Here is a 56,369-nt window from a genome sequence, read left to right as displayed (position 1 = left end):
CGAATACCAGGCCAGCCTGGAGCTGGGCCAGGCGTTGAAGGCCAGCTGGGACCGGCAGCTGGGCTCCAACGATCGGCAGACATTGCAGCTCCAGTCCCAGCTCGCCAACGTGCTCCGCTCGCAGGGCTCCTACCAGCAGGCCAGGGATCTGGACCAGGAGGTTCTCGCCAGGCAGAGCGAACGCCTCGGTGACCATCACCCCAACACGCTGATGACGGCCGCCGGCCTGGCCGCCGACCTGCGGGCGCTGGGAGACCTCGGAGCGTCCCTGGACATGGAAAGGGCCACCTACAGCCGTTGGAAGGACTCCTACGGCGAGGAGTATCCCCGCACCCTGGACGCCGCCAACAATCTCGCGGTCGCCCTGCGACACGTCGGCGAGTTCCACGAGGCCCTGGAGATAGACAGGGACACCCTGCGCCGACGTGAGGGGGTTCTGGGGGCCGATCATCCCAAGACCCTGTCCTCCAAGACATCCCTCGCACGCGACCTGCGTGAGCTGGGCGACTTCCAGCAGTCCCTGGTGCTGCTGCGCGAGAGCATGGAGCAGTATCTGGCCGTGCTGGGGCCCGATCACCCCGGCACTCTCCGCGCCGCGAAAAGCCTGGCGGCGGCGTTGCGCGTCGCCGGTCAGCATTCCGAGGCGCTGACGGTCATCCAGGACGTGGACACGCGGCTGGAGAGGCGATCGGTCAAGCTGTCGCCGGATTCGCTGGCGTGCACGCTCGAATTGGCCTGCACGTTGGCCACCTGCGAACAACCGCAGGAGGCGATGCTTCTCTGCAAGGAGGTGATGGGCTCCTTCGCGGAGACCTTGGGCGAGGAGCACCCCTCGACCCTGGCGGCCGCGAACAACCTGGCCATCTACCAAGCGGCGTGCGGTGACGTGACAGGCGCGGTCGCACTGGCCGACCGGACCCTGCGAACACTGCGTTCCCGCCTGCTCGACCGCCATCCGTTCACGCTGATGTGCTCGGTGAATCTCGGCATGTTCCTGATAAGGGCGCAGATGCCCGAGCGAGCAACGGAGATCTTGGAACGGACGCTCGAAAGCCTGCGGGAGACCCTTGGTCCGAAGCACCCGGACACGCTGATCTGCGCCAGTAATCTGGCCTACGCCCTGAAGGACGCCGGACACGACACCCGCGCCCGGGAGCTGCGCGACCAACTACTTGAGCCGGGTAGGTCCGTATTCGGTGAGGGTCATCCCGATTACTTCGTCGTGCGCGACGGCCTGCTCGCCAGCAGGCCTCTTGAACCTCACCCGTGGTGAAGGTCCCCATACGCCGGGCCCCTGATCCTCACAGATCAGCCAGGGCAGGAAGTTCGGGAGCGCGTCCAGCGCGTCGAAATGGGCGGCTCCCGACTTCAGGGTCATCGAAGCGGTGGGAATGTGGTCGGCGAGCCATAATGAATGGCTGAGCGGGGAGAAGATATCGTCCGTGCCGTGCCACAAAAGGGTGGGAATCTCGATGTCACGCACGTCGAACCCCCAGGGGTTACAGAAAGCGAGGGCATCGTCGATCCAGCCCGCCGCCAACTGCTGCATGGCCTCCGCGTAGTTCTCCTCCAGCATTCTCCGTATTCCCACGTCACGGATAACCCTGCGGTCGGCCTTCGGTAGCTCCGAGTAGAGCGACGCGATCAAATGAACCGGGTTATTCCTGATCTTTTCCGCCGCGACCGTCAACCGGGACGAAAGGGGGTCACGACCGGACCTCGCGGTTTTGTATTCAAGTACGTTCGACTCCGACATACCCGCGAACCAGTCAAGACCCTCCGCCTCGAAGGGCGCGAGGCTGACGAACGCCGCCACACGCGTGACGTTGTCGGGCAGCAGCGCGGCGCAGGCGAGTGCGTGCGGGCCGCCCCCCGATCTGCCCACGACGGCGAACCTCTTCAGGTCCAGCTCTTCCGCGATGCTCGCGACGTCCGCGGCGCACGAGGCGACGGTCCTGCCGGGATTGGCCTCGGACTCACCGTAGCCAGGGCGATCGTAAGTGATCAGCCGGATTCCCAGACGGTAGAGAAGGCCGCTTCGCGGGAGCGGCCCGATTCGGCTCCCCGGTGTGCCGTGAAAAAAGAAGACCGGTGTTCCGTCCGGGACACCCCGCTGCTCGTACGTGAGTTTGCGGCCGTCGCCCGTCGTTAAAACCTCGGCCAACGGTTGCCTCCTCTGACGGACTTCGAGCTTCCTGCACTCGCCAGGAAGGACGAGCCGGGAGACGGAATCCCCCGAAGGAAGGGTACGGGGTCGAGCACATGCCCACTGACATGTTGGCCATCACGTTACCGCTGAAGCATCAAATCAAAACATATCTCCTGTTTCGGCTACGTTTCAACCAGCATGGCTTTGATCCCCGCCGATTGGGCGAGAAGTCCAGTCCGTTATCACGGATAAACTGGCTTATACCTACTGATGGCAGCCTTCTTGGTGGCTCATAGGACTTGGTCCAGCAGTGCCCGCATCGATCTGGGTCGCATCCAATCGTCGTCCGGCCCTCGGCGTCCGGCCCTCGACGTCCGAGCACACGGCCGGCGGGCGCCCGCTCTGGCCCTCCCGGTCTCTCCCGGACTTCCCCAGGCTCGGTCCAAGCCGGTCGGGCTCGGACCGGCTCAGCCTGGTCCCGCCTGGTTAGGCCCGGTTCGGCCTGGTCTCGCATAGTCCGGCCTGGTCAACGCCCCGCCACCGAGGGCAAGGCCCCACATGCCGGATCCGCGCTGTCACCACCCCCTGCCCTGGCCGGAGCGTGCCGGCGTCGCCACCCGAGATCATCCGGCCCGCGTGGCGCCCGGCTTTCCCGCTCCGGAGAGGCTACGACTGGATTAGGGTGGCGGTGCCCATCTCGCACGACCAACCGGCGATGTGGGATGACCTCCCCCCTCACGCTTCGCACGCCGAGGTCGAGGAGAGATCACATGCCCCGCAGCCACATCGCCGTCACTGGATGCCTCCTGGCGATCACCGCGCTCGCCCTGACGCCCCTTCCGTCCGCCGCCGCGCGCTGGGCGGCGGGCACCGCCCGCGCCCCGGTATCTCTCCCCGCCGTCGCCCCGTCCCCGCCGTCGGGCATTGTCCCGGCACCTCTTCCCGCCGTCACCCCACCCCGGCCGGTGGGCATCATGCCCGCCCCGGTGGCTCTTCCCGCGGGCACCACGCCCACCCCGGTGGCCCGCCCCGCCGCCCCCGCACCGGGGACTCCGAACGCCCCCGTCGTGCTGAACCCGCCGCCGGGCCTCATCGAGGCGCTCCAGCGCGACCTCGGTCTCACCAGGGCGCAGGTCGAGGCGCGGCTCCTCAACGAGGCCCGGCTGACAGTGGTCGAGGCGCGGCTGCGCCAGGAGCTCGGCAGCCGTTTCGGCGGCTCCTGGTTCACGGGAATCCTCGCGCAGACCCTCATGATCGCCACCACCAGCGCCGCCGACATTCCAAGGATCACCGCCGCGGGCGCCAGGGCCCAGGTCGTCCGCGTGTCACTGGAGACGCTCAGGGCGATCAAGCGGAGGCTCGACGGCGCCCTGCCCGCCAGCCCGATCGGGGGGAGCGTGCGCTACGTCGACGTACGGAACAACAGGGTCGTCATCCTGTCCAGGTACGCCTCGGCGACCGAGGCCGCCATCGTGTCCATCGGGATGGACACGAGCCTGGTGGTCGTGCTGCCCTCCCTGGAGGACCCGCGCCCCGCGAACTCCCACCCCCACACCCTGAGGTGACGCCCACCACGCCGGCCCTGTTCCCGCCCAGGTCCCCGCCGGTCCGGTGGCGGGGCGGGTCAGCCCGCGAAGAGGAGAAGCAGGCCCACCACCGTGTAAGCCACCATCAGCACGAGGAGGGGAATCTGCCCGATGACGGCGGTCCTGCGCGGGAACAGGGCCAGCGCGCGGTCGTGGGCGAGCACGGTGCCGAGGACGTGACCGACGACGATGACCGTCACCTGGAGCATGGCGATCCCGGCGGGGGAGGTGCCGACCGCCTGGACGGTCCACCCCGCGGTGCCCAGCCAGTTGGCGCCGGTGTCCAGCGGGTCGGAGAGCAGGGCGAGGGTCCGCTGCCCTTCGAGGAGGAGGAGCGTGTAGTAGTGGGCGACCACGTACCCGACGGCGATCGGGACGACCGCGTGGGCGAGCTCACCCGCCGTCGTACCCGGCTCCGCGGCACCCCAGCGGCCGGCCAGCGCGGTCGCGCCGCGGTACGCCGCGAGCACCAGGCCGATGACGGTGAGCAGGCCCACCGTCCCCATGACCGGCGCCGGCACCGAACTCTCCTGCACGAGGCGCACCCAGATCGGGGCGTTGGAGAGGCTGTCGTACATGGTGGAGCCGAGGAGCACCACCACCAGCACCGTCAGCCCCGGCACCGGCCGGAGCCCGGCCATGCCGTCGAGCGAGTTGCGCCAGGTCACGACACCGTCGGGGCGTCTCACCACCGGGGCGAGCCGGCCGACGAGGGTGCTGTAGACCTCGAACGCGTCCGCGTGGTCGAACCAGCGCGACCCGAAGAGCACCGCTCCCCCGAGCATGAACACGACGTACACGGCGAGCCAGGCCCCGATGACGGGCAGGGTGGCCCGTTCCGGGGCGACCAGTTCCAGCCAGACGAAGGCGAGGAGGCCGCCCGCCGCGGGCCAGTAGCCGATCCCCGGTGGCAGCGGTCGCACCCCGGTGCCGGGGTCGCGTCCGAGTCCCCGGCAGGCCAGCAGGTGCAGCGTCCGCAGCGGGTTGAGGACCGGCCACACCGGCCCGAACAGCAGCGAGAGCGGCACCAGGCCGACCCAGAACAGGACGTAGAACACCCCTGCCGTGGGATTCTCGACCCGGTCCGGGCCGAAGATCAGGCCGACGCAGAAGTACGCCGCGGCGACGAGCCCGGCGACACGCCAGAACCACGGCCATGCCCGCGCGGAGACCATCCTTTGGACCAGGGAGACCAGCGGGCGGGGGTGACGGACGTCGGTGCCCAGCCGGGGCTCGGTCCACAGGGCGCCCAGCGCCACGAACGACACCAGCAGGGCGAGAATCGCGCCGATCAGCGCGGCCGAGAACGGGATCGGCAGGTCCTGGCGACCGCCGATGCCGTGAGCCAGAAACATCACGCGGGCCTAGCGCACCACGAGCTGGCAGAGCTGCAGCTTCGACTCGTGGGTCTCGACCTCGAACAGACCGTCCTGGTCCGCGACGAACTCGATCGTCGCGGGGACTCCCGGCTTCAGGTCCGCCGCCTTGTCGTAGCCGTGGACGTGCGCCTCGTCGACCGCGTCACCGGTCACCGTGATCCGTACCGTCTGGCCCTTGGCCACGTCGATCCGTCCGGGCGGGGGCGTCACCTGCCGACCGGCGATGGTCACCGTGATCTCCTTGACCGTCGAGGCGCCGGGGGCCGCGGTGGGCGAGCCGCAGGCCACTGCCATCAGCAGGGTCACGCCGAGCATGAGCGCGGCGAGCAGCGGGCGGCGGCGGGCAAGGGGGGACGTCATGACTGTTCTCCTGGGGGGTAGGGGGTGTCAGGCCGACGCGAGAGGCGGCGAGCCGGCGGGGGCGGGGACTGGGACGGCGAATCGGTACGGGGACAAAAGCGGGGGCGGGGACAGGAGCGGGAGGGCACGGCGTCGGCGGAGCCGGGGTGCGGGCGGCGGGTCAGCGCCGTTTGACGGCCTTGGCAGCCTTGGCGGTCTTGGCGCTCTTGGCCGCTTTGGCGCTCCGTGTCCCGCGCGACGCGGCCGCGGGCCGCCCCGGAGGCGTTCTCGCGGGCGGCGGGCGCCGCCCCACCTTCGCACCACGGGGCGACGGCCGCCGCGCCGCCCTGACCACCATGAACCCCACTCCGACGACGAGGACGGCGGGCAGCAGCCACACCGACAGGTCGAAGCCCGAGGCGGCCTGGGGCGCGTTCGAAGCCGCGGCCTGAGGGGTGGCCTGGGGGGTGACGGGTGCGGCCGCTCCGGCCGACGGTACGGCGGTGCTGGGTTCCACCTTGGCGGACAGCGCGGGGTCGGGCTCGTTCGTGGGGGCCTTCCAGCCCTTGGGCGCCTTCGACATCCGGCCCTTGTAGGTGAACCGGACCTCTCCGCTGACCTTCTCGCCGTCCGAGGCGACCGACACGTAGCGGGCGACGTACAGGCCCTGCTCCGGCCAGTAGGCGACCGGGACGGTCGCCGGGAAACCGGTGTGGTAGAGGCTCGGCTGCCACTTGCCGTCCACGAGGTTGTACTCCGTGACCGGCTCGTCGAGGCGTTTGGGCTGCCCGTGCGACCAGGGCTGATCCAGGCGGGCGCCGCTGGGGGTGGTGACGGCGAAGTACGCGTTCGGGGCGGGCTTCTCGGTGAAGTAGAGCGCGAGCGACTCCATCGGCTCGGTCACCGTGCTGTCCTTGGCCGGCGTCGACATCGCGAGCTGGCCGTGCGCGGACGCGGGCGTCGCGAGAGCGGTCAGCGCGACGCAGGTGACAACGGCCAGCACGAGCAGCTGGCCCAACCAGCGCGTCATCGCCACCTCTGCTCTCCACCGGATGGCCCACTGGCCATGGGAACCGCGGGCGATTTCGACCACTCAAGGTCAATTCCCGTCGAGAGTAGCCGCTTTTGTCCCATATGAACAGAACTTTGGCTCGTATCCAACCGAAGAGCGTCGGGGATTGTGAGCCATGCCGTCCCGCACCCGCTCCACGGCACGCGGCGGGCTCCTCCACACCCGGCGGCCGGGCCTTGAGAGCGCTCTCAGGATTTTTGCGTTCGGGTGTTGACCAAACTTAACCTTCGCGTAACAGTGAGATCAATCGGTCTTTACGCTGCAGCGACGTACGGCCGTCCATCTCGTTCGCCCTGTGAGAGGTCCCGAATGAGCCACCCCCCACGAAGAAAGCGCTCTCTTGGATGGATCTCGGTCATCGCCGCCGCGCTGGTGCCGACACTGATCGCGATCACCGCCCACGCCTCCGTACCGCCGACACCCTCCGGGTGGTCCCTGGTCTGGAGCGACGACTTCACCGGCGGCGCCGGGTCACTCCCCTCCTCCGCCAACTGGATCGTCGACACCGGCCACGCCTACCCGGGCGGCCCCGCCAACTGGGGCACCGGTGAGGTCCAGCGCTACACCAACAGCCCCGCCAACCTGAGTCTCGACGGCGGCGGGAACCTGCGCATCACCCCGATAAAGAGCGGGAACGAGTGGACGTCGGGCCGCATCGAGACCCACCGCTCGGACTTCAAGCCCGCCGCCGGGCGCGTCCTGCGCATCGAGAGCCGCCTCCAGATGCCCAACGTCACCGGCAGCGCGGCCCTGGGCTACTGGCCCGCCTTCTGGGCGCTGGGAGCACCGTACCGCGGCAACTACTGGAACTGGCCCGGCATCGGCGAGTTCGACATCATGGAGAACGTCAACGGCATCAACTCCGTCTGGGGCGTGCTCCACTGCGGCGTGAACCCCGGCGGGCCCTGCAACGAGACCACCGGCCTCGGCGCCAGCAGGGCGTGCCCCGGCTCCTCCTGCCAGTCGGCGTTCCACACCTACCGCTTCGAGTGGGACCGCGCCGTCACGCCGAACCAGTTGCGCTGGTACGTCGACGGGCAGCAGTTCCACAGCGTCAGCCAGTCGCAGTTCGACGCCGGGACCTGGAACGCCATGACCGGCCACCAGGGCTACTTCCTGCTGCTCAACGTGGCCATGGGCGGGGCGTTCCCCAACGCGCTGGCCGGGCCGACCCCGACCGCCGCCACGGTCTCGGGACGCCCGATGCTCGTCGACTACGTGGCCGTCTGGCAGAGCGGCTCCGGCTCCAACCCCAGCCCGACGATCACGCCTTCCCCGGGCGGGGTGGACGCCCGCTCGACCATCCAGGCCGAGCGCTACCAGGCACAGTCGGGCACGTCGCTGGAGACCACCACGGACAGCGGTGGCGGGCAGAACGTCGCGCAGATCGGCAACGGTGACTGGCTTCGCTTCGACGGTGTGAACTTCGGCGGCACGGCGGCCACCCAGTTCAACGCCCGCGTCGCGTCCGGGGCGGGCGGAGGGGTCAGCGGGCTGGTCCAGGTGCGCCTCGGCAGCCCGACGGCCACTCCGATCGGCGACTTCGCCCTCGGCAACACGGGAGGCTGGCAGAGCTGGCGCACGGTCCCGGCCAACATCGGCGCGGTGACCGGGACCCACACGGTCTACGTCACCTTCAGCAGCGGGCAGCCCGCCGACTTCGTCAACCTCAACTGGTTCTCCTTCGGCAACTGAACCCCGGCGGTCGGTCCCGTCGCGGCCTGCGCGTCCCCCAGGACGCGCAGGCCGCGACGCTCGAGGCCGTGCCCACCGTGCCCACCGTGCTCACCGCGCCCGGCCCGCCACCGGAGACCTCAGTCGTCGACCCAGCCGTGGGATCGGGCGAACGCCAGGAAACGATGCCTGACCTGCCCGATCTGCGCGCCCGTCAGCGTGGGCGCGTGCTCGATGAGCAGCTCGGTCACCGCGCCGCTGAAGGACTTCGCCGACAACACGTCGCACACACCGTCGTCGTCGCCGAGCTGCTGCGAGGCCACGGAGACGGCCGAGGGGGCCGCCGTCGCCACCGCCGCGACCGGCCGCCGGGCCGGCGGCGGGTCCAGGAGGCTGACGGTCGAGACCTTCAGGCCGCGCTCGCCCTCCATGACCTCGTACTCCACCCGCAGACCGGGCTGGACGACATGCCGGCTCTCACCGAAGTCGTTGGCGTGGAAGAACACATCCTCGCCCCCGCCGACAGCGGCGATGAAACCGTACCCGCGTACCTCATCGAAACGAAGGATCGTGCCAACTGCCACCACAACACCACCTACGCAGAGAATCGCACCGCTTCGCATTCACTTTCCGGAACTGTCCGGCCAGTGAATCCGGCCTGCCCGTCACGCCGGACGACCCGATGCTAGACCGGATGGCGCGCCGTGTCCGCATCGATTCCGTGACACCCCGCACGGCACCCCGGCACCCCGCCCGTTCGGCGGGAGTGCCAGGCTTCGGGTCCGTAGTCGTGCCGACAGAGAAGAGGCAGCCGATGTCCCCGTCACCGACGTCACCGACCTACGACGACGTCCTGAGCGCCGCCGACCGCATCGCGCCGCAGGCCCACCGCACCCCCGTGCTGCGCTCACGCCGGATCAACGAGAGTGTCGGCGCCGACGTGGTCTTCAAGTGCGAGAACTTCCAGCGGATGGGCGCCTTCAAGTTCCGTGGCGCGTTCAACGCGCTGTCGCGGTTCACCCCCGAGCAGCGAAGCTCCGGCGTGATCACCTATTCCTCGGGCAACCACGCCCAGGCGGTCGCCCTGGCCGCCCGGCTGCTCGGCATCCCGGCCACGATCATCATGCCGCACGACGCCCCGGCCTCGAAGGTGGCCGCCACCGAGGGGTACGGCGGGAAGATCATCCGCTACGACCGCTACACCGGGCACCGGGAGGAGATCGGCCGCGCGCTGGCCGCCGACCGCGGCCTCACGCTGATCCCGCCGTACGACCACCCCGACGTGATCGCCGGTCAGGGCACCGCCGCCAAGGAGCTGTTCGACGAGGTCGGCGACCTCGACGCGCTCTTCGTACCCCTGGGCGGGGGCGGGCTGCTCTCCGGCACGGCGCTGTCGGCCCGCGCGCTGTCGCCCGGCTGCGCGCTGTACGGCGTCGAGCCGGAGGCGGGCGACGACGGGCGGCGGTCGCTGCGCCAGGGCTCCATCGTCCAGATCGACACGCCCAAGACCATCGCCGACGGCGCGCAGACCCAGCGGCTCGGCACCCACACGTTCGAGATCATCCGCCGCGAGGTCGACGACATCTTCACCGCCACCGACGCCGAGCTCGTCGACGCCATGAAGCTCTTCGGATCCGCCATGAAGATCGTCGTCGAGCCCACCGGGTGCCTCGGCCTGGCCGCCGTCCGCGACCTCGCCGCCCAGCTGGGCGGGAAGCGGGTCGGTGTGATCGTCAGCGGCGGCAACGTCGACCTGGAGCGCTACGCGTCACTGCTGGCCTCCTGACCGCCGCGCCTGAGGGCCGGTCCGGAGAGCCGGTTCCAGGGGCGGTTCGCGCGGGGCCGTGAGACGAACCCGGCCCTCGCCGTGAGGGCGTCCGCCGATCCGCCGATGTCCCCGTCGCCGGGATCCCGGCCGTACGGCGTGGTCAGCGGGCGGAGCGGTAGGCGGGGATCGTGACCATCGGGGGGCGTTCGGCGACGGCGACGTCCCGGATGCTCACCTGGTGGCCGTTCGCGCCCCGGCGGAACTGGGCCAGGCGGGGAGAGGGCCGGTGCAGGGAGACCATCATGTTCTGGCGCTCCAGGCGCGACCAGGAGGTCTGCAGGATCTGGGCGGCCATCCCGCCGAGCGCCTCCGTCGACTGGTGGGAGTGCACCCGGCGGCCCAGGTCGACCTGGGCCAGGGCGTCGAGGCCGGCGAGATCGAGCAGGTCGATCAGCAGGGCGATCTCCACACCGTAACCGGTGACGAACGGGACGCTCTCCAGCACGGACCTGCGCCCGGCGTACTCCCCCGCGAGAGGTTGCACGAACCCGGCCAGCCGTGGCCAGTGCAGGTTGAGCAGGGGGCGCGCGACCAGCTCGGTGACCCGCCCGCCGCCGCTCTGCACGTTCTGCAGGGGGCGGTCGTAGCAGCCCTTGACGTAGACCACCGCCGGGTCTGCGAGCAGCGGGCCGAGCAGCCCCGTCACGAAGGACGTGCGGAACTCACGCAGGTCGGCGTCGACGAAGACCAGCAGGTCACCGGAGGTCGCGGCGAGGGACTTCCAGAGCGCCTCGCCCTTGCCGTCCAGCGGTTTGAGATCGGGCAGGACCTCGTCCTGGGCGATCACCGTCGCCCCCGCCCGCGCGGCGCGTACGGCGGTCTCGTCGACGGAGCGGGAGTCGATGACCACGAGCTCGTCGACGAGCGGCACGGCCTCCATGAGATCGCGGCGGATCGCGGCGACGATCTCCCCGACCGTCTCCTCCTCGTCGCGGGCGGGCAGCACGACGCTGATCGTCGTCTCACCCTTGGCTCTCAGCAGCTCCGGCAGCGCCCAGTCACCCGAGGATGAGGTGCGCCCGCGTAGCCAGGCCTCGACCTCAGGCAGCACGACCCACCTTCTCCATCACCTCGGTAGTTAGGGGTATCACCCTATGTGGCGCCGATTGCCCACAACTACCGGCTCCCGTCCCCGCCACGCAGGTGGGAAGATCAGTCCAGTCCGGAACGAGGGGGGACGGCATGAACCCGGTAGCCGTGATGCGGGCGGCGCGCGGCGTCCGCGACGAGCTCGACAGCTTGATGGGCGGCGCCTCCGGCGAGCTTCGCGAGCGGCTGGATCCGCTGCTCGCCGAGGCGGGCAGCCGGCCCCCCGGGCAGCTGGCCGACGCGGTCATCATGCTCGTCGCCGAGTACGGACCCGCCTGGGAACGGCTCACCGCGCTGCTGAGCCTGGACCGGGGCGTCACCGCCGAGCAGGTGATTCCCCTGCTCTCCCGGGGGCCGGGCGCCGAGTCCGGCTCGCACGGGGGCGGCGGGAGCAGCCTCGGCCCTCCGCCGGGCGGTGCGGGCCCCACCCCGCCCTCCTGGGGGGCCACGCCGGCCTCGAACGGTACGGACCCCTCCGGCTGGGATCCGGCCGACGCTCCGGCGACCGCTTCCTACACTCCCGCCTGGATGCTTCCCGACGCGGGCGGGCAGGAGCGTCCGGCGCCGGGTTCCCGGCAGGCGCCACGGCACGGGGACGAGGCCGCCTACGACGACGGGTACGGCGACATGCCGTCCACCGGCGCCATGAGCGCCGACTGGATGCGCCCCGACCAGGCGGCGGACCCCGCGTCCCCCCACTCCTCCGCACCCCCGTCGTTCCAGTCCCCGTTCCCCCAGGCTCCGCCGCCCCAGGCGCTCTCCCCCGAGACGCCCCAGACCTCTCACGAACCGTCACCACGGGTCCCGCCGTCACCGGCCCCCGCCTCGGCGCCGCCGACGCTGACCGAGCCGCCCGCCGCGGCGCCGGCTCCCACCGAGGGCCGGGGCCCCTCGGTTCTCGGCCGTCTGACCGGGGCCTTCCGCAGACGGCGCAAGGAGGTGCCCGTCGCGGCGCCGGGGCCCGAGTGGGAGGGGATCCCGCTGATCGAGGCTCCCGCCGAGGCGGTCGCGGGCTGGGGTGCCGAGGTGGCGATCGGCGTCGCCCCCGGCCAGGGGCAGGACGGCACCGCGATACCGCGCGAGCCGATCGACTTGGACATCCAGCTGGTCGCCGAGGGCTTCGACGCGCCCGGCGGATGGCGGGTGCTGCTGCGCGCCGACCAGGCGTCGCCGTACCCCCGCGCCGTGGTCAACCTGGTCGCCCTCGCCCAGGAGGAGCCCGAGGCCGCCCGGCAGATCCAGGCGACCTACGCGGTGCGGGGTCAGGTGATCGGGTTCGGCCTGCGGGCGATCACGGTCCACGGCTCGCCCGGCAGTCTCGGCGGGCACGAGGCGCTGGAGCCGGTCTCCGGCACCCGGATCCGCCCGTCCCTGACAGGTGAGCCCCCGGACGTGACGGCGATCATCGTCCACGGCGACAGGCCGGGACGGCTGTGGTGGACCTACCGGTCGCCGCACTTCGTCACCCCCGACCGGGCCGAGCGCTGCGACCTCGGCGCGCGGGCCTCGGAGTTCGGCCGGCACCTGACCGGGCAGGGCCGTCTCTCCGAGGAGCTGGGCCGGGAGGTCGGCTCGCGCGTGCCACGGGGGTTCTGGGAGCTGCTGAACGCGGTGGCCGGCCGGGTGGCGCCGCGCCGCCCGAGCGTGCTGATCCTCTCCCAGGAGCCGCACGTGCCCTGGGAGCTGGCCGTGCTGGAGCAGCCCTACGACCCCTCGCTCCCCGGTTACCTGAACTGCCAGGCGGTGACCGGCGGCTGGCCCCTCGGCGGGCGGCGTCCCGAGCTGCCCCCTCCCGTGAACGCGCGGGCCGACCGCCTCGCGGTGGTGTACGGCGAGGCGCAGGCGCATCCGCTGGTGACGGAGTACGGCGCCACGCAGGTCTCCCCCGCGCTCGGCGACGTCCTGGGCGTGCTCGGCCAGGGCCCCGACATCGTCCACTTCACGGACGGCGGGTCCGCGTCCGAGGCGCTGGGCTACGAGCTGCCCGGTGCCCCGTTCGTCTTCCTGGAGGAGCCGGGGGACGCCCAGGCGTTCCTGCTCGCGGGCGCGAGCGGGGTCGTCGCCCCTCTCTGGCCCACCGGCGGCGGCCTGGCCCGGGAGTTCTACCGGCGCTGCTTCGCCGGTGAGCCCCCGGCCGAGGTGCTGCGGTCCATGCGCGGGCAGGCCTCCGACGGCGCGGGCGCCTACCGGTTCCACGGCCACCCGTCCCTGACTCTGCGCCGGACCGCCCCGCCCGCGGGGTGAGTGGTCAGCTCGCGGCGTGGCGCTCCAGGAAGGTGTAGACGTCGGCCTCGTCCACCCCGGGGAAGGACCCCGGCGGCAGCGCGGCCAGGATGTGGGAGTTGCCGCGGGCCGAGGGCCAGGCGTACCCCTCCCAGCGCTGGGTCAGCTCGGTGGGCGGGCGGCGGCAGCAGTCGCCGCTGGGACAGCCGGACTTGGTGCGGGTGGTGGTCTCCCGGCCGCGGAACCAGCGCGACTCCCGGTAGGGGACGCCCAGGGTGATGGCGAAGTCGCGCTCGCGCGAGATGTCGACGTGGGCGAGGCAGAAGTAGGTGCCGGTGGGCGAGTCGGAGTACTGGTAGTGGACGGAGAAGCGGTCGGGTGACAGGAAGACCTGGCGCCCGGACCACTGCAGGCACATGCGCTGGCCCTCGATCGCGCCCTGCTCGTCGGCGGGGAAGACGATGCCGTCGTTCTCGTACGCCTTGTAGATGATCCCGTCGGCGTTGTTGCGGACGAAGTGGCAGACCAGGTCGAGGAAATTGGTCGCCAGGTTGGTGAAGCGGTGCGCGGCCATCTCGTAGGAGACGGCGAAGACGTCGCGCAGGTCCTCCACGCTCAGCGCGCGGTCCTTCTTGGCCTCCCGCAGGTACGGCACGGCGGCGGCCTCGGGCACCAGGACGGCGGCGGCGAAGTAGTTGGCCTCGGTCCGCTGGCGCAGGAAGTCGGCGAAGTCGCGGGGCCTGTGGTGGCCGAGGGAGAGGTGGCCGAGGGTCTGCAGCAGGATCGTGCGCGGGGTGTGCATGCCGACCTGCTCGTGCTTGACGTAGATGCGCCGGTTGCGCAGGTCGGAGATGGAGCGCACGGTGCGTGGCAGGTCCTGGACCGTCTGGACGGTGTAGCCGAAGTGGCTGACCAGCGCCTGGACGGTGCTCTGCGACAGCGCGCCCGAGCGGTAGCCGACCGCGGCGAGCGCCTCGGCGGCGGCCTGCTCGATCTCCGCGAAGTAGTTGCCCTGCTCGCGCTGCTTGCGGCGGAGCTCGGCGTTGGCGGCGCGGGCCTCCTCGGGGGTGGCGGTCCCCCTGGCCTGGCGTGACCGCAGCTCCCCGTAGAGGCCGAGGATGTGTTCGAGCACGTCGTTGGGGACGCGCGCGGAGATCTTCAGCCTGGCCAGGCCGAGCCCGGCGTACAGGGGGTCGCGCTGCGCCTCCTCCAGGGCCATCTCCAGCTGGGCCCTCCGGTTGGGGGCCTGCCTGCGGAGCAGCTCCTCGATCGGCACGTTGAGCGCGGCGGCCAGGGACTTCAGCAGCGACAGCTTCGGCTCGCGCTTGCCGTTCTCCAGCAGGGAGAGCTGGCTGGGCGCGCGACTCACGCGTTCGCCCAGGTCGGAGAGGGTGAGGCCGCGCTGCTTGCGCAGGTGTCTCAGCCGCTGGCCGAACGCGATGAGATCGAGCTCCTGCGTCAAGGAAAGCGGTTCTTCACCCACCAAAGATGCCATGACCCGATGCTAAACGAAATTTCCGAGGAATTTTCATCTCCCAGCGGGTCCTCGGGGCGAATGTCGCCGTACGCGCCCCCGGAGCGCCGGCCGGGGTCGTCCTGGCGGCGGGTTCCGGCCCGGCGACCGCGAGCGCCGCGCCCGCGCGCCGGAGGTTCCCGCCGCGCGGGAACCGGTGCGCGCCTCCGGAGGCGGCACCCCGGCGCCCGGTCCCGACACAAGAATTGGTCTAGTCCATAGTGAAAAGTATTAACTTCTTCTCATTCAAATACCGACGAGTATTGACCTTAGGAGAAGAATTTCCATTCTTTCGCACAGCTCGACCTTGTTTGACCGTTTCGTCCAGGCACACACTCGAAGTAGGCCACCCAGGGGACGAAAAGGAGTTACACGATGAATGATCGCCTCAAGGGAGCCGCAGACGAGCTGCGGCGCGAGTGGGAGACCAACCCTCGCTGGAAGGGGACCGAGCGGACCTACACGGCTGAGGACGTGGTTCGACTCCGGGGCTCCGTCCAGGAGGAACACACTCTCGCCCGGCTCGGCGCCGAGCGGCTGTGGGACCTGCTGAACACCGAGGAGTACGTGCACGCCCTGGGCGCCCTGACCGGCAACCAGGCCGTGCAGCAGATCAAGGCCGGGCTCAAGGCCATCTACCTGTCCGGCTGGCAGGTCGCCGCCGACGCCAACCTCGGCGGCCAGACCTACCCCGACCAGAGCCTCTACCCGGCCAACTCGGTCCCGGCCGTCGTGCGGCGCATCAACAACGCGCTGCTCCGCGCCGACCAGATCACCTGGTCGGAGGGCGACAGGGACGCGCCGCACTGGCTGGCGCCGATCGTGGCCGACGCCGAGGCCGGCTTCGGGGGCGTGCTGAACGCCTTCGAGCTGATGAAGGGCATGATCACCGCGGGTGCCGCCGGGGTGCACTGGGAGGACCAGCTCGCCTCCGAGAAGAAGTGCGGCCACCTGGGCGGCAAGGTGCTCGTCCCCACCGGCCAGCACATCAAGACCCTCAGCGCCGCCCGCCTCGCGGCGGACGTGCTGGGCGTGCCGACCCTGGTCATCGCGCGGACCGACGCTCAGGCCGCGACCCTGCTGACCACCGACGTCGACCCCCGCGACCAGGCCTTCACCACCGGCGACCGCACCGCGGAGGGCTTCTACCGGGTCCGCAACGGCGTGGACGCCTGCATCGCCCGCGGCCTGGCCTACGCCCCCCACTCCGACCTGCTCTGGATGGAGACCTCCACGCCGGACCTGGACGTGGCCCGCGAGTTCGCCGAGGCCATCAAGGCCGAGTATCCGGACCAGATGCTGTCCTACAACTGCTCGCCCTCGTTCAACTGGAAGAAGCACCTGGACGACTCCACCATCGCCAAGTTCCAGCGCGAGCTCGGCCACATGGGCTACAAGTTCCAGTTCATCACGCTGGCGGGCTTCCACTCGCTGAACCACTCGATGTTCGACCTCGCCCGGGGCTACGCCGAGGACGGCATGACCTCCTACGTCGAGCTCCAGGAGGCCGAGTTCGCCTCCGAGGCGCGCGGCTACACCGCCACCCGCCACCAGCGCGAGGTCGGCACCGGATACTTCGACCTGGTCAGCACGGCCATCGCGCCGGACTCCTCCACCACGGCCCTGAAGGGGTCGACGGAGGAGCAGCAGTTCGCAGAGGCTCACTGACTCTCCGGACCGAGCTCACCCGGACGACCTCCAGGGCATGGGACGGTTCCCCGGACGAGCTCGACGACCAGGTCGTCGACCGAGGCCCCGCCGCACGGATCTCCCCCGAGTCCGTACGGCGGGGCCTCCCCGTTCCCCGCCCCTCGCGGTCCGCGCACCGGCCGTACCGGCCCTTCCCGCACTCCGTTCTCCCACGGCCCGCGTTCCCGGGAGTCTCCCTCCCGGGAACGGCGGGCGGCGGACGGCGGGGCATCTCAGCGGCCGACGGCCTCGATGAGCTTGCGGCGCTGCTGGGTACCGAGGCCTCCCAGACGGCGTGCCTCGTCCACGTCGGCCTGCGCCATCAGCTGCGCGGCCTTGACCGTTCCGACTCCGGGCAGGGCTCGAAGGGCCTGTGACACCTTGATGCGCTTGGCGATGTCGTCCTCACGGCCAAGCAGTTGCTCCAGGCTGAGCGCGCCGTTCTTGACCTCGGCGAGGAGCTTGGCGCGAGCTGTGCGGGTCTCGGCGGCCTTGACCAGGGCGGCCTGACGCTGTTCGGGGGTGAGCTTGGGCAAAGCCATGGTGTTTTCTCCCTGATGACGGTAATTCCAGCGTCCTGCTACCCAAAGTCACCCGGTTAATCATCGGAGGACATACAGATAGATCCACAACACCCGTACTGTGCATCACGATATGCCCGTTTGGTTACCCCGCCCTTACCCGGTTCTCCGTAGCCTCGGGCTCATGGGTATCTGGCGAAGCCCTCAGGGCATCGAGGTTGAGGCGATCGTGGTTCGCGACGGCCCCTGTCTACTCGTCACCCGTCGGATCGACGGACGACGGGTCCTCGTGGCGTACTGCATGAGCATCCGCGAGGTCGGAGAGCACGTCGACCTGGCGGAGCTGGTCCCGGCGTAGGCGGGCCTCCCCGTATACGAACGATCAATGTTGGATCATGTCGGAGTCTTGTTCGGTACGCGTGTCAACTTCTGCGACCACTGGGGCGTCGAGTAGTCAGGGAGGCTCGATGGATGTTCTGGTCGGCCTCATTGACGAAGACCTCCTTCTGGAGCTCATCCTCGTCGAGGCACTGCACACCGAGGCGGAACGGCTGGCCGCCCAGCCCGACCGCTGAACGAGGACGGGTGCCCGCCACCTGAAACGGCGGGCGCCCGCGCCGCCCGCGCGGCGGGCGAAGGACGACGGACCGCGAGAGGTCCGGTCCCCGGGGAGCCGTCCCGGCGGCGAGGGAAGAATGGGGCTCGATTCACCGGGTGGTGATGGCGTTAACTGTTCCCCATGAACAAGCGCGAGCTGATCGAGAAGGCCGCCGCCGAGGCCGGGCTCACCCGGCGGCAGGCGGCCGCGGCTCTCGACGCGATCCTGGGGACGATCCAGACGGCCGTGGCGGCCGAGGACAAGGTGGCGATTCCCGGGTTCGGGTCCTTCGAGATGGTGCACAAGCCCGCACGGACCGGGCGAAACCCACAGACCGGGGAACCGCTGGAGATCGCGGAGACCTGGACGGCGAAGTTCAAGCCCAGCCCGGGGTTCATGGGCCTGATCCGCCAGCGCAAGAAGGACTGACCTTCCCGGGCCTTCTTGGGCCTTCTTGGGCCTTCCCGGGTCACGGCACCGTCCGGGAACGCCGCCGTCCGAGGGCGTCACCGTCCGGGGCTGTCACCGTCCTGAGGGATCGCCGTCCGAGACGCCGGGCGGGGCGAGACCGGGGGCGGGAAGACGGCGGCCCCCGGGGAAGTATCCATTCCCCGAGGGCCTGGAGTGCCGCCATATCGCGGCACCGGCACGTTTAAGGATCCGGGTCACTCATGATGAGGTCGCACTCTGCCATTAAGTTATAGACGCACGTGGAGCGTCCAGCGGGACTCGAACCCGCACTCGACCATCGTCGCCCGCATCCGCTCGATCCGGCGCCCGGCGGCGAATGCTGAATCTGGAGCGAGAGCCTGAGCTTGAGCGGCTGCCTCTGCCAGTTGGGCTATCCCGGCTCGACGGTGCCGGGAGAGGGACTCGAACCCCCACTGTGGCCGCGTGTCAGTCTGACGGTTCAGTTTCAGCTTCCGCGCTTTCGCGCATCCCCGTGCTCCAACGGGGAGTTCTGTGATCTTACCCGAGCAGGTAGCCCAGCACCTTCTCACCGACGCGCTGGTAGGTGATCTCGGTGCCGTTGGCCTCCTCGCGGGCGAACTTCACGGCGTTCTGCAGCCTGCCGACCCGCTCCAGGAGCTCGTTGACCCGCTTCTGCGGCACGGCTCCCGAGAAGGTGACCTTGGTCCAGAAGCCGACGACGATGTCCTCGTGGTAGACCTCGACCTGGGCCGGGTGCTTGTCGGTGGCCTCCGCCTTGACGTGGTTGCGGGGCACCTTCTTGGTACGGGTCGTCTTGACCGGCTCGGTCCGCCAGCAGTCGGTCGACTGGTCCAGCGTCCAGGCCTCGGCGGCGTCCAGGACGGGCAGCTTGGCGACGAAGGTGTGCAGGTCGACCAGCTGCTTCTCCAGGAACAGCAGGTAGGTGACGGGCACGTCCTCCAGGAGGGTGGAGCCGTCTACCTTCACGTCGGCCCGCGCGGAGCAGTTGGCCCAGTCCTTGGTGGCCGTGACGTCGAACAGCCGGGTGAGCGCGGCGCCCACCTGCTTGAGCAGGTCCTCACCCTGCACCTGCACCCGGGTCGACTCCGGGGGCAGCCGCTCGCCCTCGTCGTCGACAGGCTGGTAGGTCCGCGAGAGGCCCGACAGCAGGGCGTTCTTCTGGATCGTGTGGTAAGCGTCGGTCACCTTGCGCTGGGTGTCGGACTTGACGCCCTTCTCCACGGCGAGGATCTGGTTCAACTTGGTCGCCATGCGTGACACCGTATCGGGAAGATCACCCGCATAACATCGCTTTTCCGCAGATCACCCCTTGTCGTACCCGACCCTCCGGCGGCGTGGCCCCCGCCCGCCCTCACGACCACGCGCTCCGGGAAGCCGCGCGGCCTCGAAGGCCGCGCGGGGCTTTCAGCCGCGTACCGCGCGGGCGGACCAGCGGCCGTCGAGGTGGTCGACGCGCAGCGGACGCCCGAAGCACTCCGACAGGTTCTCCGCGGTCAGGATCTCCTCCACCGGCCCGCCCGCCTGGACCCGGGCGTCGCGCATCAGCAGGGCGTGGGTCGTGGTGGCCGGGACCTCCTCCAGGTGGTGGGTGACGGTGACCGTGGTCAGCGCCGGGCGGGTCGCCGCCAGGTCCTCCACGGCGGTGATCAGGTCCTCGCGCGCGGGCAGGTCGAGACCGGCGAACGGCTCGTCCAGCAGCAGGATCACCGGGTCGGCCATCAGCGCCCTGGCGACGCGGACGCGGGCCCGCTCCCCCTGGGAGCAGACGCGGAAAAGCCGGTCCGCGAGGTCCTTGCAGCCCATGTCGGCCAGCAGATGGTGGGCGCGCTCGTGCTCGGAGGGGCCGTAGCGGTCCCACAGCGGGGCGCTGCTCCCGGTGTGGCCGGTCAGGACGACGGTGTGCGCGGTGGCGCCCTCCTCCTCCAGCAACTCCTCGTCGACGAGCCTCTGGCTGGCCGCGACGAGGCCGAGGTGGCGGCGCAACTCCCGCAGGTCGACCCGGCCCAGCCGCTGGCCGAGCACGGTGACGGTCCCCTCGGTGGGATGGCGCACGGCGGCGGCCAGCGACAGCAGCGTGGTCTTCCCCGCGCCATTGGGCCCGAGCACCACCCAGTGCTCTCCGTATCCGACCCGCCAGCCGATGTCGTCCAGCAGGGTACGGCCGACCACCCGGACCCCGACGCCGCTCAGCTCCACCGCACCGGGCACAGACTCGCCCATCGGTATCCCCCTCCGCCTCGATTCGCGGCGCTCACTTTAACCGATGCACCGATATCTCCCGCGAATCATCCGAAAAGCGGGGTTCAGCCCATCTGCATGGAGGGACCCGGGGTGGGCTGCGGGGTGATGGTCGTCCCAGAGGGGGCGGGGGCGGTGGGTGTCGGGGACGGGCTCTCCCCGTCGCCGGTCTGCGGGATCTGGGTGAAGGAGGGCTTGGGGTTGCCCGAGGCCGTCGGGCAGTCCCCGGCCCTGCCCTTGCCCTTGCCCTTGGCGGTCGCGTCCGCGCAGTCCCGCGGGTCGTCGCCGTCGTCGGGCGAGTCGCCGGAGCCGCGGGGACCGCCGGGGCGCTCGGCCTCCGGATCCTCCCGGCCGTCACGGCCGTCATGACCGTCGAGGCCCGCGGTGGGCAGCGAGATGGTCCTGGTGGTGGTGATCTGAACGGTGGAGGGAGTGGTCGGCGACGGCACCCGCGGCCTGTCGGGGAGCGGGCGGGTGCCGGGGTGGAAGATGGAGCCGGAGGGGGTGCCCTCGGCCGGGAGGACCAGCGGCACCGGCTCGGGGACGCCGGGGCCGGCGGCCGGGCCGGACCCGCCGCCGCCGGTCGCGGCGGCCACGGTGACGGCCGCCATGGAGACCGTGGCCAGCGCCGCGAAGCCGGCCTGCGACAGGTGCGCGCCCTTGCGCGGGGCCCTGCGGGAACCCCTGCCGGAGATCTCCACGGGGACCGAGGGCTCGTCGTGGAGTGAGGAGGGCGACGAATACGGCGAGGGCAGGGCCGCGAGCCGTACCCTCCCCGCCCGCGGGGTGTGGGGCACCGGTGTCCAGATCTCCGCCAGCACCTCCGCGACCGCCTCGCGCAGGTCCCACGGGTCGCCCACGCCTCCCGCGGCGAGCAGCGCGCCGAGCAGGTCGGCGGCACTGGGCCGCTCGGCCGGGTTCTTGGCCAGGGACGCCTCGACGGCCGGGCGCAGCAGCGCGGGCACCGAGGCCACCCTCGGCGGCTCGACCAGGATGCGCCGGGTCAGCACGTCCGCCTCTCCGGCGCCGAAGGGGTGATGGCCGGTGGCCGCGTAGGCGATCAGGCAGCCCCAGGCGAAGACGTCGGAGGCGGGCAGCGCGAGCCCGCCGGTGAGCCGCTCGGGGGCGACCCAGCCGGGACTGCCCATGACCTGCCCCGCCTGCGTGTGCGCGGCGAGCACGTCGACGTCCCTGGCGATGCCGAAGTCGATCACCCGGGGGCCGGTGTCCGACAGCAGCACGTTGCCGGGCTTGAGGTCGCGGTGGACCAGCCCCGCCTTGTGCACCGCCACCAGGGCCGCCGCCACCCCCAGGGCGACGCCGTACGCCAGATCAGGGGTGAGCGGGCCGTGCGCGGAGACCACCTGGGACAGGGCGGGGCCGGGAACGTACTCCGAGACCAGGTAGGGGCGGTCCTTGTCGGTGCCGTCCTCGATCACGGCGGCGGTGCAGAAAGGCACCACTCTCCGGGAGAATTGCACTTCTTCGGCGAAACGGGCGCGGAGCGTGGCATCGTTGAGATGCATCGGGTGCGGCGTCTTGAGCGCCACCACCCCGCCCTGCGGGTGTTCGGCCAGATAGACGATGCCCATCCCGCCCACTCCGAGGCGGCCGAGCAGAAGGTAGCGGCCGATGATGACCGGGTCCCCGACGGTCAGCGGCCGCACACCGGTCGGCATGCCGTTCACAGGACCTGCTCCCCCACGTGCCATCCTCGTTGAGCCTCTCGTGCGCGGGCTACCGGCAAGCACACTGTGGCGGGATTTGAGCGTTCTTCGCTCCCGACCGGCCAGAAGGGATATGAGAGGTAAGGCGAATGATCCCTCAGGGTAAGGAATCCGTGGTGTGAGGGATGCCGTTGGGGCGGGGCGGGACGGTGTGACCAGCGGGAGAAGCCCGCGCCGCGTCTCGCGGGGGTACGACTCGGTACGCCTCAGGCGGCGGCGGAACCGGGGCGCCTCGCCCGCTTCCGGAGAACTGGAGCGGCCGCGTCCTCGGGGGCGAGGCCCGGCGCGGGAAGACCGGGGACGGGAAGGCCCGGCAGGAGAAGATCCGGCCCCGCGAGATCCGGCCCGGAAAGGTCCGGTACGGCGAGATCAGGTACGGCGAGATCAGGTACCGACAGATCCGACAGATCCGACAGATCCGACGCGGCCAGATCCGGCATCGCGAGGCTCCGCTTCGAGCCGTCACCGGCGGGCAGGAGGTCCTGGGCCGCGGCGAGGAAGCGGGCGATGTGCGAATACACCTGGCGGGCCTCGGGGACGACGTCGGCGAGGATGGCGAAGACGTGCGGCATGCGGGGCCACTCCTCGTACGTGACCGGCACCCCGGCCGCGCGGGCCCGCTCGGCCACGCGGCGGCCCTCGTCGCGCAGGACCTCGGTGGAGCCGGTGACGACCATCAGCGGGGGCAGGCCGGTGTAGTCGCCGAGTACCGGGGAGAGCAGGGGGTCGTGGGGGTCGAGACCCGCGGTCCAGCGGCGGGCCAGCCATTCGACGCGTCCCGCCGGGATCATCGGGTCGAGCAGCCGGTTGACCCTGCGGGGCGCGCCGGTGAGGTCCGCCCACGGGGAGAGGCAGACGGCGGCGGCCGGCAGCGGCATGCCCCGGTCGCGGAGCGCCAGGAGCGTCGCCAGGGTGAGGTGGCCTCCGGCGGAGTCCCCGCCGAAGACGATGTCGGCGGGGTCGTACCCCCGCCCCAGGAGACATCGGTAGGCGGCGATTCCGTCCTCAAGGGCCTCGGCCGGCCTGTGGACGGGGCCCTGACGGTAGTCGACCGCCAGCACCGGGCGCCGGGCCGCGGCCGACAGGCGCCAGGTGATCGGCCGGTGGGTCGCCGGGGAGCAGGCGAAGTAGCCCCCGCCGTGGAAGTAGAGCAGGACCTTGCCCTCGTCGAGCTCCTCCCCCGCGCGGACCCACTCCCCCGGGCACGGCCCGGCCTCGTCGGGGGTCACCTGGACGTGGACGGGCAGGCGGAACGGCACCCTGCCCGCCAGCGCGACGATGCGGGAGGCCGCGGCGAAGCCGACGTCGTTTCTCAGCAACAGGTCGGAGATGGGCTTGAAGGTGCCACGCATGATCGCGTTGAGGGTCGCGGCCTGCCAGCTGAAGGGATAGGCCGGACTGACGTCCATATTGATCTCGTCGCGCATGGGGGACCTCCACAAAAGGACATTCCCCCCAGAATGGGCTTCTATCGGCGATTGGACATGTCAGAGAGATTACAAATAAGTATCACGCAGGTATAGGTCACTCTCCGATCACGCCCGTACACGCAACGCGACCGCTCCTGGAGCCCCGGCCCGCCCCCGGGGGGGCCGCCGAAAATCCGTTGCCTCTCCCCGGAGCGCCTACGAGGATAGGAGGGTTTTCCTGACACCTTCCGGGAGGCAGCCTTCCTGCTCTACGCGCGCATCGCCGGCTACGGCTTCCGCCGCCACTCCACCTACCGTGCCGCCGCCATCGCCGGAGCCTTCACCAACACCGTCTTCGGCATCCTCCGCGCCTACGTCCTGATCGCCCTGTGGGAGGCCCGGCCCGGCCTCGCCGGGTACGACCTCGCCGACGCCGTCACCTTCTGCTTCCTCAGCCAGGCCTTCATCGGCCCCATGCAGGTCTTCGGCGGCGGCCTGGAACTCTCCGAGCGCGTACGCAGCGGAGACGTCGCCCTCGACCTGCTCCGCCCCGCGTCCCTGCAGATGTGGAGCCTCGCCGACGACCTCGGCCGGGCCGCCTACCTCTTCCTCGTCCGCAGCCTGCCGCCCACGGCCGTCGGCGCCGCGCTGTTCGGCCTCGTCGTACCGGGCGACCCGCTGACCTGGCTGTCCTTCACGGCCGGTTTCGTCCTCGCGGTGGTCGTCAGCTTCGCCCTGCGCTATCTGGTCGCACTGTCCGCCTGCTGGGTGATCGACGACCGGGGGGTGCAGACGATGTCGCTGGTGATGACCTTCTTCTTCAGCGGCATGGTCCTGCCCCTCAACCTCTTCCCCGGCTGGCTCGGCACCCTGGCCGAGGCGCTCCCCTGGTCGGCCATGGTCCAGGTCCCCGCCGACCTGTACCTCGGCAAGCGCGACATCCTGGAGGCCCTGGGGTTCCAGGCCGCGTGGGCGGTGGCGCTGCTGGCCCTGGGAGCCCTGGCCACGAGCGCGGCCCGCAGGAAGGTCGTGATCCAGGGTGGATGACGACCACGAGGACGGGCCCGCCGCGCGCGGGACCGTCGAGAAGAGCCGACCACGGGGACGCCGGGGAGAGGCGGCCGGGCGGGGCGGGCGACGGGGACGCCGGAGGGAGACGGCCGTGGGGGGTGCGCGATGGTGAGGACGTACCTCCTGCTGGCCTGGACCTGGCTGAGGGCCTCGGCGCAGTACCCGGGGTCGTTGATCATGATGACGCTGGGCTCGTTCGTGGTCAACGCGCTGGACGTGGCGGCGATCTGGGTGATCTTCGAGCACACCGAGTCGCTCGGCGGCTTCGCGCTGACCGAGGTGATGTTCCTGTACGGCACCGCCGGCCTGTCCTTCGCGCTGGCCGACATGCTCTTCGGCAACGTCGACCGGCTCAGCCAGCAGGTCAGGAGCGGCGGCTTCGACACCATGCTGATCCGCCCGGCGAGCGCGTTCACGCAGATGGCCGTCGACCGCTTCGGGGTGCACCGCTTCGGCAGGACGGCCCAGGCCGCCGTCGTGCTCGCCCTGGCCCTGCCCCAGCTCGGCCTCTCCTGGAACAGGGCCTGGATGATCCCGCTGATGGTCGTCTGCGGGCTCGTCATCTTCACCGCGATCTTCACCCTCGGCGGGGCCCTGCAGTTCCTGCTGACCGACGCCCCCGAGGTGGCCAACGCCTTCACCTACGGAGGCGGCACCCTCACCCAATACCCCCTGAGCGTCTACGGCTCCGAGATGGTCAAGGGCGTCACCTTCGTCGTGCCGCTGGCGTTCGTGAACTGGCAGCCCGCGCTGTTCGTGCTCGACCGCGACGACCCCCTCGGCCTGCCGTACTGGCTCCGCTTCGCCTCGCCCCTGGCGGCCGTCACCCTGGCCGCCGTCGCCGCCCTCGCCTGGCGGGCGGGCATCCGCCGCTATCGCTCGACGGGAAGTTGACACATGATCGAACTCGACCGGGTCGGCCGCTCGTTCACCGTGGGCCGCCGCAGGACCAAGAAGACCGTGCACGCCGTACGGGACCTGTCGTTCACCGTGGAGGCCGGGGAGTTCGTCGGCTACCTCGGCCCCAACGGCGCGGGCAAGTCCACCACCATCAAGATGCTCACCGGCATCCTGGCCCCGACCTCGGGCAGCATCCGGGTGGCCGGGCTCGATCCGACCCGTCGCCGTACGACGCTGGCGCGCAGGATCGGGGTGGTGTTCGGCCAGCGGACGACCCTGTGGTGGGACCTGCCGCTGCGGGACAGTTTCGAGCTGGTCCGGCACCTTTACAAAGTAGATCAGCCGGATTTCCGGCGGAGGCTGGCCGAGCTGACCGAACTCCTCGGCCTCGACGACTTCATGACCACCCCCGTCCGCCAGCTCAGCCTCGGCCAGCGCATGCGCGGCGACATCACCGCCGCCCTCCTGCACGACCCCGCCGTGCTGGTCCTCGACGAGCCCACGATCGGCCTGGACGTGGTCAGCAAGGCCGCCATGCGCGACTTCCTCCGGCGCCTCAACGCCGACCGGGGCACCACCGTCCTGCTCACCACCCACGACATGGGCGACATCGAGAAGCTCTGCCGCCGCGTGATGCTGATCGACCACGGCAGCCTGGCCTTCGACGGCACCCTCGACGACCTGCGCGCCACCGCCCCCGGGGAGGATTCCATGGAGGAGGTGGTCGCCCGCCTCTACTCCGGCTGACCTCCGGCCCCGGCACCGGGCCTTACACCACCCGCCCGGCTCCCGAGGGGACTTACTCCGAATACCCGCCAAAGCAAATGTGATGTTCATCACATCTGATGATCGCCACGGGGGCACCGGGAGACTCCCCGGCGAGGGGTTGAAGCCACCTTGACCCGAGCTGTCTCCTCCATACACAAAACCGGCCTCCGGGAGGCGTTCCACTTCTCTCTTTACCTGTGGGATCCCCTACATATGGCCGAAAATGCCATCGGGAGGGCATAGGTAAAGTGCGGCCCGGAAAGGCCGAGTGATCGCTGGGACGGGCAATCGGATCATCGGCAACGGCCCCGGAAAAGTGCCTCCGAGCAGGGCGTTCTTCAAGGTGGGAGGGGCTTTCGTGGGAGTGACACTGCCACCTTGTCAAATGGGTTCTGACATACCGTAATCCCTATGGACAGCGACAAACTCCTAGGTGAGTTCCTCCGCGCCCGGCGTGAACTCATCACCCCTGAGCAGGTGGGCCTCCTGCCGTCGGGTTCCCGGCGGACACCGGGGCTGCGCCGGGAAGAGGTCGCGATGCTGGCCGGTGTCAGCACCGACTACTACATCCGCCTGGAACAGGGACGGGAACGTCACCCCTCCGATCGAGTGCTCGGTGCCCTCAGTCAGGTCCTCAACCTCAGTGCCGACGCCACGGCGTACCTGCACGACCTGGCGCACCCCAGGCCACGGCAGATCAGAGCCCCCGACCAGCCGGGCCAGGTCAAACCGGCGCTGCTGCGGCTGATACGGAGCTGGCCCTACACCCCGGCGATCGTGACCAGCCGCTGGATGGACGTGCTGGGTTCGAACCAGATGGCCGACGCCCTCTACGACGGGCTGGACCACAGGGACAACCTGCTCCGGCTGATCTTCCTGAACCCCGCCTCCCGCCGGTTCTACCGCGACTGGGAGGAATCCGCCCGTTCCAAGGTGGCCCAGCTGCGCGCCCTCTCGGGCGCGGACCTGGACGATCCGTACCTGACCGACCTGGTCGGCGAGCTCTCGCTCAAGAGCACGGACTTCCGCCGCCTGTGGGCGCGCCACGACGTGTCCACCGAGAACGTCGCGACCAGGCGCTTCCACCACCGTGACGTCGGCGACCTGACGCTCACGTACGAGCTGTTCAACATCAACGGCGCCCTCAACCAGAAGCTGATCGTCTTCCAGGCGGAGCCAGGAAGCCCCTCCGCTCACGCCCTCGACCTGCTGGGCAGCCTCGCGGCGCTGACGTCGCCATGAAGGGGTCGCGCCTGCGCTCGATCCAAGCGCGCTACACGATCATCACGACGGCGTTGCTGCTGGTCATCCTCGCCCTGGTGGGAGCGAGCATCGACATGGCGATCCGCTACCGGATCCAGGACGACGTCTTCGGCAACACCGAGCGGGTCGCCAGCCAGTGGAGCGCGCTGGTGCGGATCGGCAGCATCCCCAACCCGATCCCCGTCACCGCCCCGGTCGACCTCGTCCAGCTGGTGAGCGCCCACGGCGTGGTCCTGAACTCCAGCAGGCAGGCCATGGACATGGCGCCGATAAGCTCCACCCGCCCCCCGCCCGACGACCGGTTCCAGCAGCTGACCGAGGGATCCCTCATGGTCATGGCCATCCGGGTCTCCCCGGCGGCCGACTCCCCCGTCGTCTACGCGGGCCTTGAGGAGCCCGCCATCCTGCACAAGCACCACCTGGAGTACTTCATCAGCGCGGGTGCCCTCATTCTCCTGGCCCTCGCGGCCTGGATGACCTGGTGTGTCGTGGGACGAACGCTACGGCCGGTGGCGGCGATCCGGGCGCGGATGTCCGAGATCACGGTGAGCGACCTGAGCCTACGGGTGCCCATCCCCTCGGGCGAGGACGAGATCGCGCTGCTCGCCCGCACCGCCAACCAGACCCTGGCACGGCTGGAGGAGGCCGTGGAGCAGCAGCGCCGTTTCGCCTCCACCGCCTCCCACGAGCTCAGGACCCCGATCGCGGGCCTGCGCGTGCAACTGGAGGAGGCACTGCTCTACCCCGACGACACCGATCCGCGCGAGACCATCCGGGGGGCGCTGACGGCCAGCGGCCGGCTGGAGGCGATCGTCAACGACCTGCTGCAACTGGCCCGGCTGCGCGCCGCCGACCCCGCGCCACAGGAGCTGATCGATCTCGGCGCCCTCGTGACGGAGGAGGCGGCCCAGGGCACCGGGATGCCGGTACGGGTCCACGCGGCCACCCAGGTGTGGGTCCGCGGCTCCCGTATCCAGCTGATCCGGGTGGTGGGCAACCTCCTGAGCAACGCGCGACGGCACGCCAACAGCTGTGTCGGGGTCTCCGTCGGCCTCGCGGACGGCAAGGCCGTCGTGGCCGTGGTCGACGACGGGGTCGGGGTCGCGCCCGCCGACCGCGAGCGCGTCTTCGAACGCTTCACCCGCCTGGACGACGGGCGTCTGCGCGACTCCGGCGGCAGCGGGCTCGGCCTCGCCATCTCCCGCGACATCGCCCACGCCCACCAGGGAACCCTGCTGATCGAGGACTCCCCGCGAGGTGCCCGGTTCGTCCTGCGGCTCCCGCTGTCGGACACGCGGCCACCCGGAAGCGATCCGGAGGCTCAGCCCGGCGGTACGGGGAAGGCCCTCCCACCCTCCAGGCGGACCACCGGCAAGGAACCCGCCAGCAAGGAGTCCTCCGGTAAGGAAGGCATCGGCGGGAAGGGCACCGGTGAAAGGAGCGTCCGCGAAAAGGGCGCCGGCGAGGAGAGCATCGGCGAGAAGGACCCGGTCGGCTGGGCCGGTCACCACCGGCGGTGACGCCCCGGCGACGACAGGTGCGGCGGGTACGGGGATGACCGGGGTCACCGCGCGGCGGTGACGCCCCGGCGACGACGGGTGCGGCGGGTACGGGGGTGACCGAGGTGACGGACATGGGATCCGGTGATCGGAAACTCAGCGGTAGCCCTGCTCGTCGGACTCCTCGTACTCCCCTTCGTCTCCCCGGAACCGCGGCGCCCAGCGGGAGGGCATCAGCACCGGCAGGAACAGCAGGATGCCGAGGAGCGCGTAGACACCGGTGGTCAGCAGCAGGCCCATGCCACGACCGGCCTGCAGGAGCACCTGGTGGAAGGTCGGGTCGTCGGGGACCAGGCCCATGGCGCGCCTGACGTCCAGGGCGTAGACGACGGTCCAGGCGAGCAGGACCATCGACGGGACGAAGGTCGCGAGCGGGGAGACACGGCCGGCGACCACCAGGCCGATCAGGAGGCCGATGCCGGCCATCACCCCGAGGGCGATCCAGGTTTTCGAACCGCTCTCCGCAGGGAGGGGAACCAGGCTCGCCCCCGCCTCCTGCACGGCCCAGCCCGCGCCGAAGAGGAGCACGGCCGCCACGACCAGTCCGACAAGCACCCCAACGACGTGCCGCATCGCCACCACCTCGGCTTGAAGGACCTGCCACGGTCGCGGCAACCATAGCGACAAAAACTTCAAAACGGCAGATACCAAGGGGGCGTGAGAACATATGAGTCACCATGCGCGCCTGTCTCCCATTACGCCTCATGCGCGCGGCCACTTTCTCGGCCGTCTGCCTGGCGCTCTCCGTCCTGGGCCACGTGGCCGCGGGCGGTTCGTGGCCGCGGCCGTGGGTGGTGGCCGCGGCGGGCGCGGCGGTCATGGCGATGGCCGCGCTGCTCGCGGGACGGGAGCGATCCACGGTGACGATCAGCGCCGGGCTCGCCACCCTGCAGCTGTCGCTGCACGAGGTGCTCGCCCTCGGCGGCGCGGCGGGGCTCCCACCTTCGCACCCGCACGTCAGGGGGCTGGGCGAGAGCCTCGGCATGCTCGTCGCGCATCTCACCGCGACCCTGATCACCGGATGGTGGCTGGCCCGCGGCGAGAGCACCCTGTGGGCGCTGCTCCGTTCGGCCGGCCGCCGTCTCTGCGCCGTGTTCCCGCTGCTGCGGGCCCCGGCGGTCGTCGCCGCCCCGTCGCGCCCCGCGTACGCCCCGGTCACGCCCGTTTCCCCGCGTGCCGTCCTCCGTCACTCCGTCAGCCGGCGCGGTCCTCCGCTTCCCGCCCGCTGACCCGGCCCCGGAAACCAGCAAACCTCTAAGTGGAGAACCCCCATGTCGCTTTCGCATGCCTGCCGCCGTCTGGCCGCCCTCACCGCGGGTGTCACCGCCCTCACTCTCGGCCTCGCCCTTCCCGCTCTCGCCCACGTCACCATCAATCCCGGCAGCGCCCAGCAGGGCGGCTTCACCAAGGTCGCCTTCCGCGTCCCGAACGAGCGTGACGACGCCTCGACGACCAAGCTCGAGGTGACCTTCCCCACCGACCACCCGCTGGCCTTCGTCTCGGTCAAGCCGGTGCCCGGCTGGGACGTCAAGGTGGTCGAGGGCAAGCTGCCCAAGCCGATCACCACCGAGTACGGCGAGCTCACCGAGGCGGTCACGAAGATCACCTGGTCCGGCGGGAAGATCGATCCCGGCCAGTTCCAGGAGTTCGAGGTGTCCATGGGCGCGCTGCCCACCGACACCGACCAGCTCGTCTTCCCCGCCACCCAGACCTACAGCGGCGGCGAGGTCGTCAAGTGGGCGGACGAGCCCAAGGCCGACGGCTCCGAGCCCGAGCGCCCGGCCCCGACGCTGAAGCTCACCCCCGCCTCCGCCGAGGGAGACGGCCACGGAGCCTCCGCCTCCGCCACCCCCTCGGCCGCGGTTCCGGCGTCGTCGGCGCCGTCGGTGGCTCCCGTCGCCGCCTCCTCCTCCGAGAGCTCGGACGGCACCGCCCGCCTGCTCGGCGGGGCCGGGCTGGTACTCGGGCTCGTCGGGCTCGTGATCGGGGCGCTCGGCCCGCGCCGCGGTCGCGCCTCCTGACCCGCCCGGCAACCGCCTCTCCCATCACCTTCCGACCGCCCGGCGGCCGCCTCCCGACCAACCTTCTGATCATCTGGCGACCGTCTTCCGGCCCTCCCCCCCTCCTCCGATCACGCGGAACGGCCCCGAGAAGCTTCCCGGGGCCGTTCCGCGTTCTCCGCCGCCGTCCGCGACAGCCCGCCTCCCCCTCTCCTCGCGGAGCGGAGCGCAAGGGCGCCGCGTCACGAGCCCTCCCGGCCTTTCACTGCGGCACCGACCCGCCACGAGACAGGGAGACCGGCCGCGGGTCACGGAAATGTTTGCAGCTCAGGGCAGCGTTCTACCCGTATGTCCGTCGCGCTGTGCCACCCGCGCCGTTCCCTCGCCGCCCTCTCCCGCGGCACCACCGGTTTCGTCGTCGCCCCTCACCGCCGGGCAACGTTCCACCGCTCCTCATGGAGGTTCCCGTCATGCGGCCCACCACCCGCGCGGCCTCGGTCACCGCGGTCTTCCTCGCCCTGCTCATCCTGGCGGCCTGCGGCGAGCCACCTGCCCCCCGCCCGCAGTCTCCGGCACCGGAGATCGGAGCCGCCGACATCGAGAGGGCCCTGCGGACCGAGACCACGCTGACGTTCTGGTCGTGGGTCCCCAACATGGAAAAGACGGTGGCGCTGTTCGAGCGTAAATACCCCAAGATCAAGATCAACCTGGTCAACGCCGGACAGTCCAAAACCGAGTACACCAGGCTCAGGACGACGCTGAAGGCGGGCCGTGGCTTCCCCGACATGGCACAGATCGAGTACTTCGCGCTGCCCCGCTTCGCGTTCTCCCACTTCGTGGCCGACCTCAACGTCTACGGCGCGGAGGAGCTGAAGGGGAGGTTCAGCACCTCGGCCTGGAACCAGGTGGACCTCAACGGCAACGTCTACGCGGTCCCGCAAGACACCGGCCCGATGACCATGATCTACCGCAAGGACGTCTTCGACCGGCTCGGCCTGAGACCGCCGAGGACCTGGGACGAGTTCGTGACGGTCGCCGAGAAGATCAGAAAGAGAGACCCCCGCGTCTTCATCACCAGCGTCGACCCGACCGACCCCGGCACCACCGACAGCCTGATCTGGCAGGCGGGCGGGCGGCCGTTCGCCATCGAGAACGCCACGACCATCCGGATCGACCTGCAGGACAAAGGTGCCAGGCGGTGGGCGAGGCTGTGGACGAGACTATCCCGGGAGAAGCTCGTCGAACCGGCCGCGAGCTGGAACGGCGCGTGGTGGCGGAACATGGCCGGCGGCAGGTACGCGCTGTGGCTGACGGGCGCCTGGGCCCCCGGTGTCATGGAGGGCGCCATCCCGTGGACCGGGGGCAGGTGGCGCGCCGCGCCCCTCCCCGGCTGGGACGCCAGAAAGCCGGTCAACGCGGAGAACGGCGGCTCCGGCGTGTCCGTGCTCTCGGAGAGCAGACACCCGCTCGCCGCCTACGGCTTCGCCCGGTGGCTGAACTCCGACCCCGAGGCGGTCAGGTCGCTGAGCACCGTCTCCGGAGTGTTCCCCGCGACGACCGAGCTGATGAGGAGCCGGGAGTTCCTCGACCTCAAGATCCCGATCCTGGGCGGCCAGCGGGCCAACAGGCTGTTCGCCAAGGGCTCCGCGCAGGTGGCGGAGGGCTGGCATTACCTGCCGTTCCAGCTCTACGCCAACAGTGTCTTCGGCGACAGCGTGGGCCGGTCGTTCTCGAATGCCACCGACCTCAACGCCGGCCTGAGGGCCTGGCAGTCGCGGATCGGCGCCTACGCGCGACGGCAGGGCTTCAAAGTCTCCCCTGCACCATGAGTTCTCCACCGGCGCCTCCACGGCCGGAAACACCATCGGAGACATGTGGTGGCCGCGGGAGGGGAGGCCCCGTGCGGCGTCGGCCCGATGGCGCGACGACGACCTCCGCGGGCCGGACGGCCTCACGGTGACCTCACCGTGGAACCCACGGGCCGCGGGTACCCCGCCCGGGACGGTCCCCGGGCGGGGCGGGATCAGGCGGTGATGTCCTTGCCCGTGAAACGGGCCCAGGCGATGGAGCCGAAGACGACGATGTAGGCGGCGAAGACCAGCAGGCCCTGTCCCATCTCGCCGGTGGCCACCGGATCCCGCAGGACGCCGTCGAAGCCGCTCCACCAGTCGGTGAGCAGGTAGGGCCGGATCACGGACAGCTGCGGGATGACCCCCAGCACCTGGGCCACGATGACGAGGACCACGGTCGAGGCGATGGCCCCGATCGACACCTCGGTCAGGGTCGACAGGGCCAGCGCGACGGCGCCCAGAGCGGCCATGCCGGCGGTGACGTACAGGACGACGACGCCGATCCGCAGCACGCCGTCGAGGAAGGGGATCGTGCCTCCCGACAGCAGCGTGATCGGACCGGCGGGGAACAGCAGCAGGCCGACGAGCAGCGCGGACAGCGCCACCACGGCGACGGCGGCCAGGCAGAAGACGACGACGCCGGCGTACTTGACGGCCAGCAGGCGGCCCCGGCCGGCCGGGGCCGCGAGCAGGTAGCGCAACGTGCCGATGCCCGCCTCGCCGGCGATCGAGTCCCCGGCGACGACCGCGACGGCGACCGGCAGCAGCAGCTGCACCAGGACCGAGAGCGCGGCGAAGGTGAGGAACAGCCCGTTCCCGGTGACCTGCTCGAAGATGGCCGGCCCGCCACCGCCACCGCCACCCCCGTCCCCCATGGATCCGCTGAACATGCGCAGCGCGATCCCGATCAGCGCCGGGATCACGGCGAGCACGGCGAGCATGGCGATGTTCCTCGGCCGCCGGAAGGTCAGGCCGATCTCCGAGCCGAGCAGCCGCAGCCACGCCCTGGTGGCGCCCACGGCTCGCGCGGGAGGGATCCGGCCTCCGGAGGCGCCCCCGCCGGAGACAGGACCCGCCGGGGCCGGCCCCGCGGCGGAGCCGGTTCCCGGGGCCGCCCCCGGCACCGGACCCGGCATCGGACCCGCTCCCGGGGCCGCCCCCGGCACCGGATCCGCTCCAGGGGCCGAAGGGGCGCCGGTCACGGTCCGCGGCTCCCGGCCGTCCGCGGGGGCCGTCTCCGTCGCGAGGCCCGTCCCTCCGGCAGGCTCCTCGGAGGTGGTGCGTATGGCGTTCTCGGTGGACACGGCTTCCTTCCCGCTAACCGTCGACATCGAATCCCTCCCCGGTCAGGCCCACGAACATGTCCTCAAGGCTGGGCCGCTGGACGGCGAGGCCGCGGACGGCGACCCCGTCCGCGACCAGGGCGGCGCACACCCGCTCCGCCGCGCCGGTGCCCAGCGCGGCACTGACCTCGCCGTCGCCGAGGCGGATCTCCGGCAGGCCGAGCCCGGCCAGCACGGCCGCCGCCTCGACGGTGTCGGGGGTCTCCACCCGGATCCTGACCGTCTCCCCCGCGCGCAGCTCGGCGATGGATCCCTGGGCGACGAGCCGCCCGGTCCGCATGACGGCGATGTGCGAGCACATCTGCTCCACCTCGGCCAGCAGGTGGGAGGAGACGAACACCGTCGCCCCCTCGGCGGCGATCTCCTTGACCAGGCCGCGCACCTCGCGGGTGCCCTGCGGGTCCAGGCCGTTGGTCGGCTCGTCGAGGATCAGCAGTTCCCTCGGGCCGAGCAGCGCGGCGGCGATGGCCAGCCGCTGCCGCATGCCGAGCGAGTAGGCGCGGTAGCGCTTGCCGGCCGCGGCGGCCAGGCCCACCCGTTCCAGCGCGTACCCGATCCTGGCCGAGACGGTGCGCGGGTCGGCCGACGGGTCGGCGGCGTCGTAGCGGCGCAGGTTGGCCTCGCCCGACAGGTAGGGGTAGAAGGCCGGCCCCTCGACCAGGGCACCCACCCTGGGCAGCACTCCGCCCGCGCCCCCGGGCATCGGCGTGCCGAGCAGCCGCCAGCTCCCCGCCGTCGGGGCCACCAGCCCGAGCAGCATGCGGATCGTGGTGGTCTTGCCCGAGCCGTTGGGGCCGAGGAAGCCGAACACCGACCCGCCGGGTACGGCCAGGTCGAGGGCGTCCACGGCCACCTGGCCGCTCCCGAAGCGCTTGGTCAGCCCGCTGGTGACGATGGCGAACTCCCCGTCGGCGGCGGGAACCGGCGCGGGTCTCTCGGCCGTCAGGACGGCGCCCTCGCCCGTCCTGCCGTCCCCGGCCTCGCCGGTCCCGCCCTCCGGGGCCCCGCCGATCCGGTTCTCTCCGTTCCCGCTGTTCCTCGCGTCCTGGACGATCGGCACTTCTCCCCCACTGCTCGTCGGTTCCGGGACGGCCGCGCGGCCGTCCCGCCTGATCTCGCGCACCGGACGTTCGCGAGCGCCCACGAACACCCGTGAACGCGCCGAACGCGCCGGATTCCCTGAGCGGTCCGCGGGGCCCGGACGGCGTCCCCGATTCGCGCCGCCGGGCCCCGTCCCCGCATCTCGCACGCGGGATGCGGGGACCCCGCCGGGAGCCTGGGCCGAAGAGGCGTCAGGCCCCCGGCACCGGGCTCACTTCTGACCGGCCGCCTCGGACAGCTTCTCCGGGGTGACGGCGCCGACCAGCAGACGGCCGTCGTCGGTCAGCAGCGCGGAGACCAGCTTGGTCTGGATGACCTTGCCGCTGCCCCACGTGCCGCTGATCGGCTTGGCCGACTGCAGCAGGGCGTCGGTGATCGCACCGGCGTCCTGCCCGGCGGGGGCCTCACCCTGTGGCGCCGAGGTCAGCTTCTCCATCTCGGAGGCGGGGATCACCGCGACGGTGGTCCAGCCCCGGCCGACGGTCTTGGTCTTGTCCTTGATCTCCTCCCCCTCCTTGAGCCGCTCGCCCTGCGGCGCCCCGTGCCCCTCGGTCAGCTCGCCGATCGACGTCTCCTCGACCTTGGCCCCCGCGGGCGGGGTGAAGGTGAAGTTCTCCGCGGCGGGCGGGGAGAACGTGACCGAGGTGAAGCCGACCTCGAAGGCGGGCTCGGCCGCGCTCCTGGCGTACACCTGGATTCGCAGCGGGACGAAGGTCTCACCGTCCAGCGCCAGCTTGACCTCCTTGACCAGGGACGAGGGGTCCTTGGGCGCCAGGACGAGCTGGTAGGCCGCGCGGTCGGCGACCTTCTCGGTGCTGGTCACGCTGACGGTGGTGTCGGCCCCGACCTGCCCCAGCAGCTTCTGGGCGAGCTGCTGCGGCGTGGTCGCCGTGGGCAGCGCCTCGTGGGCCCGGCCGGTCCCGTCGCCCGGCCCTCCGGCACCCTCCGTGTTCCCGGCCTTGACGCGGGTGGCCTTGTTGACGTCGCTCTGCCACAGCCACACCTGGTCGCCGTTGACGATCAGGTCGGTCTCGCTCATCCGTCCGGGGAGTGCGAAGCGGACCTTGTCCTCGCCGCCGTACCAGACCTTGAGCTCGTGCGAGCCCGCCAGCAGGGCCGCGGGCGAGGATCCGCCCATCTCGGGCACCCCGGGCAGCCCGGGAAGCCCGAGCGAGGCGGTCTGCATGACGGTGCCCGACATGGGCTTCAGCCCGGCCTGACTCGCCTGGGCGGCGCTCGCCAGCAGTTGCTCCGCGGTGCGCTCGGGTAGTACGGGATCCCCCTGGACGGCGGCGATGACCGGTCCGGCTCCGATGGCTCCGGCGACCACCGCGATCGCGGCGACCGGCACGGCCCACCTCACCGCGCGGCCCCGTCTCGCTTGCTCAGACATCTCATTCCTCCACGGTATGCCGTCAATCCCTGTCGACAGCAGCCTGCGTGACGGGTCCTGTGCCGAAGCTGAGACAGACTGAGAGTGTTCACAGCCTTCTCAGCCGCCTCTCAGGCCGGGTGGTCGAGGATGGGCACGTCCGAGGTGGTGGAAGGGGCAGTCATGCGGGTTCTCGTCGTTGAGGACGAGCGGAGGATGGCCGCCGCCCTGCAGCGTGGTCTGCAGGCCGAGGGGTTCGCGGTCGATCTCGCGCACGACGGGGAGGACGGCCTGCACCAGGCCAGGTACGGTGAGTACGACGTCGTGGTGCTGGACATCATGCTGCCCAGGATCTCCGGCTACAACGTCTGCAAGCAGCTGCGGGCCGAGGAGAACTGGGTTCCGATCCTGATGCTGTCGGCCAAGGACGGCGAGTACGACATGGCCGACGGGCTCGACCTCGGCGCCGACGACTACCTGACCAAGCCGTTCTCGTACGTGGTGCTGGTGGCCAGGCTGAGGGCGCTGCTGCGGCGCGGGGCGAATCGGCGCCCGGCCGTGTTGAAGGCCGGGGATCTGGCGCTCGACCCGGCGCGACGGCGCGTCACCAGAGGCGAGACGCCGGTGGAGCTGACGCCCAGGGAGTTCGCGCTGCTGGAGTTCCTGCTCCGCCACCACGATGAGGTGGTCTCCAAGACGGAGATCCTGGAACACGTCTGGGACACCTTCGACACCGATCCCAACGTGGTCGAGGTCTACGTCGGCTACCTGCGGCGCAAGATCGACGTGCCGTTCTCCAGGAACGCGCTGCAGACGGTGCGGGGAGCGGGATACCGGCTGGCCGGCGATGGCGGCTGATCCGGCCCCCCGGGACCGCGAGGACCCCCGGGAGCGGCGGGACCGCCAGAAGCCACGGGACCGCCGGAAGCGGTCCGCCACCGGGGCCGGCCCGGGTTCCCGTACCTCCCCGGCCTCCCCGACCTCCCAGGCCGACGCGGTCGCGCACGGAGGAGGGCGCGCGGTCGGCCGGTGGCGGCGCAAGAGCCTGCGCTTCCGGCTGACGGCGGTCGCCTCGGCCGTGCTGGCGGTGGCGCTGGTGGTCTCGGCCTACGTGATGATCACCGTGCTCGGCAACGCGCTGCTGGCCACCATCGACGACGCGATCTACCAGCGGGCCAGGAACACGGTCTCGCTGGCCGACGCCGGGCGGCTGCCCGACGAGATGACCTCGCCGGACGGCACGCTCCTGCAGGTGATCGACGGCGCGGGGCGGATCACCCACACGACCACCGGCACCGACAGGCTGGTGCCACTGCTGAACGCCCGGGAACGCGCGGCGGCGATCGGCGGGGGCGAGGCGCGCTTCCTGGACGGCAAGCCGTACGGCATCCCGCACATGCTCCGCGTCCGGGTGCTCAGCGCCGACCGGGGGCAGACGGTGATCGCGGCGCGTCCCTTCAGCGAGGTGCAGACCAGCATCTCCACGGCCGGGCACGTGCTGGTCGTCGGCACGCCGTTGCTGCTGGTCCTGCTCGCGGGAGCCAGCTGGGTGATCATCGGCGGGACCCTGCGGCCGATCGCGGCGCTGCGCCGGGGCGCGGACGAGATCACCGACACCGCCCGCTCACGCCGCCTGCCGGTGCCCGAGGCGCGCGACGAGGTGCACAGCCTGGCCACGACGCTGAACGCGATGCTGGCCCGGCTGGAGAAGGCCGGCATCCGGCAGCGGGCCCTGGTCTCGGACGCGGCGCACGAGCTGCGCAGCCCGCTGGCGAGCATCCGGCTCCAGCTGGAGGTGGCGCTCGGCCACCCCGAGGGGCAGGACTGGCGGGAGACGGCCGAGGGCGTGCTGGAGGACACCATGCGCCTGTCGCGGCTGGCCGAGGACCTGCTCTCGCTGGCCCGCCTGGACGAGCGCGGCGGCACGCCCGCGCGAGGGGAGCCGGTGGAGCTGGACCAGCTGGTCCCGCAGACCGTGGAGCGGTACGGCGACGCCGTCACGGTGAGAATCGCGGACGTACCGGTAAGCGGATCGGAGAGCGGACAGGGGGCCAGACGGAACGGATCGGGAAACGGACCGGGGAACGGGCCCGGTGCGGTCGCCGGCGAGCCGGAGGGCGGGCCGATCAGGGTCACCGGGGACGCGCTGGATCTGGGCCGGGTGCTGGTCAACCTGGTCGACAACGCGCTGCGGCACAACAGCGCCCCCGTGGTGGTCGAGCTGCGGGCCGAGGGGGCCGACGCCGTGCTGACCGTCACCGACGACGGGCCGGGCATCCCCGAGGCCGACCGGGAGCGGGTGTTCGACCGGTTCACCCGGCTGGACAGCGCGCGCAGCCGCGACGAGGGCGGGGCCGGGCTGGGCCTGGCCATCGTGCGCGAGACGGTCCACGCCCACGGCGGCGCGGTCCACCTGGAGGACGCCCGTCCGGGCCTGCGCGCGGTCGTACGGCTTCCGCTGTCCTGACCGGGGCGCGGGTCACCCGCCCAGCCGGGTGACCGCCCCGCCGAACACCCGTTCCGGACGCCGGGTCGCGCGGTGCCGCCGGATCCCCGTACGGCACGATTCGTGTGATGCTGGCACTTTCCCGGCACGCGTGAGCCGTACCCCCCGAGGAGACCGATGAGCCTGCCTGACAAGGGCCGCAGCACCGAGGATCTGCTGGCCGAGATCACCCGCCTCAAGCGGGACGACCTGCCGGTGCGCGGCGGCAAGGTGACCGCGTACGTCTACGACACCGGGCGGCCCGAGGTGCACGAGGCCGCCGCCAGGGCCTACTTCGAGATGCTGGAGGTCAACACCCTCGACCCGACGGCCTTTCCCAGCGTGGTGGAGATGGAGAAGCAGGTCGTCGGCGCGGTCGCCGAGCTGCTCGGCGGGGGTTCGGGCATCTTCACCAGCGGCGGCACCGAGTCGGTCATGCTGGCGGTGAAGGCCGCGCGGGACGCGCGGGAGACCGTGGGGCGCCCCCGGATGGCGGTCCCGGTGACCGCGCATCCGGCCTTCCACAAGGCCGCCCACTACCTGGGGCTCGTGGTGGACGCCGTGCCGGTGGACCCGGTGACGTTCCGCGCCTCCCCCACGGGCATCGAGGCCGCGATCACCGAGGACACCGTCCTGGTGGTCGCCTCGGCGCCGTCCTACCCCCAGGGCGTGATCGACCCGGTCGCCGAGATCGCCGGGATCGCCGCCGCGCGCGGCGTGCCGTGCCACGTGGACGCCTGCGTGGGCGGGTGGCTGCTGCCGTGGCTGCGCGAGGCCGGGGCGGACGTCCCGCCCTTCGACCTGTCGGTACCGGGGGTCACGTCGCTCTCGTGCGACCTGCACAAGTTCGGCTACGCGCCCAAGGGCGCCTCGGTCGTGCTGTTCGCCGACCCGGCGATGAGGCGCAGGGCCTACTTCGCCTCGGCGTCGTGGCCCGGCTACACGGTGATCAACGCCACCGTGCAGAGCTCGAAGTCCGCGGGCCCGCTGGGCGGGGCGTGGGCCACCTTCCAGGCGCTGGGCCGGGAGGGCTACCTGGAGCTCGGCCGCACCACCCTGGCGGCGGCCCGCGAGCTCCGCGAGGGCATCGCGAAGATCCCGGGGCTGCGGGTGCTCGGCGACCCGGAGTCGACGCTGGTCGCCTTCGGCTCGGACGGGGGCGGGGACGGGGACGGGGTGGACGTGTTCGTGCTGTCGGACGAGGCCAGGAAACGCGGGTGGTTCCTGCAGCCGCAGCTGTCCTACGCGGGTATCCCGGCCAACATCCACATCACGGTGACCGGGGTGACCCTGCGGGGCGTCGAGGCGATGCTGGAGGTGATCGCGGAGGCCGCGGAGGCGGCGCGCGAGCGGGGTCCCGCGGAGCTGCCGGAGGGGCTGGTGGAGCTGGTGGCGGGCCTGGACCTGGACGCGCTGGACGACGCCGCCTTCGGCGAGCTCGCGGCGGCGGTCGGGGTGGACCTGGGCGGCTCGGGGCAGCCGGAGATGGCCGTGGTCAACGCGGTTCTCGACGCCCTTCCCGCCGACCGGCGAGAGGCGATCCTGATCCGCTTCCTTTCTGTTATCTACTCCTGATTCCTCGCGTACAACTACATAACAAATTGATTTACTTCAGTCATGATATTGCAGTAAATATCACGCTGGCCGACGATGGGGACGCTCCACCGCCGCCCGGGATCCCCGACCGGGATGCCGGGCCCACCCCCTCCAGGAGGTCCGCGAACATGAGCAAGGCCCCCGCCATCCGATTAGCGGGCTTGGTCACCGCCGCACTCCTGCTCGCCCTCGGGTCGGTCACCCCGGCCTCGGCGCGGCAGCACACGGGTTCCACGGAATCCACCGGTTTCATCGCCAAAGCAGACAGCGCGACCGCGCTCCCCGACAGCTACATCGTGGTCCTCAAGGGTCAGTTCAGCCGCGTCGACCGCGAACGCCGGGCACGCGAGGTCGCCGAGGGCGAGGGCGCGCAGGTCAGCGCCGTCTACCAGCGCGCCATCAACGGCTTCGCCGTCCGGGCCAGCGAGGAGCAGGCCCAGCGGATCGCCGCGCGGTCCGACGTCGCCTACGTCGAGCAGGACCAGGAGTTCACCCTGGTCAACCAGGCCGTGTCCTCGTGGGGCCTGGACCGGGTCGACCAGCGGAACCTGCCGCTCGACGGCAACTACACCGCGCCGAACACCGGTTCCGGCGTGCGGGCCTACATCATCGACACCGGCATCCGGGTCACCCACTCCGACTTCGGCGGGCGGGCGCAGGCCGGACGCGACGTCTACGACGACGACAACGACGTGGCCGACTGCAACGGCCACGGCACCCACGTCTCGGGAACGGTCGGCGGCGGCCAGTACGGCATCGCCAAGGCCGTCACGCTGGTCGGCGTGCGGGTGTTCGGCTGCGGCAACAGCACGTCCACCTCGATCATCATCGAGGGCGTGGACTGGGTCACCGCCAACGCGGTCAAGCCGGCCGTGGCCAACATGAGCCTGGGCGGCAGCGCGAGCGCCACGCTCGACACCGCGGTCTCCAACTCCATCGCCTCCGGTGTCGTGTACGCGCTCGCCGCCGGCAACGAGAGCACCAACGCGTGCACCCGTTCCCCCGCGCGGCTTCCCGCCGCGATCACGGTGGGCGCCACCACCAACACCGACGCCCGCGCGTCCTACTCCAACTTCGGCACCTGCCTGGACCTGTTCGCCCCCGGCTCCGCCATCACCTCGGCCTGGAACACGAACGACACCGCCTCCAACACGATCAACGGCACCTCGATGGCCTCCCCGCACGTCGCGGGCGCGGCGGCGCTGATCCTCAGCGGCAGTCCCACCGCCACCCCCGCGCAGGTGCGCGACACGATCGTCACCAACGCCACGCCCGGCGTGGTGACCAGCCCCGGCACCGGATCGCCGAACCTGCTGCTGTACGTCGGAGGCGGCGGCCCCGGCCCCGGGCCCACCGTGGTCTACTCCGACGACTTCGAGGCCGAGCGCGGCTGGGCGGTCAACCCCGGCGGCACCGACACCGCGACCACGGGCCGCCTCGAGCGCGGCGACCCGGGACAGACGTCGAGCAGCGGCGTGACCACCCAGCCCGGCACCACCCCCAGCGGCACGTACGGGCTGGTCAGTGGCGCGGCGGCCGGATCGAGCGCGGGCGAAGGCGACATCGACGGCGGCGTGACGAGCGCCCAGTCGCCGGCGATCACGCTGCCCGCGAGCGGGACGCTCACGCTGTCCTTCTCCTGGTACCTCGGCCACCTGAACAACGCGAGCAGCGCGGACTACGTCCGGGTCCGCGTGGTCGGCACCACGACCACGACCGTGCTGAACCAGACCGGTGCCGCGTCCAACCGCGCCGCCGCCTGGGCCACCGCCACGGCCAACATCTCCGGCCACGCCGGGCAGGTCGTCCGCGTCGTCGTGGACGCGGCCGACGCCTCCGGAGCGAGCCTGGTGGAGGCCGGGGTCGACGACGTCAAGATCACCTCACAGTAGACCTTCCTGGAGTGCGAGGCGCGCCCCCGCCTCGCGATCGGGCCACCCGTTCCCCCCGACGGGTGGCCCGATCCGTTCCTCCCCCGGGGCCCGGCCCGTCCCTCCTCGGGGCGGGCCGGACCCCGAGGCGGATGTCCTGTTCATCCTTCTGCGCGTAGGCCCCGAGGCGGGTCCGGTCCGGCTCTGATCCTGCCTGCCCCCTGGCCGGTCGGGGCGGCGGACGACGCTCTACGAGAGCCTGATCCCGCCGATCACGGCCACCAGGCGGGGCTCGTCACCGGCGGCCACCTCCAGCTCGACCCCGAGTGCGGCCAGGTCCGCGGCGACGGCCGCGGGGTCGGGGTGGCGGGCGGTGAGGGAGGTCAGCTCCACCACGGGCAGGCCGCGCTCGGCGGGGTGCGCCGTGCTCCCCCAGTCGATCAGGAACGGGACCAGGCCGTCGCCGGTGTCGTCGGGCGAGGATGTGAGGCGCCACTCCAGCAGCTCCCCCTGCGGGGTACGGCGCGACATCGGGTGGATGTCACCCGGCTCGTAGCCGCGCTCACGGGCCCGCGCGACGGCCGCGTCGAGGTCGGCCGGGTGGATCGCCCAGGTGACCAGGCGCGGGCCGGGCAGCAGGTCGAGGCCGAACGGCCGGGCGAGGCCGGGATCCGGCTGGTCGGGGTCGGGGCCGATGATCTCAAGGTAGCGGTGCCCGCCCAGGCCCAGCAGGTAGTTGCGGGTGCCCAGCCCCACGTGGCGTCCGCCCTCGGCGGGCTCCACGCCGAGCAGGTCCGCGATCTCCCGTACGGTCGCGTACAGGTCGGGGGTGGCGTAGACGAGGTGGTCGAGCAGTTCTTCCGGCATGGGTCGGGCTCCCGTCCGTGCTTGCGGCGGGCGGCGCGGCGCCCGCTGGAGAGGTGTACTCGCGGTTCGAGGCGAGGCGGGCGTCGTCACCGCCGCCCGCACCGGCACCGTCACGGGCGTCGGCGCGGTCCGGCGGAGGCGAGGAGGGCGAGGGCTGCGCGGGGGTCATCGGCGGCACCGTCGTCGGCACCGTCACCGGCGCAGTCCTTGGACGGTGGCGAGGGCGGCGCGGGCGGACGCGGCGTCGTGGACCCGGAAGACCCGGGCGCCCTGCCAGGCGGAGACCGCCAGCGTGGCCATGGTCCCGGCGTGGCGCTCGTCCACCGGCAGGCCGCCGAGGGTCTCGCCGACGAAGTCCTTGTTGGAGACCGCCACGAGCACCGGCCAGCCGGTGGCGACCATCTCGTCCAGGCGGCGGCTGACCTCCAGGGAGTGCCAGGTGTTCTTGCCGAAGTCGTGCGCCGGGTCGATCAGTATCGACTCCCTGGGCACCCCCGCGGCGACGGCGCGCTCGGCGAGGTCGACGGTGTAGCCGATGACGTCGGCGACCACGTCGGCGTAGGCGATACGGTGCGGGCGGGTGCGCGGGGTCACGCGCCCGGCGTGCGCGCAGACCAGGCCGATGCCGTGCTTGGCGGCGACCCCGGCCAGTTCGGGGTCGACCCCGCCCCAGGTGTCGTTGAGAAGGTCCGCGCCCGCCTCGGCGACGACCTCGGCGACCTCCGCGCGCCAGGTGTCGACGCTGACGATGAGCCGGGGGTGACGACGCCTGACCTCCGCGACCAGGTCGGCCACCCGGCGGATCTCCTCGGCGGGATCGACCTCGTCGCCGGGACCCGCCTTGACGCCGCCGATGTCGACGATGTCCGCGCCTCCCGCGACGGCACCGTCCACCGCCTCCAGGGCAGCCGCGAAGCCGTACGTCCTCCCCTTGTCGAAGAAGGAGTCGGGGGTGCGGTTGACCACCGCCATGATCGCGAACTCGCCGGGCCGGAACTCACGGCCGCGCAGGCGCAAGATAGTCATCGAGACCGAGCCTATAACCCGGTGTCGGAGAGGACGGCGCTCCCACCTGCGCCGCCTCTGGGGGGAAACTTAAGGAAACCAGTAAAAACTGACGAGCCCCGGCGTCCTTACGCGGCCGACCCACTTTCGGCCACGGACAGGAACTCCTGGGCGATGGCGGGCAGCCGCCGTCGCGCGTGAACAATGGCGATCACCCGGCGGACCGAGGGATCGAGGGTGCGGACCACGAGCCCGGCGCGGGCGGCCTGCTCGGCCATCCCCCGGTACCAGAGCATCGAGGCCGTACCCGAACGGACGGTGCTCAGCCAGTTGCCGCGCTCGTCGAGCTGCGTCGCCACCACGGGGGCCACACCGTGCTTGGCGAAGAGCGCGTCGAACTCCCTGCGCCGGGAACTGCCGGGAACCGGCAGCACCAGCCGCATGCCGTTGAGTCTCCTCATCGGCACCGGGTCGGGCAGGTCCACGCCGGGCGGGGAGATCAGCACGATCTCCTGGCGCTCCAGCGGATGGCTGACCAGATCGGTGGGGACGGGCAGGTCCGTCAGGCCGAGGTCGGCCCGCTGGTCCCTGATGGCGCTCACCACGCCGTCCCGCCCGTCACAGCGGACGATGTGAATGCGTACCCCGGGATGTTCGGCGGTGTACGCGGGGAGGAGGCGTCCTGCCAGCCCCGGTTCGAGGCTCGGTATCGAGGCGATGCGGAGCTCCGCCTCGGACGCGTGGCCGTGCGTGGACAGTGCCTCGATCTCGCGGACGGCGTCGAGTGCCTCCCGGGCCAGTTTGACCACCCGGCGTCCCTGCGCCGTGACGACCACGCCACGTCCGGAACGTGCGAACAACGTCATCCCGAGCTCTCGTTCCAGATCCCTGATCGCACGGGAAAGGGCAGGTTGTGCGATGTACAGCGATCTGGCCGCGTCGGTCATGGTGCGATGCTCCGCTGTCGCGACCACATAGCGGAGCTGCTGCAGATTCATGATTTGAAGCTAGGTCACGGGCCCTGGATCGGTCCGGTACATCGCGGAGATCACCTCGGATGATTTCGGAATGTAATCGAATGCAGCGACATCCGTGACGGATGATAAATCAGTATGCTTACGCCCCAAATTCGGCAAAAGTCCGGACCTGTAGCTCATACCGGACGCTCGGGTTAACGGGGAGACAGCGTGACAGGCAACGGGCAGTACCCTCCACCACCCCCTCCGCCACAGGGGCAACCACATCAGGCACCGCCCCCGTGGGCGGCTCAGGGCCATCCCCAGCCGCCACCACCGGGGTACGCGCAGCAACCACCGCCGGGACAGGGGCACCCGGCGCCGGGAGGACAGGGATATCCGCGTCTGCCCGCCTATTCAGGGCAGGGACACCCGCCACCGGGACAGGGAGGCCCACCGGCGCCGCCACCGGGACAGGCGGGATACCCGCCGGCACCACCGCCGGAACAGATGGGATACCCGCCGACACCACCGCCGGGACAGGCGGGACATCCATCGGCACCACCCAGACAGGGAAACCATCCAGCGTCGCCGCCGGGGCACGGGAGCCACCCGGCGTCGCCGCCAGGACAGGGATTCCCTCCCGGATACGGGTACCCGCCCGCTCCCCGGCAGCAGCCACCACCCCCGCCCGGCCAGGGGTACCCACCCCAGGGCCACCCTCAACCGCCGCCCCCGCCCCCGCCTGGTCAGGGATATCCGCCCCAGGGCCACCCCCAGCCACCACCCCCGGGATATCCGCCACGGTTCCAGCCACCGCCACCCCCGCCACCACCCCCGCCGGCGCCTCCGCGGCAGCCACCGCCGGGGCAGGGGTACTCGCATCCGCCCACGCGGCCCGGCGGGCAGACGCCGTACGGCCATCCGGCCCCGCCACCGCCACCGCCGCCGGACCCCCGGCAGCGGCATGCCCACCCGCCGCCGCAGTGGCAGCCGCAGCGCCCTCGCTCCAACGCCGGGGCGATCATCGGCGGGATCTTCGGCGTGGTCGCGCTGCTGTTCGTCGGGCTCGTGGTGATGGGCGCGGTGATCAAGAGCAACCGTCACTCGGATCCGGTCTCGCCGATCGCGGTCCGGCCGCTGCCCACCCTGGCGAGCAGGCCGTCCTACACCCCCACCGCGGAGCCGAGGCGGACGACGGCCTCCTCCGACATCTCGGAGGACACGATCGCGCCCCCGGCCAAGGTGCGGGTCACGCTCAACACCAGCCTGGAGAGCAACACGCTCTACCGGGCCGGAGGCCTTCCCAGGGTGCACTGCCCGGCGGGATCGGCCAGCATCTACAGCCACAGCCAGCTCAAGGCGCTGATCCTCAAGACGTCCAGGTGCATGGACAAGGGCTGGTCCCAGATCATGCGCAAGCAGGGCATGGACTGGCACCGGCCGGGCTACGCCCTCACCGCGACGAGGGGCCGCGGCGCCTGCGGCGACTTCCCCTCGCGGGGCAGCACGGTGCCGTACTACTGCCCGCGCAACACCACCATCTACGCCTCGACCACGGCGATGATCAGGGGGGCGGGCGACTCCGGCGGGTACGGCGCTCTCACCGACTGGCACGGCGGGGTCATCAGCATGATGGCGCACGAGTACGGGCACCACGTGCAGCAGATGTCGGGGCTGTCCACCACCTGGTGGCAGAAGTCGCTGCGTTCCGGCAGCCGGAGCGGGAGGCTCGCGCTCGGCCGCCGGTTCGAGCTCCAGGCGACCTGCTTCGGCGCGATGTTCATGCGCTCGGTCGCGGCCAGCTACCCGGTGACCCCGGCCCGGCGCAACACCCTCTACTACTTCTACTCCCGCGTCGGCGACTGGCCCGGCCGTCCCCGTGACCACGGCTCTCCGGCGAACAACAACCGGTGGTTCCGCCAGGGCTACGAGAAGAACAAGGCGTTCCAGTGCAACACCTGGTTGGCGCCGTCCTCATCGACGTCTTAGGCGACGTCACGACTTAAGGGATCATTCACCACAGATTAGCTATCTGTCTGTCATGTCCAGGTATGGGGACTAGAATCCTGGCAAATTCCGTTCAATCGGGGAACCTTGGCTGTTTTGCCAGGTAGACCGGGGCAAAACGTAGTAGGAAGCGGTGTGACGATGCGCCTTGGGCAAGACTCGGGGGATCTCGCCGGCGACAGTGGGAAACGGCGCCCCCGGCGCCGCAGCGGAGGCCAGGGCGCGGGCCGCGGCGGCGCGCAGGGTCCGGCCGAGACGCAGATCCCCCCTGGCCCACCCGGCACGCCACAGGCACGTGCACAGGCGAAGGGCGCTCCCACCGGTCAGGAGGCGCCCTCCTCCCGGGACGCGCACAACGGGCCTCGGGTGGCTCCCGACCTGGTCCAGGGGATGCCGGACGGGCGGGGGACGCCCCCGCAGACCCCGCCCGGCGTACGGGGCGCCGCCAACGGGCAGGGGGCGCCCTCCTTGCAGGGCGTACCCAACGGGCAGGGGGCGCCTCCCGCGCACGACGTACGCAACGGACAGGAGACCCTTCCCCCGCGCGGCGCGGGGGAAGGGCAGGCCGTACGCAACGGGCAGGCCGCGCGCGACGGGCAGGAGACCCTTCCTCCCCCGGGCGCGCTCGCCGGCCAGATGACATCCCCCTCGCAGGCCGGGGCGGCCCCGCGGCCCGGCCAGGCCGCGGGGCCGGCCCAGAGCCAGGGAACGGGCCAGACCGGGGGACCCGCCGGATCTCCGCCCGGCCCCCCCGGACCGTCCGGCCCCTCCGGGCCTCCCGGGAAGCGGCCGCGGTTCGCCAGGCCGATGACGGTCGGCGCGCTCATCGGCTGGACCGCGCTGTCGGCGGTCCTCCCCGGCGCGGCGCACCTGCGGTCGGGACACCGGCGCACCGGCTACATCCTGCTCACGATCTTCGGCGCGCTGCTGCTGGCCGCCCTGGTCGGCGGGTTCGTCATCGGCGCCGAGGGGAACGCGGGCTTCGTCGCCCGCGACAGCACGTTGATGACCGGGGCGGTCCTGGCCATCGTCGGCGCGATCGCCTGGTTCCTGCTGGTGCTCTTCTCCTACGTCTCCCTCGGGCCCGACCGGCTCAGCGGCAGGGGACAGATCGTGTCGGGCATCGCGGTCGGCGTGCTGTGCGTGTCGGTGATGGCGCCGTTCGCGCTGACCGCGAGCACCGTGCTGACCGGCAAGGAGACGGCCAACGCCATCTTCGAGAGCAACTCGGGCAACCCCACGGCCGTCCCCGTCAAGCACGAGGACCCGTGGGGCGGGCGCAAGCGGGTGAACTTCCTGCTCGTCGGCGGCGACGGCGCCGGAAACCGCGAGGGCGTGCGGACCGACAGCATGACCATGGCCAGCGTGCACGTCGCGACCGGCAACACCGCCATGTTCAGCCTCCCCCGCAACCTCCAGCACGTCCGCTTCCCGCCCGGCACCGCGCTCGGCAAGCGGTTCCCCGACGGCTTCATGCGCGAGCTGCCCAACGGCGGCCTGCTCAACGAGGTCTGGCAGTACGCCGAGGACCACCCCGAGCTGATGCCCGGGGTGAAGAACGGGCAGCGGGGTCCCCGGGCGCTCATGGACGCCATCGGCTTCACGCTCAACCTGAAGATCGATTACTACGCCCTGGTGAACATGTTCGGCTTCGCCCACCTGGTGGACGCCATCGGCGGCCTCAAGATCAGGGTGGAGCGCGACGTCCCGTGGGGCGGCCTCTACGGCACCGCCGGGACCATCAAGGCCGGATACCGCAAGCTCTCGGGCGAGGAGGCGCTCTGGTACGGGCGTTCCCGCGTCGGCAGCGACGACTTCTCCCGGATGGCCCGCCAGCGCTGCGTCATCGGCGCCTTCGCCCAGCAGGCCACCCCGTCGGTCGTGCTCACCAACTTCGCCAAGATCGCGAACGTGGCCAAGAAGATGGCCAAGACCGACATTCCCCGCGAGCTGCTGGAGCACATCATCGAGCTGGGGCTGAGGGTCAAGGACGCCAAGATCGTCAGCCTTCAGTTCGTGCCGCCGGAGTTCTACACCGGCTCGCCCGACTGGCAGAAGATCCGTACCGCGACCGCCAGGGCGCTGCGCCGGTCGCTGCAGCCCGCCCGCCGTCCCCTGGCCGCGACGGCCTCCCCCGGCACGAGCGGCGCGACGCCCGTCGCCACGCCCAAGCCCTCCAGGACGGCAGTGGGGGTCACCCCGAGCCAGACGCCCACCCAGAACAAGGCCGAGGCCGAGTCCCTGGACGAGCTCTGCGGGTTCTGACCGCCCCGCGCGAGCGGCTTCGCCCCTGACGCGGATTCGCCTCCGGCCGCCCCCGCGCGGTCACCACAGGCGTGTGGCCCGCCCTCCCGCGAAGGAGGACGGGCCACACGCTTCTCTCCGGGGTCCCGGAGCCCCGAGACCCCGAGGCTCCGGATCTCGCCGGGCGCTCAGCCGACCTTGGCCGCTCCGACGGTCCCGGCGGCACCGGCGGCACCGCCGTTCCTGGGCAGCAGGGCGAAGGCGCCCAGATAGATCAGGCCCGCCACGATCAGCAGCGCCTGGTAGCCGATGATCAGCGCCAGATACTCCAGGCAGCCGCCGACCATCGCGCCCAGCAGGTTGGCTCCGAAGGACACCGTGGCGTCCGCGGAGTCGGCGAAGCGCTTGGCGAACACCACGTTGGCCGCGAAGATCGGCAGGAACGCCACGACCACGGCGGCCACCGCGCGCAACGGCAGCGGCAGGCTCAGCAGCCAGGAGTTGGGCACCAGCCAGGCCAGGACCAGCCCGGCGAGCAGCACGCCGTACATCACGGGCAGGGACGGCACCCTGAAGCGGCGTGTCACCTCCACCGCGGCGAGCACGGCGACCAGCACCCCGCCGAACACGATCGCGTTCACCACCCAGGTGGTGCCGAACAGCAGCGCGAACCCGGTGACGCTCTTGGTCTCCAGCAGCAGGAACGCCACACCGAGCAGGAAGAGGTCGGCGTACGGGCGCATGCGCCGGTACGGACCCGCGACGGCGCGGACGGCGAACAGGCTGACGAGGAGGATCAGGCCGAGGGTGATGATGTAGATCTGCGGGATCGTCCGGTCCTTCAGGTAGAGGAAGGGCCGGTCGTCACTGGCCGGTGGCGGGGTGTCCGCGGTCGCCCCCGCCCACTCGGAGCCGCACCTCTGCGCCTCGGTGGTGAGACCCGCGGTGATCACCGCCTGCTGGCCGGTCTCGCTGACGATGTCGACGCAGGGCTTGTGGCCGAAGGCGGCCTGCATGGTGGAGCCGAGGCGGTCCACCAGCCACGTCTCGCGGTAGTAGTTGTACATCGAGAAGGCGCCGCCGGGTTTGAGGTGGTCCCTGGCCGCCTCCATCGCCTGCTGGGTGAACAGGTAGCTCTCCAGCCGCAGCGAGCTCGCCCCGGACACCAGGGTGAGCGAGTCGGGCAGCGCGAAGAGGATGAGGTCGTACTTGTCGGAGGTCCGCTCCAGGAAGGCGCGGCCGTCGGTGACGTGGGTGCTGACCCGGGGGTCGTCGTAGGGTTTGTCCGGGTGGTACGAGCGGCCGAGTTCGAGCAGCTTGGGGTCGATCTCCACGGCGTCCACGTGCTTGGCGCCCTTCGACAGCGCGATCGACACGTCGGTGCCGCTGCCCGCGCCCACGATCAGCACGTTGTCCAGCTTGCCGGAGGCCGCGCGCTCGTACGGGAGGGCGTACTGGCGCTCCCACTCCAGACGGCTCTTGGCCGGGGTGGCCTGCTGGTGCGGGATGCCGTTGACGTCGATGTTCATCAGCGGCACGTCGTTCCAGTAGCCGCGCACGTAGGTCACCTTGTAGTAGGGCGACCACAGCGCCCCGGCCGTCAGCGTCTCCGTCGCGAGGACGCCGACGACGATCAGCGACGGCACGAGCAGGGCCAGGCGGGCCCAGACCCTGCGCGGCCAGAGCAGCACCGCGTAGGCGATCGCGGCGATCGTCCCCCACACCACCGGGGGCGCGCTGAGGAACGACAGCGCGGTGAACAGCCCGATGCCGCTGAGGCTGCCGATCAGGTCGTAGCGGTAGGCCTCCAGCCGTTCGAGCTCGGGGAAGCACCGCCCGACCAGCTCGGCCGGGCCCATCAGCACGATCGCCGCCGCGGCGAAGATCACCGGCAGGATCAGCCAGGGGGGCGGGCCGCTGGCGCTCAGGCTCGTCCAGTACAGGACCCCCTCGGTCTGGCGGTCCACGGTGACAGGGAAGAGCCACACGACCAGGACCAGGACGGCCAGCACGATAGGTGAGTAGTACGGCTGCCGGGTGCTGCGTCCCACCCGGAGAAAACCGAGCCCGATACCGAGGAAGGACCCCAACAGGACGAAGTTGGTGAAGTAACTCAAATGAACGATGTTCGACCCGGTCCACCGAATCAGGGCCAGCTCCAGGAAGAGCATGAACCCACTGGCGACGATCAACCTGGGTCGTGTGCTCAGCCAGTGCGTGTGCCGGATTTCGGGGGTGAGGGGTGGAGTCATCTCCGCCTCTGCTGTCATGACGCCCAACGCTAGTGATCGGCACCCGCGCAGGGAAGGAAATCCGCGCCTGTCGTTTGTCTGGATTACGTCCTATGACTCCAGATAGGGGGTGGTTTCAACGGCTGGACGCGATCGAGGTGGATGAAGGAATGTGGGGAACCCGATCCCTCAAGTCCCGGTGGTGCACATGCGGGTCCTGCTCCAGCTCCGTCCCTCCCCCGACGTCGTGGCGGCCGTGGCCGACCCCACGGTGAGCACGACGGCGGCCGACGTCGCCGACGCGCTGCCCGGGGTCGTCGTGGACTCCTCCTTCGAACCGGTCGTCGTGCCCCGCCCGGTTCCCGCCACGGGGGGCGACCCCCTCTCGCTCAACCAGCCCCTGACGTTCTCCGTCGCCGGCGACGAGGCCTCCGTCCTGGTCCGCGGGGAGATCTCCGACGACGAGATCTCCACCCGGATCACCCTGCTGCCCGCGCTCCGCCCCGACGTCGTGGGGGTCTTCGCAGACCCGGTGATCGAGCGGGGTCTCACCTGCGGCGGAACGCCCCCGATGGGCGACTGGCGCGACGTGGAGCGGCTGCTGCACGTCGCCGAGCTCGCCCGCGAGGGCCTCGACGGCTCGGGCGTCGCGCTCGCGGTGCTCGACACCGGCATCAACGCCGCGCACGTGTCCAGGAGACTCGACCGCGGCGTGGCCCTCGACGCGCGGCGCAGCTGGAAGCCGTCGGGGGTGCGGGGCAGGGCGGGCGAGTTCCCCGTCGACCACGGCACGATGTGCGCCTTCGACGCGCTCATCGCCGCCCCGAGAGCGTCACTGATCGACGTGCCCGTGCTGCTCTCCCGGCGCCCCGGCGGCACGGCGCTGGACGGCCTGCTGTCGGACGCGGTGGCGGCGCTCGCCCACCTGCGCACCGTCCTCGAAGCCCAGCCCGCCGCCTCGCGCTCCCTGGTCATCAGCAACAGCTGGGGCTCCTTCTCCCCTGACTGGGACTTCCCCGCGGGCCACCCCGGCAACTACTCCGACAACCCGGCCCACCCGTTCAACCTGATCGTCTCCAGCCTGGAGCGGGCGGGCGCCGACGTGCTGTTCGCCGCGGGAAACTGCGGGCGCGACTGCCCCGACGGCCGGTGCGCGTACGCCGACCGGCCGATCACCGGCGCCAACTCCCACCCGCGCGTCCTGTCGATCGGCGGCGTCGACGTCCGTGGCGAGCGGGTCGGCTACTCCTCGCAGGGGCCGGGCCGCCTCACCGCCCGCAAGCCGGACCTCTGCGCCTACACGCACTTCTCCGGCTCGCGGGCCTTCGGCGACGAGGAGGCCGACTCGGGCACCTCGGCCGCGTGCCCCGTCGCCGCCGGGCTGGTCGCGGCCGTGCGCACCCAGTGGCCCTCCTCGCGCCTGTCGCCCGCCCAGCTGCGCACCCTGCTCCGGCGCACCGCCGACGACCACGGCGGCGTCGGGTTCGACCACGACTACGGCTACGGCGTCGTCGACACGGCCGGAATGCTCACCTCGTTGCGACGGCGCGCCAGACGCGTAGCGTGAGCGTATGCTCCTGATCACCGTACGGCTCCCGCCCGGCACCACGCTCACGCAGGCCATGCGGCGACTGGAGTTGCCCGAGGAGGACGTCGACACCGACTACGGCCTGGTGCTCATCGACCCCGACCAGGGCCTGTACGGCCTGCGGGTGAGCGAGTCCGCCGCCCATCGGATCGCCCCGGCGGCGGACGGCGGCCCCTACTCCGACCCGAGGATCGAGCCGTACGGCCCCCCTGGCTGAGAGGCGTCCCGGCTCCGGGGCCGTGAGGCGGGCGGTCAGGCGTTCTCGCGGTTGAAGACGCGCGTTCCCACGACGACGCAGATCGCCGAGAGGGTCACCGTCACCGCGACGCCGAGGCCGACGGTCCAGTTCACGTAGTGGCCGTTGAACAGCTCGCGCATGGCCTCCAGCACGTAGCGGAACGGTGTGGCGCGCGACAGGACGTCCAGCCAGCCCGGGGCCATCGACATCGGCAGGAACGCGCCGGACAGCAGGACCAGCGGGACGATCGCCGTGCTCATGACCGGCGCGAACACCTCGGGGTTCATGACGAGCGCGATCGCGTTGGACAGCGCGGCCAGGCTGACGCCGAGCAGGATCATCAGCAGCAGCGCGACCAGCACGCCGGGGATCTCCGCGCGCAGGCCGAAGGCGTACCCCACCACGATCAGCATGATCGACTGGATCACCAGGGTGAGCGAACTGGCCAGGACGCGGCCGAGCAGCAGGGAGACGCGGTGCGCCGGAGTGACCCGCAGCCGTTCCAGCACCCCGGCCCTGGCGTCCATGACGATGCCGAACCCGGCCAGGCCCGCGCTGAACAGCGCCACCTGAATGAGCAGGCCGGGGATCAGCGTCTCCCAGGGGCCGATCGTGACGAACAGCGGGCCGAACAGCACCAGGTAGAGCAGGGGCTGCAGGACTCCGAAGACGATCCCGGCCTTCTGCCGCAGGGAGATCCGGACGTTGTGCCGGAAGATCAGCCAGGTGTCGCGGACGACGCTCATCGCTCCCCACCCGCCGTGTGAGCCGCCTGCCGCTCGCCGTCCGTCCCGGGCGGGCCCGGCGGATCGTCTCTCAGGGAACGGCCGGTGATGGACAGGAAGACGTCGTCGAGGGTGCCGGTGCCGCCCTTGAGCTCGGCCGGGGTGCCCTGGGCGACGATCACGCCGTCGTCGATGACGAACAGGCGGTCGGCGAGAGCGTCCGCCTCGTCGAGGTAGTGCGTGGTCAGGAAGACCGTGAGGCCGAGCCTGTCGCGCAGGCTTCTGACGTGGTCCCACAGCGCGGCCCGGCTCTGCGGGTCCAGGCCCGTGGTGGGCTCGTCGAGGAAGAGCAGGGCCGGGTCGTGGACCAGGCCGAAGGCGAGGTCGAAGCGGCGGCGCTGCCCGCCGGAGAGCGCGCCGCCGGGCCGCTCCCGCAGCTCGGTGAGCCCGAACCGGTCGAGCACCCTCCCGACCCGATCGCGCGCCTCGGCCGGGCGCATGCCGTACAGCATGGCGTGCAGTTCCAGCTCCTCCCCCACCGGGTTCGCCAGGTCCGTCCCGCCGCCCTGGGACACGTAGCCGATGCGGCGCCGCACGCCCCTCGGGTCGGCGAGCAGATCGTGGCCCGCGACCGTGGCGGTGCCCCCGGTGGGACGTACCAGGGTGGTCAGCATTCGCATGGTGGTCGTCTTCCCGGCCCCGTTCGGGCCGAGGAATCCGACGATCTCCCCGGCCTCCACGACCAGGTCGACGCTCCGGACGGCCTCCACACCGCCGGGAAAGGTCTTGCTCAGAGCTGATGTCTTGATCATTTGATCGCCTCCTTTTTTAAAGTAACACTAATTTTGGAGTGACTGCAAAATTCGCGCGGCACCTAGAATGACCCCATGAGCGAGGGCCTGCGCGAGCGCAAGAAACGGGAGACCAGGCAGCGCATCTCCGACATCGCCACGTGGCTGTTCGTGACGAAGGGCTTCGACAACGTGACGGTGGCCGAGGTCGCCAGGACCGCCGACGTGTCGGTCAACACGGTCTTCAACTACTTCCGCACCAAGGAGGACCTGCTCTTCGACCGGCAGGGGGAGGTCGAGGACCTGCTCAGCAGGGTCGTCCGGGAGCGCGGGCCCGGGGAGAGCGCGCTGGGGGCGCTGCACCGCGACTTCCTGGAGGCGCTCGAGGCCCGACACCACCGCTACGGCTTCCACGAGGGAAGCGACGCCTTCACCCGCATGGTCTCCCAGAGCCCGTCACTCAACGCCCGGCTGCGGGAGATGAACGAGGCGCGGGAGCGGGCCCTGGCCAGCACGCTCGCCGACGAGGCCGGCGCCGATCCCGGCGACCTCACCCCCGCGTTCGTCGCCGCCCAGGTCAGCGCGGTGCTGCACCGGCTGATGACCCACGCCGTCGAGCGCATGCTGGCGGGCGAGAGCCTCGAGGCCGTCGCCCCCGACCTGCGACGGCACGCCGAGCGCGCCTTCGAGCTGCTGGAGTCGGGCATCGGCGACTACTGCGTCCGCCGACAGGACCTCCTTCGGGCCACCTCCGTCGGGGAGCCGGGCTAGAGCCTGTACGGAGTCGGGATCAGGACGATTCGCCTGCGCGGTGGTCTGCCGTCCCGGTAGGTCATCGCCATGGCGCGGGAGGTGCCGGCCCGCCGTCGTGGCCGTGCGAGGTCGTCACCGAACGCGGGCCGGCCGGTAGTGCCCGACATCCTCGAGGTGCTCCACCGAGGCCGGCCAGGCCGAGGACACGAACCGGCCCCGATGATCGGCCCCGCGGACGACGGGCTGGTGGCGGGCTGGTGAGGGGGCCGGAAGTCCCTGATGGACGGGTCTTTGG

47 protein-coding genes (1 of these 47 running past the window's edge) are annotated in these 56,369 nt (G+C 71.3%); 25 read left to right on the top strand and 22 right to left on the bottom strand.

Annotated features, from left to right (window positions below):
* On the top strand, positions 1-1,273 hold the end of the coding sequence (gene fxsT / locus ACSDR0_RS30815) for an FxSxx-COOH system tetratricopeptide repeat protein (RefSeq protein ID WP_435292411.1). The gene continues 2,642 nt to the left of window position 1, outside the view; the window shows 1,273 of its 3,915 coding nt (coding positions 2,643-3,915); its start codon lies off the left edge, out of view; its stop codon occupies positions 1,271-1,273.
* On the opposite strand, the gene ACSDR0_RS30810 is transcribed toward fxsT, so the two are convergent.
* Positions 1,169-2,164 (bottom strand): alpha/beta fold hydrolase, encoded by a 996-nt coding sequence (locus ACSDR0_RS30810; RefSeq protein WP_435292410.1) that lies wholly within the window; start codon positions 2,162-2,164, stop codon positions 1,169-1,171. The genes fxsT and ACSDR0_RS30810 overlap by 105 nt on opposite strands.
* A 755-nt stretch (positions 2,165-2,919) precedes the next feature.
* On the opposite strand from ACSDR0_RS30810, the gene ACSDR0_RS30805 reads away from it, so the two are divergent.
* Positions 2,920-3,714 carry an alpha-lytic protease prodomain-containing protein gene (locus tag ACSDR0_RS30805; protein WP_435292409.1) on the top strand — a complete coding sequence of 265 codons (795 nt, stop codon included), beginning with the start codon at positions 2,920-2,922 and terminating at the stop codon, positions 3,712-3,714.
* Positions 3,715-3,773: 59 nt separating this feature from the next.
* Here ACSDR0_RS30805 and ACSDR0_RS30800 read toward each other — a convergent pair whose 3' ends face one another.
* The 3 genes from ACSDR0_RS30800 to ACSDR0_RS30790 form a co-directional block, all read right to left on the bottom strand.
* Positions 3,774-5,090 carry a hypothetical protein gene (locus ACSDR0_RS30800; protein ID WP_435292408.1) on the bottom strand — a complete coding sequence of 439 codons (1,317 nt, stop codon included), beginning with the start codon at positions 5,088-5,090 and terminating at the stop codon, positions 3,774-3,776.
* Positions 5,091-5,099: 9 nt separating this feature from the next.
* Positions 5,100-5,474, bottom strand: a complete 375-nt coding sequence (locus ACSDR0_RS30795; protein ID WP_435292407.1) for a hypothetical protein — start codon at positions 5,472-5,474, stop codon at positions 5,100-5,102.
* Positions 5,475-5,634: 160 nt separating this feature from the next.
* Positions 5,635-6,483, bottom strand: coding sequence for a copper resistance CopC family protein (locus tag ACSDR0_RS30790; protein WP_435292406.1), 849 nt, complete (start codon positions 6,481-6,483; stop codon positions 5,635-5,637).
* 351 nt (positions 6,484-6,834) lie between these two features.
* Here ACSDR0_RS30790 and ACSDR0_RS30785 point away from each other — a divergent pair, with 351 nt between their 5' ends.
* Positions 6,835-8,220 carry a glycoside hydrolase family 16 protein gene (locus ACSDR0_RS30785; protein WP_435292405.1) on the top strand — a complete coding sequence of 462 codons (1,386 nt, stop codon included), beginning with the start codon at positions 6,835-6,837 and terminating at the stop codon, positions 8,218-8,220.
* 119 nt (positions 8,221-8,339) lie between these two features.
* Here ACSDR0_RS30785 and ACSDR0_RS30780 read toward each other — a convergent pair whose 3' ends face one another.
* Positions 8,340-8,783, bottom strand: a complete 444-nt coding sequence (locus ACSDR0_RS30780; protein ID WP_435292404.1) for a cold-shock protein — start codon at positions 8,781-8,783, stop codon at positions 8,340-8,342.
* A 230-nt stretch (positions 8,784-9,013) separates the two neighbouring features.
* Here ACSDR0_RS30780 and ACSDR0_RS30775 point away from each other — a divergent pair, with 230 nt between their 5' ends.
* Positions 9,014-9,985, top strand: coding sequence for a threo-3-hydroxy-L-aspartate ammonia-lyase (locus ACSDR0_RS30775; protein ID WP_435292403.1), 972 nt, complete (start codon positions 9,014-9,016; stop codon positions 9,983-9,985).
* A 142-nt stretch (positions 9,986-10,127) separates the two neighbouring features.
* Here ACSDR0_RS30775 and ACSDR0_RS30770 read toward each other — a convergent pair whose 3' ends face one another.
* A complete protein-coding gene (locus tag ACSDR0_RS30770) occupies positions 10,128-11,078 on the bottom strand; it encodes a glucosyl-3-phosphoglycerate synthase (protein ID WP_435292402.1) in 951 nt (316 codons plus the stop codon).
* Positions 11,079-11,209: 131 nt separating this feature from the next.
* Between ACSDR0_RS30770 and ACSDR0_RS30765 the strand changes: the two genes are divergently transcribed.
* Positions 11,210-13,360, top strand: coding sequence for a hypothetical protein (locus tag ACSDR0_RS30765; protein ID WP_435292401.1), 2,151 nt, complete (start codon positions 11,210-11,212; stop codon positions 13,358-13,360).
* Between the two features lie 4 nt (positions 13,361-13,364).
* On the opposite strand, the gene ACSDR0_RS30760 is transcribed toward ACSDR0_RS30765, so the two are convergent.
* Positions 13,365-14,834, bottom strand: a complete 1,470-nt coding sequence (locus tag ACSDR0_RS30760) for a helix-turn-helix domain-containing protein (protein ID WP_435292400.1) — start codon at positions 14,832-14,834, stop codon at positions 13,365-13,367.
* Positions 14,835-15,227: 393 nt separating this feature from the next.
* Between ACSDR0_RS30760 and aceA the strand changes: the two genes are divergently transcribed.
* Complete coding sequence (gene aceA, locus ACSDR0_RS30755; protein ID WP_435292399.1) at positions 15,228-16,520, top strand: isocitrate lyase; 1,293 nt, start codon at positions 15,228-15,230, stop codon at positions 16,518-16,520.
* Between the two features lie 254 nt (positions 16,521-16,774).
* Here aceA and mihF read toward each other — a convergent pair whose 3' ends face one another.
* The gene (mihF, locus tag ACSDR0_RS30750; RefSeq protein ID WP_344750230.1) at positions 16,775-17,083 is read right to left on the bottom strand and encodes an integration host factor, actinobacterial type; all 309 of its coding nucleotides are present in this window, start codon (positions 17,081-17,083) and stop codon (positions 16,775-16,777) included.
* 163 nt (positions 17,084-17,246) lie between these two features.
* Here mihF and ACSDR0_RS30745 point away from each other — a divergent pair, with 163 nt between their 5' ends.
* On the top strand, positions 17,247-17,420 hold the full coding sequence (locus ACSDR0_RS30745; RefSeq protein WP_362506059.1) for a hypothetical protein: 174 nt from the start codon (positions 17,247-17,249) through the stop codon (positions 17,418-17,420).
* Positions 17,421-17,801: 381 nt separating this feature from the next.
* Complete coding sequence (locus ACSDR0_RS30740) at positions 17,802-18,089, top strand: HU family DNA-binding protein (RefSeq protein WP_435292398.1); 288 nt, start codon at positions 17,802-17,804, stop codon at positions 18,087-18,089.
* Positions 18,090-18,629: 540 nt separating this feature from the next.
* Here the strand turns inward: ACSDR0_RS30740 and ACSDR0_RS30735 are convergent.
* The 4 genes from ACSDR0_RS30735 to ACSDR0_RS30720 form a co-directional block, all read right to left on the bottom strand.
* Positions 18,630-19,364 carry a hypothetical protein gene (locus ACSDR0_RS30735; protein WP_435292397.1) on the bottom strand — a complete coding sequence of 245 codons (735 nt, stop codon included), beginning with the start codon at positions 19,362-19,364 and terminating at the stop codon, positions 18,630-18,632.
* 153 nt (positions 19,365-19,517) lie between these two features.
* A complete protein-coding gene (locus ACSDR0_RS30730) occupies positions 19,518-20,333 on the bottom strand; it encodes an ABC transporter ATP-binding protein (protein WP_435292396.1) in 816 nt (271 codons plus the stop codon).
* Between the two features lie 83 nt (positions 20,334-20,416).
* Positions 20,417-22,030 (bottom strand): serine/threonine-protein kinase, encoded by a 1,614-nt coding sequence (locus ACSDR0_RS30725; RefSeq protein ID WP_435292444.1) that lies wholly within the window; start codon positions 22,028-22,030, stop codon positions 20,417-20,419.
* A gap of 254 nt (positions 22,031-22,284) precedes the next feature.
* On the bottom strand, positions 22,285-23,505 hold the full coding sequence (locus tag ACSDR0_RS30720) for an alpha/beta hydrolase (protein WP_435292395.1): 1,221 nt from the start codon (positions 23,503-23,505) through the stop codon (positions 22,285-22,287).
* A 246-nt stretch (positions 23,506-23,751) separates the two neighbouring features.
* Here ACSDR0_RS30720 and ACSDR0_RS30715 point away from each other — a divergent pair, with 246 nt between their 5' ends.
* The 5 genes from ACSDR0_RS30715 (at position 23,752) to ACSDR0_RS30695 (ending at position 29,009) form a co-directional block, all read left to right on the top strand.
* Positions 23,752-24,534, top strand: a complete 783-nt coding sequence (locus ACSDR0_RS30715; RefSeq protein ID WP_435292443.1) for an ABC transporter permease — start codon at positions 23,752-23,754, stop codon at positions 24,532-24,534.
* A 129-nt stretch (positions 24,535-24,663) separates the two neighbouring features.
* A complete protein-coding gene (locus ACSDR0_RS30710; RefSeq protein ID WP_435292394.1) occupies positions 24,664-25,452 on the top strand; it encodes an ABC transporter permease in 789 nt (262 codons plus the stop codon).
* A 3-nt stretch (positions 25,453-25,455) separates the two neighbouring features.
* A complete protein-coding gene (locus ACSDR0_RS30705) occupies positions 25,456-26,205 on the top strand; it encodes an ABC transporter ATP-binding protein (protein ID WP_435292393.1) in 750 nt (249 codons plus the stop codon).
* Between the two features lie 432 nt (positions 26,206-26,637).
* Positions 26,638-27,468: a helix-turn-helix domain-containing protein gene (locus tag ACSDR0_RS30700; RefSeq protein ID WP_435292392.1), complete on the top strand. Its 831-nt coding sequence runs from the start codon at positions 26,638-26,640 to the stop codon at positions 27,466-27,468.
* Complete coding sequence (locus ACSDR0_RS30695) at positions 27,465-29,009, top strand: sensor histidine kinase (protein WP_435292391.1); 1,545 nt, start codon at positions 27,465-27,467, stop codon at positions 29,007-29,009. Before ACSDR0_RS30700 ends, ACSDR0_RS30695 begins: the two co-directional genes overlap by 4 nt.
* Before the next feature lie 135 nt (positions 29,010-29,144).
* Here ACSDR0_RS30695 and ACSDR0_RS30690 read toward each other — a convergent pair whose 3' ends face one another.
* A complete protein-coding gene (locus ACSDR0_RS30690) occupies positions 29,145-29,621 on the bottom strand; it encodes a hypothetical protein (RefSeq protein ID WP_435292390.1) in 477 nt (158 codons plus the stop codon).
* Between the two features lie 131 nt (positions 29,622-29,752).
* Here ACSDR0_RS30690 and ACSDR0_RS30685 point away from each other — a divergent pair, with 131 nt between their 5' ends.
* From ACSDR0_RS30685 to ACSDR0_RS30675, 3 genes are all read left to right on the top strand, one after another.
* Entirely contained in the window at positions 29,753-30,277 is a 525-nt protein-coding gene (locus tag ACSDR0_RS30685) for an MFS transporter (protein WP_435292389.1), read from the top strand.
* Between the two features lie 42 nt (positions 30,278-30,319).
* Positions 30,320-31,069, top strand: a complete 750-nt coding sequence (locus ACSDR0_RS30680) for a YcnI family copper-binding membrane protein (protein ID WP_435292388.1) — start codon at positions 30,320-30,322, stop codon at positions 31,067-31,069.
* A 449-nt stretch (positions 31,070-31,518) separates the two neighbouring features.
* Positions 31,519-32,877: an ABC transporter substrate-binding protein gene (locus ACSDR0_RS30675; RefSeq protein WP_435292387.1), complete on the top strand. Its 1,359-nt coding sequence runs from the start codon at positions 31,519-31,521 to the stop codon at positions 32,875-32,877.
* Positions 32,878-33,071: 194 nt separating this feature from the next.
* Here ACSDR0_RS30675 and ACSDR0_RS30670 read toward each other — a convergent pair whose 3' ends face one another.
* The 3 genes from ACSDR0_RS30670 to ACSDR0_RS30660 all read right to left on the bottom strand — a co-directional run bounded on the left by ACSDR0_RS30670 (position 33,072) and on the right by ACSDR0_RS30660 (position 36,735).
* The gene (locus ACSDR0_RS30670) at positions 33,072-33,917 is read right to left on the bottom strand and encodes an ABC transporter permease (RefSeq protein WP_435292386.1); all 846 of its coding nucleotides are present in this window, start codon (positions 33,915-33,917) and stop codon (positions 33,072-33,074) included.
* A gap of 298 nt (positions 33,918-34,215) precedes the next feature.
* Positions 34,216-35,301, bottom strand: a complete 1,086-nt coding sequence (locus ACSDR0_RS30665) for an ATP-binding cassette domain-containing protein (RefSeq protein WP_435292385.1) — start codon at positions 35,299-35,301, stop codon at positions 34,216-34,218.
* A gap of 252 nt (positions 35,302-35,553) precedes the next feature.
* Complete coding sequence (locus ACSDR0_RS30660; RefSeq protein WP_435292384.1) at positions 35,554-36,735, bottom strand: LolA family protein; 1,182 nt, start codon at positions 36,733-36,735, stop codon at positions 35,554-35,556.
* A 162-nt stretch (positions 36,736-36,897) separates the two neighbouring features.
* On the opposite strand from ACSDR0_RS30660, the gene ACSDR0_RS30655 reads away from it, so the two are divergent.
* From ACSDR0_RS30655 to ACSDR0_RS30640, 4 genes are all read left to right on the top strand, one after another.
* Positions 36,898-37,572 carry a response regulator transcription factor gene (locus ACSDR0_RS30655; protein WP_435292383.1) on the top strand — a complete coding sequence of 225 codons (675 nt, stop codon included), beginning with the start codon at positions 36,898-36,900 and terminating at the stop codon, positions 37,570-37,572.
* Positions 37,562-39,181, top strand: coding sequence for a sensor histidine kinase (locus tag ACSDR0_RS30650; protein ID WP_435292382.1), 1,620 nt, complete (start codon positions 37,562-37,564; stop codon positions 39,179-39,181). Before ACSDR0_RS30655 ends, ACSDR0_RS30650 begins: the two co-directional genes overlap by 11 nt.
* A gap of 156 nt (positions 39,182-39,337) precedes the next feature.
* Positions 39,338-40,774, top strand: coding sequence for a pyridoxal phosphate-dependent decarboxylase family protein (locus ACSDR0_RS30645; protein ID WP_435292381.1), 1,437 nt, complete (start codon positions 39,338-39,340; stop codon positions 40,772-40,774).
* Positions 40,775-40,923: 149 nt separating this feature from the next.
* Positions 40,924-42,687 carry a S8 family peptidase gene (locus ACSDR0_RS30640; RefSeq protein WP_435292380.1) on the top strand — a complete coding sequence of 588 codons (1,764 nt, stop codon included), beginning with the start codon at positions 40,924-40,926 and terminating at the stop codon, positions 42,685-42,687.
* A 228-nt stretch (positions 42,688-42,915) separates the two neighbouring features.
* On the opposite strand, the gene ACSDR0_RS30635 is transcribed toward ACSDR0_RS30640, so the two are convergent.
* From ACSDR0_RS30635 to ACSDR0_RS30625, 3 genes are all read right to left on the bottom strand, one after another.
* Positions 42,916-43,533 carry a VOC family protein gene (locus ACSDR0_RS30635; protein WP_435292379.1) on the bottom strand — a complete coding sequence of 206 codons (618 nt, stop codon included), beginning with the start codon at positions 43,531-43,533 and terminating at the stop codon, positions 42,916-42,918.
* A 192-nt stretch (positions 43,534-43,725) separates the two neighbouring features.
* Positions 43,726-44,559, bottom strand: a complete 834-nt coding sequence (folP, locus tag ACSDR0_RS30630; protein WP_435292378.1) for a dihydropteroate synthase — start codon at positions 44,557-44,559, stop codon at positions 43,726-43,728.
* Positions 44,560-44,666: 107 nt separating this feature from the next.
* Positions 44,667-45,536, bottom strand: a complete 870-nt coding sequence (locus ACSDR0_RS30625) for a LysR family transcriptional regulator (RefSeq protein WP_329083172.1) — start codon at positions 45,534-45,536, stop codon at positions 44,667-44,669.
* Between the two features lie 1,002 nt (positions 45,537-46,538).
* Here ACSDR0_RS30625 and ACSDR0_RS30620 point away from each other — a divergent pair.
* The gene (locus ACSDR0_RS30620; protein ID WP_435292377.1) at positions 46,539-47,486 is read left to right on the top strand and encodes a neutral zinc metallopeptidase; all 948 of its coding nucleotides are present in this window, start codon (positions 46,539-46,541) and stop codon (positions 47,484-47,486) included.
* Between the two features lie 384 nt (positions 47,487-47,870).
* Complete coding sequence (locus tag ACSDR0_RS30615) at positions 47,871-49,769, top strand: LCP family glycopolymer transferase (protein ID WP_435292376.1); 1,899 nt, start codon at positions 47,871-47,873, stop codon at positions 49,767-49,769.
* Positions 49,770-49,936: 167 nt separating this feature from the next.
* On the opposite strand, the gene ACSDR0_RS30610 is transcribed toward ACSDR0_RS30615, so the two are convergent.
* Positions 49,937-52,018: a spermidine synthase gene (locus tag ACSDR0_RS30610; protein ID WP_435292375.1), complete on the bottom strand. Its 2,082-nt coding sequence runs from the start codon at positions 52,016-52,018 to the stop codon at positions 49,937-49,939.
* 169 nt (positions 52,019-52,187) lie between these two features.
* On the opposite strand from ACSDR0_RS30610, the gene ACSDR0_RS30605 reads away from it, so the two are divergent.
* Together ACSDR0_RS30605 and ACSDR0_RS30600 are read left to right on the top strand one after the other, a co-directional pair.
* Positions 52,188-53,546 (top strand): S8 family serine peptidase, encoded by a 1,359-nt coding sequence (locus ACSDR0_RS30605; protein ID WP_435292442.1) that lies wholly within the window; start codon positions 52,188-52,190, stop codon positions 53,544-53,546.
* Positions 53,547-53,550: 4 nt separating this feature from the next.
* Complete coding sequence (locus ACSDR0_RS30600) at positions 53,551-53,784, top strand: hypothetical protein (protein ID WP_435292374.1); 234 nt, start codon at positions 53,551-53,553, stop codon at positions 53,782-53,784.
* A gap of 35 nt (positions 53,785-53,819) precedes the next feature.
* On the opposite strand, the gene ACSDR0_RS30595 is transcribed toward ACSDR0_RS30600, so the two are convergent.
* Together ACSDR0_RS30595 and ACSDR0_RS30590 are read right to left on the bottom strand one after the other, a co-directional pair.
* Positions 53,820-54,551 carry an ABC transporter permease gene (locus ACSDR0_RS30595; protein WP_435292373.1) on the bottom strand — a complete coding sequence of 244 codons (732 nt, stop codon included), beginning with the start codon at positions 54,549-54,551 and terminating at the stop codon, positions 53,820-53,822.
* Positions 54,548-55,342, bottom strand: a complete 795-nt coding sequence (locus ACSDR0_RS30590) for an ABC transporter ATP-binding protein (protein ID WP_435292372.1) — start codon at positions 55,340-55,342, stop codon at positions 54,548-54,550. Before ACSDR0_RS30590 ends, ACSDR0_RS30595 begins: the two co-directional genes overlap by 4 nt.
* 75 nt (positions 55,343-55,417) lie before the next feature.
* On the opposite strand from ACSDR0_RS30590, the gene ACSDR0_RS30585 reads away from it, so the two are divergent.
* Complete coding sequence (locus ACSDR0_RS30585; RefSeq protein WP_435292371.1) at positions 55,418-56,092, top strand: TetR/AcrR family transcriptional regulator; 675 nt, start codon at positions 55,418-55,420, stop codon at positions 56,090-56,092.
* Positions 56,093-56,369 lie beyond the last annotated feature (277 nt).

The organism is Streptosporangium sp. G11 (assembly GCF_051192615.1).
Classification (GTDB): Bacteria; Actinomycetota; Actinomycetes; order Streptosporangiales; family Streptosporangiaceae; genus Streptosporangium.
Note: the sequence above shows the minus strand (reverse complement) of the source record. Positions and strands in the feature narration are given on the sequence as shown.

What these genes read in the sequence shown, in the direction of transcription:
- ACSDR0_RS30660 (WP_435292384.1), bottom strand. Translation starts at nt 36,735, where the DNA reads ATGTCTGAGCAAGCGAGACGGGGCCGCGCGGTGAGGTGGGCCGTGCCG.
- ACSDR0_RS30725 (WP_435292444.1), bottom strand. Translation starts at nt 22,030, where the DNA reads ATGCCGACCGGTGTGCGGCCGCTGACCGTCGGGGACCCGGTCATCATC.
- ACSDR0_RS30590 (WP_435292372.1), bottom strand. Translation starts at nt 55,342, where the DNA reads ATGATCAAGACATCAGCTCTGAGCAAGACCTTTCCCGGCGGTGTGGAG.
- ACSDR0_RS30680 (WP_435292388.1), top strand. Translation starts at nt 30,320, where the DNA reads ATGTCGCTTTCGCATGCCTGCCGCCGTCTGGCCGCCCTCACCGCGGGT.
- ACSDR0_RS30585 (WP_435292371.1), top strand. Translation starts at nt 55,418, where the DNA reads ATGAGCGAGGGCCTGCGCGAGCGCAAGAAACGGGAGACCAGGCAGCGC.
- aceA (WP_435292399.1), top strand. Translation starts at nt 15,228, where the DNA reads ATGAATGATCGCCTCAAGGGAGCCGCAGACGAGCTGCGGCGCGAGTGG.
- ACSDR0_RS30735 (WP_435292397.1), bottom strand. Translation starts at nt 19,364, where the DNA reads ATGGCGACCAAGTTGAACCAGATCCTCGCCGTGGAGAAGGGCGTCAAG.
- ACSDR0_RS30740 (WP_435292398.1), top strand. Translation starts at nt 17,802, where the DNA reads ATGAACAAGCGCGAGCTGATCGAGAAGGCCGCCGCCGAGGCCGGGCTC.
- ACSDR0_RS30650 (WP_435292382.1), top strand. Translation starts at nt 37,562, where the DNA reads ATGGCGGCTGATCCGGCCCCCCGGGACCGCGAGGACCCCCGGGAGCGG.
- ACSDR0_RS30775 (WP_435292403.1), top strand. Translation starts at nt 9,014, where the DNA reads ATGTCCCCGTCACCGACGTCACCGACCTACGACGACGTCCTGAGCGCC.
- ACSDR0_RS30645 (WP_435292381.1), top strand. Translation starts at nt 39,338, where the DNA reads ATGAGCCTGCCTGACAAGGGCCGCAGCACCGAGGATCTGCTGGCCGAG.
- ACSDR0_RS30790 (WP_435292406.1), bottom strand. Translation starts at nt 6,483, where the DNA reads ATGACGCGCTGGTTGGGCCAGCTGCTCGTGCTGGCCGTTGTCACCTGC.
- ACSDR0_RS30805 (WP_435292409.1), top strand. Translation starts at nt 2,920, where the DNA reads ATGCCCCGCAGCCACATCGCCGTCACTGGATGCCTCCTGGCGATCACC.
- ACSDR0_RS30635 (WP_435292379.1), bottom strand. Translation starts at nt 43,533, where the DNA reads ATGCCGGAAGAACTGCTCGACCACCTCGTCTACGCCACCCCCGACCTG.
- ACSDR0_RS30600 (WP_435292374.1), top strand. Translation starts at nt 53,551, where the DNA reads ATGCTCCTGATCACCGTACGGCTCCCGCCCGGCACCACGCTCACGCAG.
- ACSDR0_RS30705 (WP_435292393.1), top strand. Translation starts at nt 25,456, where the DNA reads ATGATCGAACTCGACCGGGTCGGCCGCTCGTTCACCGTGGGCCGCCGC.
- ACSDR0_RS30675 (WP_435292387.1), top strand. Translation starts at nt 31,519, where the DNA reads ATGCGGCCCACCACCCGCGCGGCCTCGGTCACCGCGGTCTTCCTCGCC.
- ACSDR0_RS30685 (WP_435292389.1), top strand. Translation starts at nt 29,753, where the DNA reads ATGCGCGCGGCCACTTTCTCGGCCGTCTGCCTGGCGCTCTCCGTCCTG.
- mihF (WP_344750230.1), bottom strand. Translation starts at nt 17,083, where the DNA reads ATGGCTTTGCCCAAGCTCACCCCCGAACAGCGTCAGGCCGCCCTGGTC.
- ACSDR0_RS30640 (WP_435292380.1), top strand. Translation starts at nt 40,924, where the DNA reads ATGAGCAAGGCCCCCGCCATCCGATTAGCGGGCTTGGTCACCGCCGCA.
- ACSDR0_RS30800 (WP_435292408.1), bottom strand. Translation starts at nt 5,090, where the DNA reads ATGTTTCTGGCTCACGGCATCGGCGGTCGCCAGGACCTGCCGATCCCG.
- folP (WP_435292378.1), bottom strand. Translation starts at nt 44,559, where the DNA reads ATGACTATCTTGCGCCTGCGCGGCCGTGAGTTCCGGCCCGGCGAGTTC.
- ACSDR0_RS30625 (WP_329083172.1), bottom strand. Translation starts at nt 45,536, where the DNA reads ATGAATCTGCAGCAGCTCCGCTATGTGGTCGCGACAGCGGAGCATCGC.
- ACSDR0_RS30795 (WP_435292407.1), bottom strand. Translation starts at nt 5,474, where the DNA reads ATGACGTCCCCCCTTGCCCGCCGCCGCCCGCTGCTCGCCGCGCTCATG.
- ACSDR0_RS30730 (WP_435292396.1), bottom strand. Translation starts at nt 20,333, where the DNA reads ATGGGCGAGTCTGTGCCCGGTGCGGTGGAGCTGAGCGGCGTCGGGGTC.
- ACSDR0_RS30700 (WP_435292392.1), top strand. Translation starts at nt 26,638, where the DNA reads ATGGACAGCGACAAACTCCTAGGTGAGTTCCTCCGCGCCCGGCGTGAA.
- ACSDR0_RS30605 (WP_435292442.1), top strand. Translation starts at nt 52,188, where the DNA reads ATGCGGGTCCTGCTCCAGCTCCGTCCCTCCCCCGACGTCGTGGCGGCC.
- ACSDR0_RS30655 (WP_435292383.1), top strand. Translation starts at nt 36,898, where the DNA reads ATGCGGGTTCTCGTCGTTGAGGACGAGCGGAGGATGGCCGCCGCCCTG.
- ACSDR0_RS30765 (WP_435292401.1), top strand. Translation starts at nt 11,210, where the DNA reads ATGAACCCGGTAGCCGTGATGCGGGCGGCGCGCGGCGTCCGCGACGAG.
- ACSDR0_RS30760 (WP_435292400.1), bottom strand. Translation starts at nt 14,834, where the DNA reads ATGGCATCTTTGGTGGGTGAAGAACCGCTTTCCTTGACGCAGGAGCTC.
- ACSDR0_RS30710 (WP_435292394.1), top strand. Translation starts at nt 24,664, where the DNA reads ATGGTGAGGACGTACCTCCTGCTGGCCTGGACCTGGCTGAGGGCCTCG.
- ACSDR0_RS30695 (WP_435292391.1), top strand. Translation starts at nt 27,465, where the DNA reads ATGAAGGGGTCGCGCCTGCGCTCGATCCAAGCGCGCTACACGATCATC.
- ACSDR0_RS30610 (WP_435292375.1), bottom strand. Translation starts at nt 52,018, where the DNA reads ATGACAGCAGAGGCGGAGATGACTCCACCCCTCACCCCCGAAATCCGG.
- ACSDR0_RS30785 (WP_435292405.1), top strand. Translation starts at nt 6,835, where the DNA reads ATGAGCCACCCCCCACGAAGAAAGCGCTCTCTTGGATGGATCTCGGTC.
- ACSDR0_RS30745 (WP_362506059.1), top strand. Translation starts at nt 17,247, where the DNA reads ATGGGTATCTGGCGAAGCCCTCAGGGCATCGAGGTTGAGGCGATCGTG.
- ACSDR0_RS30595 (WP_435292373.1), bottom strand. Translation starts at nt 54,551, where the DNA reads ATGAGCGTCGTCCGCGACACCTGGCTGATCTTCCGGCACAACGTCCGG.
- ACSDR0_RS30690 (WP_435292390.1), bottom strand. Translation starts at nt 29,621, where the DNA reads ATGCGGCACGTCGTTGGGGTGCTTGTCGGACTGGTCGTGGCGGCCGTG.
- ACSDR0_RS30720 (WP_435292395.1), bottom strand. Translation starts at nt 23,505, where the DNA reads ATGCGCGACGAGATCAATATGGACGTCAGTCCGGCCTATCCCTTCAGC.